The organism is Castellaniella sp. FW104-7C03 (genome assembly GCF_040276085.1).
Taxonomy (GTDB): Bacteria; Pseudomonadota; Gammaproteobacteria; order Burkholderiales; family Burkholderiaceae_B; genus Castellaniella.
This window is the reverse complement of sequence record NZ_JBELOK010000008.1, coordinates 144,318-187,444: the sequence shown is the minus strand read 5'-3', so window position 1 is coordinate 187,444 and position 43,127 is coordinate 144,318. Positions and strand designations below refer to the sequence as shown.

The window sequence follows — 43,127 nt, the reverse complement described above, 5'->3', positions numbered from 1 at the left end:
CTTGGCTCAATGCGGCTGGAACGGTGTGATTAACCGTGTCTGATGAATGCCCATCCCCCGATTATGGGGTAGAGCCTGTCTGATGAATGCCCATCCCCCGATTATGGGGTAGAGCCCCCGATTATGGGGTAGAGCCTGCCCATCCCCCGATTATGGGGTAGAGCCCAGATTTGTTCTTATTTTGAGGATCTGGTGGGCGGTACAAGGTTCGAACTTGTGACCCCTGCCGTGTGAAGGCAGTGCTCTACCACTGAGCTAACCGCCCAATCGGGATGCTGCCAGAAGATGCGCAAGACACGCAAAGGCAGCCGACTGGAAAGACCGAAATTGTACACGAAACCTAAAAAAACCGCAGACAGTCGTTAAGCCGGCTCTCAGCCTGCCGAGGGGCTCTCGGTGCTGGCAGCGTCAGCAGTTTCATCCGCTTCCAACTCTCGCCACAGGCTGCGTCCGCCCGAAGCCTTGTCCAGACCGTCCAGATAGGCTTCGTGCGCCTGCTGATCAGCGTCTGACACGGTAATGACGGGAAGGCCCGAGGCGTCAAACCGGGTACCGGCAAACGAATCGCCCCCCTGGCCGCGGCGCCGGTTGCGATCCGAGGGATCCCCCAGCAGCGAGTTCTGGCCACGTGTCATGGCCAGCCACACCTCGCCCAGAAGCTCTGAATCCAGCAAGGCGCCGTGCAGGGTGCGATGCGCATTGGAAATACCAAACCGTTCGCACAGCGCATCCAGATTGTTGCGCTTGCCCGGAAACATCTCGCGCGCCACAGCCAGTGAGTCTGTGACCTTGCCGCATAAATCCGTAAACACGGGCAACCCGGCACGTTTAAGCTCGGCATTCAAGAACTTGACGTCAAATGCCGCGTTATGAATGATGACTTCGGCATCCTGCACAAACTCCACCAGTTGCCCCGCCACCTCTGGAAACCGGGGATGTGCAGACAAAAATTCGGTGGTCAGGCCATGAACATTTAACGCTTCGGGGTCGCTGTCCCGATCAGGGTTCAGGTACAGATGCAGGTGTTGCTTGCTGACGCGACGGTTGATGATCTCTATACAGGCAAGCTCTACCACGCGGTGGCCTTGCTCAGGCTCCAGGCCGGTGGTCTCGGTATCCAGGACAATTTGACGCATAGGTTTTACTTAAGGTGAGGGTGGGTGCATGGATTCGACGCCCTGGTTGGCCAGCGCGTCAGCGCGCTCGTTGCCGGGGTCGCCCGCATGGCCCTTTACCCAACGCCAGTGTAGTTCATGCTGGGCAGCCAGCTTGTCCAGGGCTTGCCAGAGATCAGCGTTTTTAACCGGTTTTTTGTCGGCGGTGTGCCAGTCGCGGCGCTTCCAGTTGGCCAGCCACTGCGTCATCCCTTTTTGCACATATACGGAATCCGTATGCACCGTGACTTCGCAGCGGCGCTTCAGGGCCTGCAACGCCTGAATCACCGCCATCAGTTCCATCCGGTTATTGGTGGTCAGGGGTTCTCCGCCGTGCAGGGTTTTTTCAAACTTGCCTTGGCGCAACAAGGCGCCCCAGCCGCCAGGGCCAGGGTTGCCCTTGCAGGCACCGTCCGTCCAGATTTCCACATGGGACAAACGCTCGTCGGTTGCGCCCGTATTGGTCTGTGCCGCCGCAGATTGCGGCGCGTCTGTTGTCAAACTCATGAAATCCTTATTTGGATGGCGGGCTGGCCTGGCCAGCCACTACCGTCCTGTATCTTCAACCTGATTAGCCACTGGGGCCACGACCTCGCGCCGAACGCGCCGCCGCCGGCCCTTACGCCAGGCGGGCCCCACCAGCCGGATGCCCGTCAGCCGCTTGACGGCTGCAATGGCGTACACCGCGCCGCCCGCCGGCCACCAGCGGTCTCCCGCGTGCTCCATGAACCGCCAGCGCTGCAGCCAGGTTTGGTTGGTGCACAAAGGCGAGTAGCAACCAAACCGGCCACGATCGAGCTCGAAGGATAACAGCTTGAACCAGTCTTTCAGGCGCGAGGGCGCCACCTGGGAAGGCACCGGGATAGGCAGTTGCAAGGCAAGGCCGGGAAGTGACTCTCGCAGGCCCCATAAACTGTAAGGGTTGAAACCTGTCATAACAACACGCCCTTCGGGCATCAAGACACGCTCGGCCTCACGCAGTGCCTGGTGCGGATCGTCGCACCATTCCAGAGTATGCGGCATGACGATAAGATCCACGCTTTGGCTATCGAAGGGCAGTTGCTCTGGCTGGCAGATCAGGCGCCCCGCCCGCGTGCCAAACGGGGCATCGGGGCTGTGCGCCCAGGCTTTGTAAGGAATCCGGTTGGCCCGCAACAGATCCCAGTGCGGCAGGCCAATTTGTATGGCATGATAGCCAAATGCGTTGCTGACCATCGCGTCTACCTGCTGTTGCTCCCAGGTGCGCACATACTGGCCTGCCGGCGTGTCCAGCCACTCAGCTAACTCGATTGGCATTGCGCGATGCGGTGCCACCCTAACTCCTTTGCCATGAATTCCCTTTCTGTGTCTACCGATGCGCCGGCCACGCTGACACCTGTCCCGGCACTCTCCGACAACTATATCTGGATGGTACAAAAAAACGGCCATGCCGTCGTGGTAGACCCCGGCGAAGCAGGGCCCGTTTTGCAGCAGCTGCCCAAGGGCTGCACGCTGGAAGCCATCCTGATCACGCATCATCACCACGATCACACCGGTGGGATGCAGGCATTACAACAGCTAACGGGCGCGCACGTCTATGGCCCGCGCCTCGAAAAAATCCCGGGCTGCGATACCTTGCTGGGTGAAGGCGATGAAATCACGCTGCCGGGCTGCGGCCTGCAGTTCAAAGTACTTGATATCCCCGGCCACACGGCCGGACACATCGCCTACACGGGGCAAATCAGCCCCGGCACCAACATCGTTTTTTGTGGCGATACACTATTTGCGGCAGGCTGCGGCCGGGTGTTTGAAGGCACCCCTGCACAAATGTTGCAATCCTTGAGTAAAATCGCAAGTTTGGCGCCAGACACATTGGTGTGCTGTGCTCATGAGTACACCGCACCCAATATCCGCTGGGCCTTACAAGTAGAGCCGGCCAACACCGCACTGCAAACGCGTGCCCAGGAAACCACGCAATTGCGCGCACAAGGCTTGCCTACTGTGCCGTCGCGTCTGGGCCTGGAGCTGCAAACCAACCCGTTTCTGCGCACCTGGCACCCTGATGTCCAGGCAGCTGCCAACCAGCACGCTGCCACCCGATTAACGACACCCGAAACAGTTTTCGCGTGTCTGCGCGAATGGAAGAACAACTTCAGATGATCCAGACATGAGAATCCTGCGCCTGATATTTCCGCTATTGCTACTGCTTGTGGCTGGCTGCGCCACCCAACCGGGTTCAAAAGATCGCCAGGCCTACGTGGCAGAGGACACCTCCCGCACAGTCGACCTCACTCACCCCCCACGCGACATGTGGGACCGCATCCGGCGTGGATTTGCCATCCCCAATCTGCACAGCGAACGCGTCGATTACTGGACAGACTACTACGCCGAGCACCCGCAGTCGGTGCTGCTCATGAGCCAGCGGGCAGGCAAATATCTGTATTACATCGTCGACGAGCTCAACCGTCGCGGCCTGCCCACCGAACTCGCCCTACTGCCGTTTGTTGAGTCTGCCTACAATCCCAACGCCTTGTCGCGCTCAAAGGCTTCAGGCCTGTGGCAATTTATCCCCAGCACCGGCCTGCACTACAACTTGCAGCAAGACTGGTGGCGCGACCAACGGCGCGATCCCGTCGCATCCACACAGGCAGCCCTGGATTACCTGAGCTACCTGTACGATTTTCAGGGCGACTGGTACCTTGCGCTAGCGTCGTACAACTGGGGTGAAGGCTCGGTTAAAAGGGCGCTGGATAAAACTGTCAGCCAGGGCAACGAGCCCATCTATACGCAGCTGGACATGCCCGATGAAACCCGCAACTATGTACCCAAGCTGCAGGCCATCAAAAACATCATCGCCCGCCCCGAGAAATACGGCATCTTGCTGCCCAAGGTTAGCAACGCCCCCTATTTCACCACCGTACACAAAAGCCGCGACATGGATATCGCCGTGGCGGCAGCCCTGGCCGAAATGCCGGTCGAAGACTTCCGTGCACTAAACCCATCCTATAACCGCCCGGTCATTTTGGCAGCACACAACCCTGCCCTGCATCTGCCGCTGGATAAAGTGGCTGTTTTTAACAACAACCTGAAAACCTACACCGGCAGCCTGTCCTCCTGGCAGGTCGTGCATCCAAAGCGGGGCCAGTCCCTGGCCAGCATCGCCAAGGCGCACAACATCACGCTGGATGCCCTGCGTCAGGCCAACAATCTGTCATCCAAGCAAACCCGGGCCAAGGTTGCCACTTTGCTGGTGCCAACACCTGTGGCGCCCAACAACGCAGGCGTTTTACTGGCCTCGTACACGCCAAACGGAGAAGCCACCGCCAGTGTGCAGCCAGCGGGCAATACCGTGCAGCAAGCCCGCACGGCCAAGCAAACCGCCAGCCTGCGGCCCAGCGCACCCAGTGTCCGCACGCATACCATCCGCAAGGGCGATACCCTGTACTCCCTGGCGCGGCGCTACAACACATCGGTTGACGCACTGCGTAAGCTCAATAATCTTAAAGGCTCTGCACTATCCACCGGACAACGCTTGCGCGTACCTGGCACGGACGTCCAGGGCTGATCTCACTCACAGGACCACACATCATGGGTTTTCTCAACGGCAAACGCATTCTGATCACCGGCGTACTGTCCAACCGTTCCATCGCTTATGGCATCGCCCACGCCTGCCGCGCCCAAGGCGCTGAACTCGCCCTCACCTATGTTGGTGAGCGCTTCGAGGATCGCGTACGGGGTTTCGCCAAAGATCTGGGCAGCGATATCGTCATCCCCTGTGATGTCGGCGACGACGCCCAGATCGAGGCCACGTTTGCCGCGTTGGGCCAGCACTGGGATGGCCTGGACGGCTTGGTGCACTCGATTGGATTTGCACCCCGTGACGCCCTGGAGGGCGATTTCCTGGATGGCATGACACGCGAAAACTTCCGCGTGGCGCACGATATCTCGGCCTATAGCTTCCCGGCATTGGCCAAGGCTGCGCTGCCCATGCTTAAAGGGCGCCAGGGCTCGGTGCTTACGCTAACCTACCTGGGCGCCGAAAAAGCCATCCCCAACTACAACATGATGGGGCTGGCCAAGGCCTCCCTCGAAGCTAGCGTGCGTTACCTGGCCAAATCCATGGGCAAACAGGGCCTGCGCGCCAACGGCATCTCGGCCGGCCCCATCAAAACCCTGGCGGCCAGCGGCATCCGCGATTTTTCCAACATGCTGAAATACGTCGAATCCCAGTCTCCGCTGGGCCGTAACGTCACCATCGAGGACGTCGGCAACGCGGCCGCCTTCTTGCTGTCTGACCTGGCATCAGGCATCACCGGTGAAATCCTGCACGTCGACTGCGGCTTCTCCAATACTGTCCCCGGGATGGGCTGATAATACGGGCGGGGCTGGCCGCGGGGCCAGCGCCTATCCTCTGCCCACCTCACATCAAGACATATGGCCACATCAGAAGAAGAAAGAAACCGGAGCAAGCTGCAAGGCTTTCTGGAAGACAAACTCAAGTGGCACGACTACACCCACCTCATCGTCTCCGACGACGACATGGATCCAGCCACGTGGTTCATCCACACCCTCGGCCTGGCCCGCACCAAACACCCCGAGCTTATCCTCACGGGCACACTGGACAGCCAGCTGGCCATGGATGTGATATCTGACGTGGTGGCCTATGCCCGCCAACACGGCGGGCTGGCCGACCAGGCCCTGCCAGGGCAGGCCGTGCGTATCCCGGTGCAACTGCGCGATGTCTCCACGCCGTTTGTCCTCAAGCAAAGGGTAGCCCAGGCCAGCAGCCGGTTTGGCGAGTCCATCCGCGTCTTTCAGGTGCTCTGGGCCGACGACAACGGACGCTTCCCCGACGACCCCGCCTACAACCAGCAGAAATCGCCTCAGCAAACGCTGTGGGATGCCGGCCGCTAAGGGCGTCTCAAAAGCGCCATCGCCAAGTCGCGGTTGCCAAAAAGCCAACGCAAACATCAAAGAAATCATCCACGCCTATCATCCCGCGCGGTGCGTTGGCGATAGATGCTCCAGGGGGCGTTGCCTAGTTGTTTTTGGTTAGCTTCGGTCATTTTTTTAGGCGCCGTTTGATTTTGGCTTCCAGCACTTGGAGGTCAGCCTCATCCTGCTGGTCGGCCGCAATGGCTTCCGCTCGTTTGCGGGCCTGATCAAATTGGAGGTACAGCTCGCCCGTGCGCACTTCCATCTGCTCATGACTGATCGTTCCGGCGTGCGAGAGCAACGGAAAACCATTGGACGTGATGATCTGACCCACATTCAGCTTCCAAAACGCCATGCGCGTCTCCTGCCTGCCCTTGGCTCGCAGTTCGGCGGTTTCCAGGAAGATCACCACCAGCCGGTTCAGCGTGTCAATCTCATCTTCGGTCAGGTAGTTCTTCGCCACCACGATATCCGCCTTGTGCACCTCATCACCCACCCAGGCAAGCAGGCCGAAATGTGAATCGGCCGGATTTGCCCGGGCGGTGATGAGTTCGGCGGCAGTCTTTTGCGTCACAGCAAAGATCAACAGGTTCTGCACCGTGGCAAAGAAAACCTGCGTGGCCTTATCCGTCTTGTCGTAGTCACTGGAGAGCGCAAAGAGGTCGCGCACCTTCTGGTAGAAGCGTTTCTCGGAAGCACGGATGTCCCGGATGCGCGCCAGCATCTCGTCGAAGTAATCCGGACGGCCGTCCGGGTTCTTCAGCCGCTCGTCGTCCATCACAAAGCCCTTGATCAGGTACTCCTTCAGTGCGGTAGAGGCCCATCGACGGAACTGCACGCCACGTGGCGAACGCACCCGGTAGCCAACGGCCAGGATGGCATCAAGGTTGTAAAGCAGAGTCTGGTATCGCTTGCCATCAGCAGCAGTTGTCAAGGATTCCTTGACAACTGAATCCGCGCCCAATTCCCCGTCCTCAAAGATATTCTTTAGGTGAAGGGAGATATTCTGTTTCGTGGCATCAAACAGCTCCGCCATCTCCAATTGAGTCAACCAGACCGTCTGCTCCTGCGCCCGCAGCTTGATCTGACTACGCCCGTCTTCTGTGGTGTAAAGAATCAGATCTTCCATGGCGTGGCGATAGATGGGAGGGTTTAGATCAAAAGGTAATGCGGGAGGTAGCTTGCTATGTATTATGCCCGTTAGGATGTACCACAACCACTTACGAGCTCGCCGATGTGAGGTTCAATGCTACGCTCATGTGCCCGGAGAGGCTTTGATGCGTGGGTTCCTGCACTATTCGTTGCTTTGGCAGCCAGGGCTTGCTGTCTAATCTCGCTTCTCGTCCTAGAGGAGATAATTACCTTCCCCATCCTCGGCATCCTGATTGACAAGCTCTTTTTCTAGCCCCGAACCCCCGGCATACTGTCAGTATGCAACCCGTCCTGTATTGATGTGCTCACCTACAACTCTGACACGGATACTTTGCCAAAACTTCTGACGGAGTTCTTGCCAGTGCACCTGTGCCTCTGCAAGTAAGTCACTACTGGGTAGCTTCATGGGCGCTCGGGAAATACTGTACCCTGCTTCTTTTAGGTGCCGCTCAACGTCACCATAGCTCAGACCGGTGGGCATCTGACTCATGATATACGCCCGTCCTATCGAGTCTAGGTGGACACTGCGTCGCGCAGTTTGTTCGTCGATTAGTATTTCAAAAGGGTCACGTGGAAATAAGCCTGTAATTCCGCCGACATGCTGCAGAGTCTCGCTAGCAATCTCGGGCGTAACCGTAAAATTTTCCGCCGCGACACCAGCCAGCTTGGCTAAATCATCCGCCATGCCTAACTGTAGACCAAATGCCCGTTGTGCGTATGGCCTAGAGAATGGTTCGATTCCAATAGGAAAGAGGCCGGGATGGTGGGACACCAATTTAGCGAGGTCAATGGTGTAGAGGACGGCTTTTTGCCCGACTGCAGGTATCCAGGCATCATGTGTAAACCTATGTGTGGCGAAGAACATGGCAACGTTGCGTGACCGAGTTAGATCAACAATGTCCGTTTTGTGGCCATAATGCTGCGCCATGGCATTCAAACTCATTTGAAGCCTGAGCCCGCTGATAGTCCAATACTTGGACATCTCAAGAGCCGCCGGATGGCGCTCAATCAAGGCCAGCAACTCAATCTGCTTAATTTTCCAAAAAATCAGATCACCATACTTGATGCTTTTACGAAACAAGCCTGCCTTGCATGTTCCATAATCAGTACTTTGACCTCGATAAAGCCTTGGGCAAAACTCTGGGCCCGGAACAAAAGCGTAGTGAGTATCTGAAACCTGAACCGGTGTAAATATCGTATCTCCGCCGGCAGTGACCGCCCCCATTTTGTTGAATTCGGCATCATCTTGGTTTGCGAACGGCGTGGCCATTGAAAGGTACATGACCATAGTTGGAAGATGGCAATGTGGCGGCAATTGGATAATACCGTTAGACCAGTCCATATTCTCGAAGGTCCTAGCCGTTCAAAGCATCGATTGTGGAGTCAGTGTAACCAGTCATTACTGTGTGGGCCAACAATCCCGCTTCACTGGCACGGTAATGACTTCTGATAAAGGCCGATACCCGTACATGGGGTGGAACCCCAAAACAAAACCCCTGCAAACACGCTGTTTGCAGGGATTTTAATCATTGGCGGACAAGGGGTCTGCCGTTTCATAGAATCACCGAGTATCAGCAGAAAACAATACATTATAAATATCAATTAGTTAATGACTTAGCGAGTATCAGACAGTATCATCCAATCTATGCAAACGTGTGGGGCCGGATGATGGGTTATATAACAGACAGAACGGCAAGGGCCATTAAGCCCGGAGACAAGCCTATACCGGGGGGCGTAACAGGTTTGTATTTGTTCCCCGGATCGGATCGCGGCAAAGGTAAGTGGATCATTCGGTATGTATCCCCAGTTACCGGCAAGCGTCGGGACATGGGTCTGGGTTCATTTCCCGATACTGGCGTAGCCCGCGCTATTGAAAAAGCCTTAGCAGCCCGCGAACAGATACAAGACGGGATCGACCCGATTCTAGCGCGTCAAACCCAACGCAAAATCCCAACCTTTGAACAGGCGGCAAGGGATCACTGGGCACTTCTGGCGCCGGGCTTCCGAAACGACAAGCACAAGGCTCAATGGATATCCAGTCTTGAACAACACATATTCCCGACTATCGGCGGTATTCGTGTGGATCACCTGCAGGTCGCACATTTCGGCGATGCACTGGCGCCGATCTGGCTGACCATACCTGAAACGGCAAAGAGGGTAAAAATGCGCTGCAGCGCCGTTATGGCCGCTTGCCGCGCCCGGAAGTTCATCGTCGTAAACCCGCTTGATGACGTGGGGGCGCTGCTGCCCCTATCCAATAAAAAAGAAGCGGCACAAATAAGACACCATCCGGCGATGCCATGGAAAGACATCCCGGTATTTGTTCGAGAACACCTGAACCGCCCGCCGGTATGGGGATCACGCGCGGCATTACTGTTTACCATCCTGACCGCCGCACGATCTGGTGAGGTTCGAGGGGCTACCTGGCAGGAATTTGATCTGAACGGCCAACTTTGGATTATTCCGGCAATACGCATGAAAGCAAAGCAGCCGCACCGTGTCCCGTTGTCCGATGACGCCCAGGCCTTGCTTCGTAATCTGCAAGGCGATGAAACGCCCGCCCCTGACGCTCTAGTTTTTCCTGCCCTGCGTGGGGGCGAACTATCCGATATGGCGCTGACCAGTCTGCTACGCAAAGCACAAGCAAGCAGCGACATACAGGGCCGGATCGCAACCGCCCACGGGTTTAGAGCAAGTTTCCGCAACTGGTGCGCTGATCATGGCGTAAGCACTGATCTGGCAGAACGTAGCTTGGCACACACCATAGGCAACAAGGTTCAAGCCGCCTACGAACGTACCGACCGCCTTACAGCCCGCACTAAGTTAATGCAGTCATGGGCCGATCACGTTATGGGGCGAACAACCGAAAACGTAATTCAGATAAGGAATGCAGGATGAGCGAATACTTTGGTAGAAAGTTCCCAGTAACACTTGCATGGAACCAAATACATAAATTAGTACGAAATGAAGCGACCGAGCAGGCCGAACGCTTACTGGCCGTCCTGAAGGGGGCGCTAGACAGCGATGGTGACCCCGCTGCCGCCTTTGATGCGTTCTTAGAATCTTCTTACAACGAGCCGTATATATACCCCGGCGCAGTCATGCAGATGATGTTGAGATTTGCGTCAGACACTGCATATCACCGCGTAACCGCCGAACTAACAAAAGTGAAATACGACAGAAGCGAGAAAGCCAGAAAGTCCGCCAATGTGGGACACGATAAGCCAAGGGGGAACCGCGAAAAGCGGAGAAAAATACAGGAAATTTGGGCTACTGGAAAATACAGTTCTAGAGATCTCTGTGCAGAGCAGGAGTGTGCTGGTATAGGAATGTCATTCTCCACAGCCAGAAAAGCATTAAGGAACATTCCCAAACCCAAGTTAGCCGCTGCGACGTAAAGGCTAGCCGCTGCGACGCACTAGTAATTTTAACGGCGTCCTACATAAGCAAACATAGCATCAAGCCGATTTAACGCGGTTTGCGCGGTATCAGGGCATCATCGGCCCGCCTTGATCCGCGCATAACTCGCGCAAGTAAGGAACTGATGCTATGGAAGCACTTGCTATTCACCTGCCACCCATTGGCTTCACGCCAATTCGCACGGTTTGCGCCGTCACCACCAAATCAAAGCCGACGATCTATCGCTGGATCAAAAACGGAACTTTCCCCGCTCCCGTTCGCCTTGGCCCAAATAGCGTAGGGTTTCGTGTCGAGGAAATCCGCGCCTGGCTTGCTAGCCCTAACTGCTGGAAACAGGAGGGCAAACAATGAAAAACGCCCCCACCACAAAGAGCAGTGAGAGCGCCAAAGACCAAGGCCATTTTACCCCGGTATCGACAGCCAGCGAAGCCCAAAGGCTGCGGATCATTGACGCTTTACGCACCGGCCCGAAAACATCCTATGACCTGCGCCGTATGGGCTGCTATCAGGCACCGGCCCGCATTATCGAACTGCGCCGCATGGGTTACGAAATCATAACGGAACGAATCACGCTGACCGACCGCGACGGGTTCCAGCATCACGGCTGCGCCTTATATTCACTGGCAAGCGAACCGGCAGAGGTGCAAGCATGAATGTCACGATTATTACTTCTGCCCAGCGCCTAACGAAACAGTGGCACATAGTTAACGGGCAGCCGAAAAAAGAACAAGCCGGGCACATGACCGATGGCATGGCAGAGCCCGTTACGATTGATTCCCCGGCGGAAATGGTCGAACTGCTGCAAGGCTTGCAAACAACCCAGGCCCTGACATTTGGCATACCTGCCGATGGGCAGCCGCACCCTATCGTTACTCAAAAAAAATTACCCGAGGCTGCACCGGGTAGCATAGCGCGCGATAACGAACATTTCCGATGGCCTGCCACTACTGGCTGGTTAATGCTGGACTATGACCCCGCCCCCGCTGGTGTCCCGCTAAACCGTAACGCCCTGCTGGCTGCACTATGCGAAGCCTGCCCCGCGATGGCCGCCGCCCCGATGGTTTGGGGGCCGTCTGGATCAAGTTATATCTTTAACAGTGAGACCGGCGAAGAAATAACCGGCCTGCGAGGGCAAAGGCTGTATGTCCTGGTAACGGATGCCCGCGATATACCCAGAGCGGGCAAGGCACTATTTGACCGGCTATGGCTGGCCGGGCATGGCCGCTATGACATAAGCCGAGCCGGTACGCTGCTAGAACGCGCGTTAATTGATGCCGCCGTATGGCAACCCTGCCGCCTGGACTTCGCCGCCGCCCCCGTGACCGTGCCACCGCTTGCGGCACAGCGCCCCGCCCCAGAGGCAATAAACGGCGATGCCTTGCCGCTAGACACCGCCCAGGCCATAGCCCCCCTGACACCCACAGAAGCTGCACGGCTGCAAGAAATAAAAGCCGTTGCCCGTGATGATGGCGCGCTGCTATTTGAACAGCACGACGCGCGCGAAGCATGGGTGGCTGAACGTGTGGCGGCCTTACCGGCAACCCTGAGCGAAAACGAACGCGAAGAAAAGGCCGAGCGCCTGCGGGCTGCTGTGACTGATTACCGCCTATGGGGTGACTTTGAACTGACGCACCGAAGGGGGCAACGTGTGACCGTGGGCGAACTGCTGGACGATCCCGACCGATGGCACGGGGAACGCTTCGCCGATCCGCTAGGGCTTGGCAAAGATCAGCGTATTGCATGGCTTAATCTGCGAAGCGGGGGGCGCCCTTACCTGTATTCACACGCCCACGGCGGACAGCGTTATAGCTTGTTGCGACCTGCCAGCGTTCTGAAACTGGCTCGCGGAGATTCACCGCGCGCGGTGGCAGCCGTGCTGGAGCGCCTGCGCTGTGATGGTGAGGTATTCGAGCGCGCCGGGCAACTGGTAAGACTGGCCGATGGTGTGCTGGTTCTGGTTGAGCTGCCATGGCTTAGAACCCACCTTGAGCAGTGCTTTCAATTCCAGACGTTTGACCGACGCGCCAACCCGCCAACATGGCAACCGACCGACTGCCCGCAAGACCTGGCCGCGCGTGTCATGGCTGCCCGTGGTGATTGGGGGCTGCCGAAAGTGGCGGGTATTGTGACGTTCCCAGTGATGCGCCCCGATGGTAGCGTGATTCAACGCCCCGGCTTTGATGCCCCTACCGAACTGCTATACCTGGACAATTTCCCGGAGCGACAGACACCGCGCCCCCTTGCTAGTGAGGCGCTACGGGAGGCTTTGGCCCGTATATGGGAACCCTTCGCTGAATTTCCTTTTGATGGAAACTTGAGCCGCGCTGTATTTCTGGCCGGGCTGTTGACAACGGTATGCCGGGCAACGCTGCCTACTGCGCCGGGCTGGTTGATCCGCGCCTATGCGCCGGGTACGGGTAAAACCCTGTTATCAGAATGTCTGATGCTGGTGGCGGGGGCGCCGATGGCCGCGCTGCCGCTACCCGAGAGCAACCCCGAAGAAATAGAAAAGCGCCTGTTTGCTTCGCTGCTGACTGGCCGAGCCGGGCTGGTAATGGACAACCTGACCGGCGTTATCGAAAGCGCGGCATTGTGCGCCATGCTGACCAGTGCCGAACCCGAAGGCCGTATTTTGGGTAAATCGGAAGTACGAAGCGTGCAGAACCGCGCCCTGATCGTGCTGAACGGAAACAACGTAAGCCCAGGCGGGGACTTATTTCGACGCGTACTGCCCGTGACGCTGGACGCCAACAGCGAAGCACCCGAAGCCCGCCGCTTCTCGTTTGACCCGCGCAAAATGATCCGTGGAAAGCTTCACGCCTACCGCGCCGACCTGCTGGCCGTGCTGATGTCATATCAGGCCGCTGGAGCGCCTGCTATCGGGGGCGGTGGCTTTGGCAGCTTCAACGAGTGGGAACGCCTTGTAAGGCAGTGCATTTGCTGGCTAGTGCATGAAGGGCTGGCACCCGCACCGATGGCTGACCTGCTGGAGGTGCTGAAACTGTCGAAAGCAGAAGACCCACACCACGCGCAACATATCGCTGTGTTAGAGGCATGGCACACCTGGTATGGATCGCGGGCAGTGCACGTCAAAGACCTAGCTGACCTGATGCGCGATAGCAACACCCATCGAAGCGAAGACGAAATGGCACTACGCGACGCGCTTTCTGATGTTGGCATTCCACCGCGTGGCCGTGGCGAGTTTGAGACCCGTTATTTCTCGGGCTGGCTGCGCCGTCATCGTGGCCGCGTAGTAGCCGGGCTGCGCCTGGATCAAGCAGAACGAAACATAAAACACGGCCATAGTTGGGTAGTACGCACTGTATAGATGGGGTTTCGGGGGTTTGGGGGGTATTTCCCAACCCTTCGCATGAAAACTGCCAATGACACATTTATAGAAGGGACGGAAATAAACCCCACATTCCCCCAATACCCCGTTAAGCACCTGAAATATGCTATCTGGAATCTGAAACATGGCCGATAAAGACACAAACGAAACCCCGCAAAGCCCCGAATGGGAAGTATTAGGGCCTGAACCTACCCACCCCCGGCGCCTTCGATTACCGCTATCTACCGCGCTCGACGTGCGCCGAGAATTGGCGCGCCTGTATCGAAGCATGAGGACAGGGCAGACACCGCCCGCAGACGGCACAAAATTAGCCTATGTATTGAACATACTCCGCCAAACCATCGAAACAAGCGACATCGAGCAGCGTATCAGCGCCTTAGAGGTTGCTCAGAAAGCGAATGATTAACATGAAAGCCTCAGTACGGAAACGGATCGCTGTACTGGAGGCCTTGCGACCAAGGCGGGAAAACCGCAGACCAAAGATTCGCTTTATTGAAGGAAACAGCTTGGCATTGGAAATTGCTGATGTCGTATTTCCAGTAGGCAGCGATGGGTGGCGCCCTGCCACTCCCGATGAACGTGATGCCTATCAGGTCGCATTAAACCAAGTGGTACAAAAACTATTGGACGCGTGATAATCATGCCAAAACGCATAGAGCTACGCCTGCAAGCACTTGAGCGCACCCAATGCGTAGCAAAGCCGCTGCACAACATTTTCATCATGCTAGACCCCTATGCTGCCGATGAGATCATTGCCTTCACCTGTGATAGTGGCCGCATAGACAGGCTTCCGGATGAAGACCTGGAGACTTTCGAGGCCCGTGCTGCACAGCATCGCGCCCCCTCTGTCGTAACGCTTTGGTGCGCTGTGTATCGTGACCAATAGACGCATGTTCCGCCTCTAGACCGACAACCGATCCAGATGCTATAAATTTTGAAGTGGTAAACTGAAAAATCCAGAATCACCAAGATACGAAGGGAAACATTTTGAGCGACAAACCAAAGAAACCCATTTACAAGCGCGTGTGGTTCTGGCTTGTTATGTTTTTTGTTTTGCCGGGCGTCATCAGTGGCCTAACATCAGACAAACCGTCGAAAATGACCGGTCAGACAGAAGCCGCAAAAATCGCCGCCGCTCCCGACACACCATCGACCGATACCGCCGAGACTACGAAGGCTAAAGAGGAAGAACGGCTAAAGAAACTAGCCGCCAAAACGAAAGAAGACACCGAGAAAGCGGCTGCCAAAGCTAGGCTTTACGCAATAAGCTTCGGCGAGATGGCTATAAAACAATCGCTTCGTGATCCTGACTCTTTGCAGTGGGAATGGAAAGCAGTAAACCTGGACAACGGCGCGCTGTGTTACTTATACCGGGCAAAAAACGGTTTTGGTGGCTATAACCGCGAAGGCACAGTCATAGTCGACGGGAAATCCTATACTTCTAACGCTCAATGGAACAAGTATTGCGGGAAAACCGGAAATTACGAGGAATACTAGTACGTTACTGTGTCTAAAGTAGTGGGAGAAACCCGCCTGTAAGGTGGGTTTTTTTTTGACATCTCAAATAAACAACAGTACTTGAGTCATGCGATCAAGTGGGGCCATGCGTGGGGTTACATATTCAAGCTGCATTTTTTTATTTAATAATCAGCAACTTAAAATAATTCTTGGCGGACAAGGGGGGATTCGAACCCCCGATACGCTATAAACGTATACACGCTTTCCAGGCGTGCGCCTTCAACCGCTCGGCCACCTGTCCTAATCCACACCACTTATTTATGGGCGAAGTCCGCTATTCTATCAGAATAATGATTACCTGTTAATCCGGGCATGGCGGCACACAAGCACCCTTTCAACACGCAGGCACCTGGGCAGAAAACTGGCTTAAAGGAATCGTCCGGGTATGTGCAGACACAGGTTGACGATACCCACCCGGCCCAAAGCGTTCGATCAGATCACCCTTGTAAGCTTTAAAAAACCGCTGAAAAAAGTCTTCGCCGACCGTGCCTGTGGCCGTCAGCTGATCTGTGTCGGTATCATGGCTGAGCATCACCGGCATCAGGGCATTGGGCGCGGGCCCTGCCACTTGCCTGGCCCCTTGGACAGGATCAAACACACTGCCATGGGCACAGCACACAATGCGCTTGGCTTGTTGGGCAATTTCACTTGACGACGAAGCATACCGCAACAAACTGATCCTTGGCGTGGGATAGGTGAGCTGATGCGTGCAAATGGCCACAAAGGCCACCAGACTCTGGTTGGGCCCTACACCTTGGGGGCTTTGGTACGCGCTGCCGTCAGGCGCAGTAAGCGAAACCTGCTGCGCTGCATACTGGCCCAGATTGATGAGATAACAAGGCACGCCCTGGTAAGGGTAGGCAAATACCATGGCCTCATCCGCCTGGACATCAGATGCTTTAAGGGGCTGGCCAGCAGCGTCCACCAACAACGTGGGGCCATACGTCTGCATAGACGCTGCCCATGCCGTCAGACTATGAGCGCATGCCACCCCTGCACACAACTTTGTAAATTGCCTGCGATCCATCTATCGCCTTATCAAGCCTTGAACATATCCCGGTAAAGACCACGCGCCCACTCAAGCGCCCCTTGTCCCTTTGCTTCGTCACGATCCAGATACACCTTGGTGTCGTCCGAGAATCCCGTGATCACATCTTTTTCGGGATCATAAACATAATGGGCATCCACCGAAATCGCCTGCATAGGATCAGCATTAACCACCGAATAACAGATGGTTTCGGGAGACTGCCAGGAGATCTCTTTACCCGCGGCCCGTGCGGCCAGCACTTTGGCCACATAATGGGCCTCGGTGTTGGAGGTGTTGGCGCTCTTGGAATACGGATGCGGGCGCGAGTCTCCCGAGACATACACGTGGGGATCGTCAACGTACTGATAGAACCGCGTGTCGATATTTGCCTCTTTTTGATTGGATTTGGTGCTGGGTGCCATCAGGCCCAGGTGCTCGATCAGTGTGGAGGCCCGTACATTGGGATAAATGGCGGCATCGTCAAAATCGTAGGTATCAAAATCAGTTTCAATCTTGCGTTTATAGGGGTCTACCCCCTTGACGGCCATCTGGGGCACGTACTCGATGATGTCTTTATAGAGCTCATCAAAAGCAGAATGAAAACCCTCAGCCTTGATGGTGATCTCGGGGTTGGCATCCAGGATGATCACTTTGCCCTTGAGCTTGTTTTTCTTGATCATGGCGGCAATCATGCAGGCGCGCTCGTAGGGGGCGGGCAGGCAGCGGTAATTGCCGCTGGGCACCGTCTGGATAAACGTGCCGCCTTCGAATTCACGCACCTTGCGATGGATGGTGATGTGCTCGGTAGGCGACACAAAGCCACCTGGATAGCGTAAGTGCAAGTCTGTTTGCACACCAACGTCATCAACCCCAATTTTTTCGTAGTCGTATGAAATCCCCGGCGCCAGCACCAGAAAATCGTAGCGGATATCGCCCTGGCTGGTGAGCAGCGTTTTGCTGTCGCGATCCAGCCCCGTCACCGTGGCATTGAAGTAGATGTAGTGGTTGTTGACTGCCGCATCCAAAAAACTATGGTTGGCCAGAAACTCTAGATTGATCAGGCCCGCATACCAGAGATTGCTGGAAAAGCACGACGAATACATATCACGCCGCTCTACCAGCACCACATCAAAATCAGGGTTTTCTTTCTTGGCATACTTGGCCACGGTAAGGCCAGAGGTGCCGCCACCCACCACCACCAGGCGCGGGCCCTTGGCCTTGGGAAGGTCCGCCATGCGCGAGGCCTGCACGGCCGGGGCAGCTGATGCCTGCCCCATCGCGACAGTCGCCGCACCCCCGGAGCCTGCTGCTAAAGCAGCACCGCTGAGTTTCAGAAAATTTCTGCGATCGAGTTGCTGAGTCATGATGATTCCCCCTGTAAATAAGTGCGATGACTCGCACAGAGATCAGGACTCACACATCCCCAATGCGCGAGTCACATGATCAGGCTACCTGTTGGCTGATTCATGGTTGGCTCACGGCTTGATGTACGCGTAGCCTTCCTGTTGCTGAAGCTCGGTAAGACGAACAACCCCCGAGGGTACAAACTCGGCTTCCATGACGAAATCATCCGGTGTCTGCTTTTTGCGGCTCATGGTGATCTCGCAGACTTCGAAATGCACCCCGCGCGCCGCCAAACCAGCAATCAGCGGCCCCACGGTTTTGGCATCCTTATAGTCTGTTTCCAAAAACTCGATCCCATCTGCATGGGCAATCGCAACAATCTGGGTATTGGGCGCGGTATCCAGCTGATTGCGCATATTGCGCAAAGCAGCAAGGGCTTGCGTCTCGGCATCGTTGATGTGATACACCACCTTGGGCGTGACGTCCTGCTTGGCACTTGCCACTTTGTCCTGTGCCATCGCACTGCCTGAAGTGCCACCCACAGCCAGACCCAATGTCAGTGCCAATACGGATAATGAGTGTTTCATGAAGGATCCTCCTTGGGGGTCGGTTGGTATTAGAGAACGCCGTGGTTACCCTCTAGGCCCCTGACCTTGGGCTCGTTGAGCTTCACTGCGCCAATCGTTTTGCGGTCTCGCAGATAGCGGGCCACCACATCCCAGACGGGCTCGCCGTCGCCCTTGGCCGCCACCGGCGCCCAGCCGGCAACCTTGTAAGTTTTATCAGCATCAATCGGCTTGCCATTGAGCATCATCTCGCTGATGCGCTTGCCAGCGTCGGCCTTGGGGTCGATGGTGTATTCGAGGCCACCCACGCGCACCATGTCGCCGCCTTGCTGATAGTAGGGGTCTGGATTGAAAAGATTATCAGCCACGTCTTCAAGGATAACCTTGACCTGCGAACCCGGCATTTCGGTAAGGGTAGTGTAGGGATACGTGATGGCGGTTTGATCCATCAGGTTTTCCATGGTGATGTGGGCGCCCGGCAACAGGCTGGTTCCCCAACGGAAACCTGGCGAAAAAGCGATTTCAGCGTCTTTCTCGGCCAGCAGCGCATCCAGGATGACCTGATCGAAGGTGCCATTGAAATTACCCCGGCGATACAGAAGTTCGTCGGTGACAGCCAGGCTTTCGGCCAGCTTGTCGGCAAACGGCGAGCGAATCTTGTCTACCAGCGCAGCCATCTCGGGATCGGCCTCCAGGAAGTTGGAGAACACTGGCATCAGGGTATAGGAAAAATCAGCTACCTTGCCGTTCTTGACATCAAAATCAAGCACGCCCAGAAACTTGGAATTGCTACCTGCATTGGTAACCAGTGTCTTACCGCTGGGGTTTTCAACCACCACCGGCTTGGGCACGCCATCGTGCGTGTGGCCACCCAAAATCGCATCCAGGCCCGTGACGCGCGAGGCCAGTTTGAGATCGACATCCATGCCGTTGTGCGACAGCAGCACCACTGCCTGGGCGCCTTTTTTGCGAACTTCATCCACGGTGGCTTGCAACTGGCTTTCCTGGATGCCAAATGTCCAATCGGGCACCATATAGCCAGGGTTGGCAATCGGGGTGTACGGGAAAGCCTGGCCAATCACGGCCACCTTCACACCGTTCATCTCGCGCATCGAGTAAGAGGGGAAAACCGGATCACCAAAATCCGAGGTTTGCACATTTTGGGCAATGAAATCGATCTTGCCTTTGAAATCATTGTCGATGATCTCTTGCACACGATCGGCACCCAGGGTGAACTCCCAGTGGCCGGTCATGATGTCCACGCCCAGGGCCAAAGAGGCATCCACCATATCCTGGCCTTTGGTCCACAACGCAGTGGCAGAACCCTGCCAGGTGTCACCGCCATCCAGCACCAGCGCCCCTGGGCGGCTGGCTTTCAGGCGCTTGATAAGCGTAGCCATGTGTGCAAAGCCGCCCACCTTGCCATATTGCTTGGCCCCGTCTTCGAAGTCGAGACAGGTAAACGCGTAGGCCTCAGCGGAATCCGGTGCGATCCCGTAATGTTCGAGGAAATACTGGCCCACCAGGTGCGGCGGGCGGTTAAAGGCACCAGCCAAACCAATATTGACACTGGGCTCGCGAAAATAAATGGGCCGCAACTGGGCATGACAATCGGTAAAGTGCAAGAAGTGCACGTTGCCAAAACGCGGAGAATCATAGAATTTCTCTGCCGCTTTCTCGGCTGCGCTGGCCTGACGGGAGAACACCATTCCGCTGGCGGCTGCCACGGACAATACCTGTAGAAATTCGCGACGATTGATCATAAAAAATACACTTAATCTTCAGAGGTGGGCTTCCCGGCATATTTGATGAGGTTAAGGACATCCTCTTCGAACATTTCTCCGGGGATAATTTCAGCAACCTTCCCATCGGGCTGGACCACGATAATCTTGGGAATGGTCTTGGTCTTGCCAAACACATCCCGCAAGGCGGGGGTTTCAAGTGCCACAGGAAACGTATAGCCATGCTTTTGCATGTATTCCCGGGCCGGGGCGGCCTGTTTGTCGATAGTGACAGTCAGGATGGCAAGCTTGGAGCCTTTGGCGCGTTCGTAGAGCTTTTGCACATAGGGATTTTGCCGGGCGCAAAAGGGACACCACGAAGCCCAGTATTCAACGACAACGGGCACACCACGAAAATGCCCGGGAGGCAGTTGGGTTCCGTCCAGCAGCTGCACTGCCGGGATGTCGACGATGTCTCCCACCGTCGCGCCAGCCGCAGAAACGGACTGCAGGGGCATCACTGCCAGAGATAACACTGACAGGACAGCCAAAATTATTTTTGGGTTTCGCATGTTTCTACCCAACCCGTGTGGTCGTTGAAACGCCTGGCCCGGATAAACAAGCCAGGCGACCAAACACAATGCTGCGGTTAGTCCTTGTTGACGGGTGAGTCGAGATCCAGCAGGAACGCCATGGCATCCTTGATCTGGGTTTCGGTGAGAATGCCCGCAGCACCAAACCGCGGCATCACAGAGCAGGCCGAGTACGCATGGGAGTTATAAATCTTGGCCCATGTGTATTTGACGACTGCCTCGGAATTGCCGCGGATTTTGCCGTAATGCAGCAACGACGGGCCAATCGTGCCAAAGGCAAGCTCGGCTTTCGTCATCTGGTGGCAGGCAAAACAATTGCCACCGTTAGGCTTGCCAGGTTTGTCCGTAAACTGCATACCCTTGCCGGACTGGGCCAGTTTCTCGCCGGCTTTCCAGTCACCCAGATACTTGCCATCGGCCGGCGGCTTCACCGAGGCCAGCGCCGCCGTGGTGATTTTCTTGATTTGCTCGTCTGTCAGAGGTGTTTTGGTCATCTCTGCCTTGGAGCACATGGCTTGCATTGGCGACTGATCCAGCCGATCCAGCTTGACGTCGTTCTTGGCGCTAAACGATGCCTCAAGCACCTTTTGGACGTCTTCAGGCGAGGTGCCCGTAACCTGGTCGGCCACTGCGCTGGCCGACACAAATGACAAACTGGCCATGAGCGCAAGAGGGACAAGAATGATTTTTTTCATGAAATCCTCCGCTTATCGTTTGAGGCCAGGGGCAGCCATTTCGCCACCATCTGCCTTGACGGCCAGGAAGGTAAGCAAGTCGACTGACGCTTGTGAGCCGTATTTCAGGACTGGCATCCGCTGTTGGCGGAAGCAATCGTTAAGGCGCCATTGCATGGTGCGCAAAGCCCCTTGAGACACGCGATAAGCAGGCCAACTGGTATATGCCGCCCGGGCTGGGCCGGTCTCGGTGAGATTGGGGAGGTCTTGCAGACGAATCCGCTGATTGTCTACCCCGTGACACGACGCGCAGGAGAAGTCATAGGGGCCACCGCGAAAGTAGAAAATCTGCTTGCCGCGCTCGTAGGCTGCTTTCTCTTTGGGATGGTCTTGGGGAACCTTGATGGCCGTACCCTTGGATTGGGCGACAACATAGCCAACCAATGCCTCAATTTCAGTTTCGTAGTCGGACCGACCCGAAAACGGCTTTTTGATGACTTCAGCGCGATCTCGGCCCTGAAGATTGACCATGCAATACACCAGCCTGGATTCAAGATCCATAACTTGATCTGCGTCCTTGAAATAACGCGGCATATGCGCATAGGCGTCTTTAACCACACCTGCGCCCATACCGAGATCACATTGTTCCAGGGATGCCTTTTTAGGCCCCTTGGCTTCTTTCCAGAGCTCCTCGCCATTCATGACAATCAGATCTGCCGGGTTGCCGCCCTCGCCCAACATCTCCCGATACTGTGCAATGCCGTCTGCGGCGCTGTCTGCGGCAATCGCCGAAACAGGGAGTGCAACGGTAAGGAATAACCCCATGACCGCTACACGGATTGGCTTCATTCTCATGTCTCCCGCCTCCGTGATGAATTTATTTATGCTTCAAAACCCAAGGTGCGCAGGGTTAACGGATTTTGACCGAGTCACTGCGTTCATCACCTTTGTTGTCTTTCCAGGACACCGTCACAGCATCACCTTTCTCGCCACCCTTGAAGCGGAAGGAGAGGAATGGGTCGCGCGACACTGCCGGACCCCATTGCGCGTTAAGCACAACCTTGTCGTTCCATTTGGCTTCGACGAGATCGATAAAGTGAGCTGGAATAACCTTGCCTTCGGAATCCTTGCGCTGGCCGGTTTCCATGATGTGGCTCATGAGAACCTTGACTTCGGTGTGGTCGTCGGTTTTGGTTGCGCGAATGCGCATTGGTCTGCCTGCCATGATGCTTTCCTTGATAAATTGAATCTGTAGGTATGGGTATGTTGCGTGCGAAGGCGATCAGCCGCCGCAGCCGCCCAGCGTGACCTTGATCTCTTTGTGCGCGGTGTAGAACTTGCCCTGGGACTTCACCAACGCGTACACATCCGAGGTACCACCCATCTTGATCCGCGTAGACACATACGGCAGCGTGCCTTCGGGGATATCAAAACTGGCGGTCAGCGTGTTGGGGTTTTTGGGCACCAGGATCGAGATCTGCGTGACTTCCGGCAGATCCGAGCTGATGACGATAGGCACTACGGCGCCGTTTTCAGCGATGTCCGGGGCCTCGAGATTGATTTTGTCGCTTTCAGAAGCAGTATCGCCGCCCAGGCCTGCAACCGCACCCTTGATATCGGTGGCTGTGAAAGCCTTTTCGTTCCATTGGGCCTGGGCAGCCAGGGCTTCTTCGGGCCGCAAAATGCCGGCGCTGACGGCCAGCCCCAGAATCGTACCGAGCTTGAGCACGGTCCTACGCTGTTGATTCATTAGAATTCCCCTATTGGTTAAGTAAAACGACCTTATTGTCGTGGTCAAGAATGGCACCCCGAATGGGTATCACTTGGACGTATTGGTGAGTATCCACTCGACCAGTTCGCGAGCCTCTGCGTCAGTAACATTGGGATGCGGGGGCATGGGGATTGCGCCCCATACGCCGGATCCACCCTTTTGTATTTTGGTGATCAGCTTGCCCACGGCCGCCTCATCACCGTTGTATTTATCGGCAACTGCCACAAACGAAGGCCCCAGAACCTTTTTGTCGCGAGCGTGACAGGCAACACAGCCGTTGTCGGAGAGCAGCGTACTGATGCGCTCGGGCGTAGGAGCAGCGGCATCAGCAGGCTGGCCCGCACCAGCCTTCGAGGCATCGGCCAAGGTGGTGCGTGCATGCGCGCGCGCCGCTTCGACGTTCTCTGCAAGCGTGCCCTTGAGGACCGGCTCGATAGAATCCACACCACGCACAGGCCCCACAATACGCATCTGCGCAGCCAGATCACCATGGGCATCCCGTGCCAGGTGCGGAAGCTCGGACGAAGGCTTTCCAGTGGTGTCGCAGTCTTTCATGCAGGCCGTGTTGTGCGTGTCTGGCTTGCCATCGACATTCCATAGCCCATCCCAGCGCTTCATACCATTGCGATTGGGCATTTTTTCCTGGACTTCTGCTATGTTTTTATTTGACAGGGTGAAATCGGAAGGAACGACTTCAGCCAGATTAAGCAGATACGCCAGTACTGCATAGACTTCGTCGGTTTTGAGCGATTTTGGATTGTCCCAGGGCATGGCCCGATGGATATAATCCCATAGGGTAGAAACCGTGGGCACTTTCATGAAGGTGGTGCGCGACGGTTGCCCGCCCTTTACCAACGACGCAACATGCCCTGTTTCGATGTCTTCAGGCGTGGTGCCGCCCACCAGCGGCGTAAACACGGTGTTTTTCTCGCCAAAAGAGCCATGACAGGTGGCACAAGTGGATTCCCAGATATCCAAACCCTGGTCGACTGTGCCGCTGCCCTCGGGCAGCCCTTTGAAATCAGGCCGGACATCAATATCCCAGGCCTGCAGTTCTGCCGCCGTTGCTGCACGGCCCAGATTGAAATCTGGATGTACGGATTCGGCGGCCATCAGCGGAGAGGAAAAGACCCCAGCCAGTGCACAGGCCCATGCCGCTTGCCTAGTCCATCTGAACATTGAAGACCTCCCCGGTTTCAGCGACTTTCCAAGATTGAATGGCGTTGTTGTGATAGATGGATCGGGAGCCACGAACCTCGCGCAACTGGTGATAACGCGGTTGCACAAAGCCCGTGCTGTCGGTGGCACGGCTTTGAAGGATGACAGGCGAACCGTCCCAGACCCAGTCGATGTTGAAACGAGTAAGGCATTTGTCGAGCACGGGGGTCTCAAGCCGGGCAGGTTTCCAGTTGCGTCCGCCGTCGAAGGACACATCCACCTGCTTGATCTTGCCGCGGCCAGACCAGGCCAGGCCGCTGACGTTATAGAACCCCTTGCCCATCATCACCTGCCCCCCAGAGGGCGAGGTAATGACGGATTTGCACTCTTGGATGGAGGTGTACTGGCGATGAATGCCGTCGGGCATCATATCGACGTAGTGCACGGCTTCGTCTTTGGTGGCCCAGGGCTTGTCGCCGACTTCGATGCGGCGCAGCCACTTGACCCACGACACCCCTTGCACACCTGGCACCACCAGGCGCAACGGATAGCCGTTTTCGGGGCGCAGCATTTCGCCGTTCATCCCCCAGGCAACCAGCACGTCATCCAGGGCGTTATCCATATTGATGGTGCGCGTCATGCTGGAGCCGTCGTTGCCTTCTGCCAGCACATAGCGTGCATTTTTGATGTCTGCACCACAGTCGTCGAGCAACACCTTGAGCGGCACGCCCGTGAATTCGCAACAGGACAGCATGCCATGGGTGTACTGGACAGTAGGCACTGCGCTGTTGCCCCACTCCATGCCCGTGTTGGCACCGCACTCGATGAAATGCATGCGCGACACCGCCGGCAAGCGCATCAGGTCGTCCATGGTGTACACCTTGGCTTCCTTGACCATGCCATTGATCATCAGGCGATGCTGTTCGGGATCAACATTGACCCAGCCCTGGTGATGCCGCTCGAAGTGCAGCCCCGACGGGGTGATGATGCCAAAAAAACCCTGGAGCGGCGCAAAGGCCACCGAGGCCTGATCGGTTTGTGTCAGGCCAGGCGACTGCCGGCGCTGCAAATTGGCCTCGTAGGGTGAGGGCTGACCATAGGGTTGGTAGGCCACCGGGTTACCCAGTTGGGTACTCCAGGGGCGTGGCTCGAGGATCATGGGATCCCCTTGGGCGGCGCTGGCAGCGTGGGCCAGCGCCGGCACGCTGGCAAAACCGGCGGCGGCAGCCATGAAACTGCGTTTGAGAAAACCTCGCCGAGCGTCATCCAGACCCTTGCGGCTGATTTCCGTAGCGAGATCGGAGGGCACGAAATTCTCAGGTGCCTTTTGCAGGCGGCCCAGCGGCACCGATCTTGTGTCCTGACGACGCGTCACGCTATTCTCCACTTAATGACGATATATCATTTGAGAATAAGCTAATAATTAAACGCAATAAATCAGGGAAATTACCCCAAATTCAGGCTTGACGTAAAGTAAATTTGCCTTTAAGCATTGATCTAAATCAAAAATCCAGATCATCCTGAATCACATCGATACCTGCTTGCGCGCAAGCGCGATCGAGGTCGCCGCCAGGCGCACCTGACACCCCAACCCCACCCACCACAGCACCAGCTGCCTGGATGGGCAAGCCACCCCCCAGTGCCAGCAACTGGCCAACAAAGCGAATACCCGAGGTCGGCTGCCCAGCATCAGTGGATTGAGCCAGGTCGACAGTATCCATGCGAAAGTTGGCTGCGGTATAAGCTTTGCGCGTGGCGGCTTCGGTGGTGTGTGCACCCGCATAGCGATCACGCATCAGGGCAATGGGCACACCGGTGCGATCGGTGACCGCAACGGTAACCTGATAACCACTATCGCGGCAGGATTTCATGGCCCCTTGCACCACCTGCATGGCGGCCTCAGGGGTGAGGGTTTGGCTGGTGTAGGTGAGGTCGTTGGCCAGCACAGGACTGCTGAGTAATACAACGGACGCAGCCAATACAGGAATACGGATATTCATCGTGATCTCCCCCAAGGAAACAGGACGTCTCTTGTGTGTTTATATAAACATATGACATGATCATGCATGAAATTAGCCAAAAATGGAATAACGGGCAAACCCCAGCCAGCACGCTGTAACACCTAAAGGCACGCAACATGACACGGTTTTTGTACATCGCTCTCCTGATCACAAGCAGCATCGGCTTTCTGGCAGCGGGCCCAGCCCGCGCGGCCAGCGAAACCATCTCCCTCACCCCCATCAAGGCCAGCGAGCATGTCTATTACTTCCAGGGCGTCAGCGGCATGGCCACACGGGCAAACAAAGCGTTCATGTCCAACGCCGGGTTTGTGATCACCCCGGATGGTGTGGTGGCATTTGATTCGCTGGGCACGCCGGCCCTGGGACAGGCCATGCTGGATGCTATCGCCAAGGTGACCGACCAACCAGTAAAACACGTCATCGTCAGCCACTATCATGCCGACCACTACTACGGCTTACAGGCCTTTAAAGCCGCGGGGGTCGAGATCTGGGCGCACGAAAGCGGGCAGGCCATCCTGGCCGACGAAGGTGAAACCCAAGAGCGCCTGGCACAGCGCCGCGCCGACCTCTCGCCCTGGGTAAACGAGCAAACTGTCCTCACTCCGGCAGATCGCTGGCTGGATTTCGCCCACGGCGACACCATCCAGTTTGAGATGGGCGACGTGAAATTTCAGCTGATCAACATGGCCGGTGCACACTCGTCGGGCGACATCATGCTGTACGTCGAGAACGACCGTGTGCTGTTTTCCGGTGATCTGTATTTCTCGGGACGGATTCCCTACGTGAGTGACGCAGACAGCAAAGCCTGGCTGAAAGCCATGGATCGCATGCTGGACTTGAACCCCGTGATGGTGATCCCCGGCCATGGCATGGCATCTACGGACACGGTCAAGGACATGCAACTTACCCGCAATTACCTGCTGTACTTGCGCAAAACCATGGGCGACGCGGTTGAAAACATGACCGACTTTGAAACCGCCTACAAAAACACCGACTGGAGCCGGTTCAAGGACTACCCAGCCTTTAACGAAGCCAACCGCCTCAATGCCTTTGGCCAGTACCTGGTGATGGAACGCGAAAGCCTGGGGCAATAAGCGCCTTGCTTAGTGCGGGGCGCTGGGGTGTTGCATATGGCCCACCATGCGCTCAACGTACCGGGCCAGCATGTCGATCTCCAGATTGACCAGGCTGCCCACCTCAAGTAGCCGCAAGGTGGTCATTTGCAAGGTGTGCGGGATCAGGTTGATCGAAACCTCCGCACCCTGCTCGTCATCGATCACCTGGTTCACCGTAAGGCTTACGCCGTTAACAGTTAGCGAGCCCTTGTAAGCCACATATTGCGACAAATGCGCCGGCACCAGCAGACGAAATTCAATCGATTCTCCGACGGGATCCAGCCGGGTAACCTTGCCCACGCCATCGACATGCCCGGATACCAGATGGCCGTCCAGGCTGTCGCCCAGGCGCAGGGCGTGCTCGAGATTGACTTCACCTTCAGCATCCAGGCCACACGTGCGCGCCAGGCTCTCGCGCGAGACATCCACCTCGAAAGCACCTTCATGCAGGGCAACCACTGTCATGCAGGCACCCTGTATTGCGATTGAATCGCCCAACCGGGCACGTTGCAAAGGCAGGTTGCCGGCTTCAACCACAAGACGGACACCGGCGGTTTCGGAGTCTCCTAGCGGGCGAACTTCAGTAATACGACCAAGCGCAGCAACAATACCTGTAAACATGATGTCTGATCCACGAGAGAATTGAGGTTGACCGGGGCTCAGGCCGGGCGATCTGTCAGGCCGCAGGCCAGGCGCAGTGCCTGCCAGTGGCCGGGATGGCGCAATCTAAGGCGCAAATCGGCACCCATGGGTTGGGCATCGAGAAACTGAAACCGGTAGGCATGATCCAGAGACGTCAGTGGCTCTGGCAACGCGGCCAGGCTTTGGCCATCGCCCACCACGCTGGGCGCCATATACGCCACCCACTCGTCGACATGCCCACCGGCCACCAGCGCGCCCTGCAGCCGGGCGCCGGCTTCGACATGGACTTCATTGATTTCGTTATTACCAGCCCAGCGAAACAGGGCGGCAAGGTCTAGCCCGCCATTTGGGGCCGTGGGCAAGACGATCACCCGTACATTACGGCTGGCCAGGCGCGCCGCCTTGCCCGCGTCTGCGCGGGCAGTGAATACCCAAACGGGATCGCCGTTGAACAAACGGGCTTGCTCGGAGATGATGAACTGGGTGTCGAGCACCGCCCGCACAGGCTGGCGGGGCGTAGATACAGCCCGGACATCCAGCAGCGGATTGTCTGCCAGTACTGTGCCAATGCCGGTAAGCACCATGCCGGCGCGTGCACGCCAGCAATGGCCATCTGCGCGGGCCACATCACCGGTGATCCACTGAGATCGTCCATCGGCCAGTGCCGTACGGCCATCGAATGAGGCGGCGGATTTCAGCCACACCCAGGGTGTGCCCCGCGTCATGCGGGCACAAAACCCCGGATTTTGCGCCAGTACTTCTTCGGCCAACAGGCCTGTTTGTACGGCGACGCCCGCGGCCTGCAGGTGTGCAATCCCCTGTCCGGCCACCTGAGGATTGGGATCCTGCATCCCCACCACAACGCGCGAGATGCCAGCAGCCACCAGCGCATCCGCACAGGGCGGCGTACGCCCCTGATGGCTGCAGGGCTCGAGGGTGACATACGCGGTGGCACCGCGCACATCGATGTTTTGCTGTTGGGCCAGCCAAAGGGCTTGTGCCTCGGCGTGGCGTCCGCCTGCCTGCTGGGTGCTGCCTTCGACCAGCCAATGGCCGTCGCGCACCAGTACACACCCCACCCGAGGATTAGGATGGCTGACAAACAAGGCCTGCTCGGCGACCGTCAGTGCACGGCGCATCCAACGGTGATCTTCGGTGTACTGGCCGGACGAATCAGCTGGGGCCATGGTCGTGTCCCTTGAATTCATCGATCGTATGGACGAACTCACGGATGTCTTCGAAGCTGCGGTACACGGATGCAAACCGCACATAGGCCACTTGGTCGAGCTGCCGGAGCTCGGCCATGACAAGCTCGCCGATGTGGTCGGATGGGACCTCGCGCTTGCCGCTGGTGAGAAGTTTTTCTTGGATACGCACGACGGCTGCGTCCAGCGCCAGCGCACTGACAGGCCGCTTGCGCAACGCCAGCGCCATGCTGGCGTGCAATTTTGATGGGTCAAAGTCAGCCCGGGTGCCATTGCGCTTAACAACGGCCGGCATCATGAGATCGACGCGCTCGTAGGTGGTGAAACGCCGATCACAGGCAGTGCAGCGCCGCCGGCGACGAATGGTGTCGCCTTCTTCGGAGACTCGCGAATCTACCACCTGGGTGTCAGCGCAGCTGCAAAACGGGCACTTCATGGGCGTTTCGGGCGCCTTTCGGCGCCCGTCCTGTTTTAGCGGTACACAGGTAATCGGGTGGTGAGCTCGTGAACCCGCCCACGCACTCGAGCGATGTTCTCGGCATCCTGAGGATTGTCCAGCACATCGGCAATCAGGTTACCGGTAAGCTCGGCTTCGGCTTCTTTGAAACCACGAGTGGTCATGGCCGGGGTACCCAGGCGAATGCCACTAGTGACAAAAGGCTTTTCGGGGTCGTTGGGGATGGCGTTTTTATTGACCGTGATGTGTGCTTCGCCCAAGACTGCCTCGGCCAGCTTGCCGGTGATGCCCTTGGCACGGAGATCAACCAGCATGACATGGCTTTCAGTGCGCCCGGACACAATCCGCAGGCCACGCTTGACCAGCGTGTTTGCCAATACCTGTGCGTTGGTAGCCACCTGGGCGGCATAAGCCTTGAACTCGGGTTGCAGGGCTTCGCCAAAGGCGACTGCCTTGGCTGCAATCACGTGCATCAGCGGCCCGCCCTGGATACCCGGGAAGATTGCCGAATTGATGATTTTTTCGAACTCGGATTTCATCAGAATGACGCCACCCCGCGGCCCACGCAGCGATTTGTGGGTGGTGGTGGTGACAAAATCGGCATGTGGCACGGGATTGGGATACACCCCACCAGCCACCAGGCCGGCGTAGTGGGCGATATCCACCATGAACAGGGCACCATTATCGTGCGCGATGCGGGCCATGCGTTCGAAATCAATGCGCAAGGCGTAGGCAGAAGCGCCCCCAACAATCAGCTTGGGTTTGAGCGTGCGAGCGAGTTCTTCGAGCTTGTCGTAGTCCAGAACCTCGTTGGCATCCAGGCCATAGGAGTGGAAATCGTAAAGCTTTCCTGATGCGTTGACAGGCGACCCGTGGGTAAGGTGACCACCCTCTGCCAGGCTCATGCCCAGCACCGTATCACCGGGCTTGAGCACCGCCATGTAGACACCCTGATTGGCCTGCGAGCCTGAGTTGGGCTGCACGTTGGCGCATTCGGCGCCAAAGATCTCTTTCACCCGATCGATGGCCAGTTGCTCGACCACGTCGACAAATTCGCAACCGCCGTAGTACCGCTTGCCGGGGTAGCCTTCAGCGTACTTGTTGGTAAGCTGGGTGCCCTGTGCCTGCATGACTGCGGGGCTGGCGTAGTTTTCGGATGCGATGAGTTCGATGTGCTGTTCTTGGCGGACATTTTCTTGTTGAATGGCAGCCCAGATAGCGGGATCAGCCTGGTCAAGGGTGCGGGAGCGGACAAACATGAATGATCCTGGAGACGAGGAATAAAAGGGGCCTGCGCGCAAGCACGTGCAGGAAATCAAATCATTCTAGCGCGAAGCACGCCGCTTACAGCGCATGCAGGCGAGGATTGAGCGTGTAGGTTCCGGTGATCGATGCCTGATCCAGGATATGGCCCTGCATGGCGGCCAGGACTTCTGCACCGCCGAAGCGCCCGGAGATTGGGAGTTCGGCAATATCCAGGGCATAGACCGTAAACACATACCGGTGCACCAGCGCGTCGTTCCAGGGTGGGCACGGGCCGTCGTAGCCGAAGTAGTCGCCGTTCATGTCGCGATCGGCAGCAAACCACTGGGTATAGCCATTGAGCCCCTGCCGGGTGTTATCCAGGGCCAGGGGCCCCGCCTTGCCACGAGGTGTAATACCTGCGCCATAACTGCCTTCAGCCAGGGTGCGGACGTCTGGTGCAATATCCACCAGCACCCAGTGATAAAAATCGGTGCGCGGCAAATCGGCGGGGACCTCACGGCCTGGCTGATTGACATCATCGGGACGACTGGGCACGTCGGGGTCGACTGCCAGCACCACAAACGAGCCCACCCCTTCGGGCACGTCAGACCAGGCCAGATGCGGATTATTGTTACCCGCCAGAGCGATATGGGACTGCGGATCGATGCGCCCAAAAGCATTGCGTTCGGGCATGATCCCCTGATCGGGAAAGGAGTTACTGTGCAGTTTCATGGGCCCTCCGGAAAAAACAGCCTAGGTCAGGGTAACCCGGGCAAACTTGCGCTTGCCAACCTGCATGACATACGTACCGGCTGGAAGCTGCAAGGATTTGTCTTCGATTCGATCGCCATCGATGCGCACGCCACCTTGCTGGATGTTGCGCTGGGCTTCGGAGGCAGACGCTGCCAACCCGGACTCGCGCAGCACTTTAAGAATACCCATAGGCGCAGCGCCCACCGTGATTTCTTGCAGGTTCTCGGGGATGGCGCCATCCCGAAACTGGGCATTGAAGTTCTGGAGCGACTGGGCGCCCTTGCCTGTGCCGTGGAAGCGATCAACGATTTCTTGCGCCAGCATAACCTTGGCGTCCCGCGGATTGCGTCCCGCCGTGATTTCTGCCTGCAGGACGGCGATGTCTTCGAGGGACCGAAACGACAGGAGCTCAAAATAGCGCCACATCAGGGTGTCCGAGATAGACATCAACTTGCCAAACATAGAGTCTGGCGCCTCGGAGATGCCAATGTAATTGCCCTTGGACTTGGACATTTTCTCGACGCCGTCAGTGCCTTCGAGCAGCGGCATCGTGAGGATGCATTGGGGCTCCTGGCCATATTCTTTTTGCAGCTCGCGTCCAACCAGAAGATTGAACTTTTGGTCGGTGCCGCCGAGTTCGAGGTCGGCCTTCAGCGCAACCGAATCGTATCCCTGCAACAAAGGGTAGAGGAATTCGTGCACAGAGATAGGCACACCGCCCTTGAAGCGACGCGTGAAATCGTCGCGCTCCATCATGCGGGCCACCGTATAACGCGAAGCCAGCTGGATCAGGCCACGAGAGCCCAATGCATCACACCACTCGGAGTTATAGCGGATCTCGGTACGGGCAGGATCCAGTACCAGGCTGGCCTGGGCATAATACGTTTTGGCGTTTTCCTGAATTTGCTCTGGGGTAAGCGGCGGCCGGGTGGCATTGCGCCCACTGGGATCACCAATTTGCGCGGTGAAATCACCGATCAAAAAAATGACGGTATGACCGAGATCTTGTAACTGGCGCATTTTATTGAGCACCACCGTATGGCCCAGATGGATATCTGGCGCGGTGGGATCAAGCCCAAGTTTGATGCGCAAAGGTGTGCCGGTTGCGTGACTGCGCGCAAGCTTGGTGGCAAATTCGGAGGCAACGAGAAGCTCGTCGCAGCCGCGCTGAGCCACACGCAGATCGTGCGTAATCTGGGGGTCTTCAGGGGCGCTGGGGGACGACATGATACTGGCTTTATCAGAAAAATTAAAAAAATGCTCGAAAAATCGGGATTAATGCGCTAGCATAACGTGCCGTCGCAGCTTCTGTACAACACAACAAGACCCGAACCCTCAAGAGCGCCCATATTAGCAGAGCTGCTTGCCGGGGTTACCTGTCAGCAAGGCCCGCAGCAATACCTTTTTTTGCGCGACCGCCTGCAGCAGGATAACGGTGCCTCGCACACAGACCCTCCAAATTCTCTTTTGCCCATGATGCCTGACGCCCACCAGACACACCGTCACCGCCATATCACCCGTAGTTTGCTGTTTGCCGCGGGTGGCCTTTTCCTCACCGCTGCCGCACTGGCAGTCGTCAAGCCCTCCGCTCCCCCAGAACCTGTGTTCCAGGCCCGGCAAACGCTGGATCTCCCTCCCATGGGAGCCCTGGATGAACACGATGCCGCCCCCTATGTGGCATCCACACGCATCCGCCGCGGAGACACTGTCTCCGACCTGCTTAATCGCCTGGGTGTCCACGAAGACGGCCTGCTGGCGTTTCTTACGCACGACAAAAACGCACGATCCATCTACAAGCTGTACCCCGGCCGTACGGTGCAGGCAGCACTCAACGACGCAGGCGATATGGTGTGGTTGCGCTATGCACACACCCCAGGCTCCAGCGTCAAATCAGGGGTTCAGTCGGCCTGGCTCGAAATCAGCCCCGACAAGCAGGGAGACTTCACCGCCCAAGAGCGCACCACTGCCGCCGTACAGGAAACCCGGGTCGCCGAGGGTGAGATCAGTAGTTCTTTGTTTGGCGCTGCCGACGACGCCGGGCTGCCGGATGCCGTTACCCTGCAGATGGTTGATATTCTCGGCAGCCGCATCGACTTCCTTAAAGACCTCCGCAAGGGAGACCGCTTCCGTGTGGTGTACGACACCTACATGCACGATGGCGAAGAAGTCGGCTCCGGGCAAATCCGCGCACTCGAGTTCATCAACAAAGGCAAAACATATAGTGCCGTCTGGTTTAAAAACGGCCAAGGCCAGGCAAGCTACTACGATTTTTCGGGTGCCAGCCTAAAGGGTGCATTTTTACGCACCGCCATCAAATTTACCCGGATCAGCTCCCGGTTCGGGATGCGCATGCATCCCGTCCACAAGCATTGGGCAGGCCACAAAGGGGTGGATTACGCCGCAGCTTCCGGCACACCCATCCACGCCACAGCCGATGGCACGGTAGCCTTTATCGGCAAGCAAAACGGATATGGCAATGTCATCATCCTAAAAAACTTTGGCCCGTATTCCACGCTGTACGCACACCAAAGCCGCTTTGCCAAAGGCATCAAAAAAGGCGACCATATCCAGCAAGGGCAACTGATCGGCTACGTAGGCCAAACAGGCTGGGCCACCGGGCCTCACCTGCACTACGAATTCCGCATCAATAACCGGCCGGTCGATCCTCTGGCAGTTGATCTCCCTGTCGCCCGCCCCCTCGAAGCCGCCGATAAGAAATCGTTCCAGACACTGGTCGCCCGTTATCAGCCCCAGATGCAAATGCTGGCCAAGCTGCAAGACAGCCGCATCCAGGTGGCCTCCCGCTAGTTATTCCAGGGCTGGTTATTTTTGGAGCCAGCCCGCACCAGGGCCGGCCTGCCAGGCCCTTCAAGGGTATTCAACATGATCCAGCCGATGGATGGCTACTATATCGGCCTGATGTCAGGTACCAGCACCGACGGCATCGACGGTGTACTGGCACAGATCTCCTCCTCGCCCGATCCCGCACAAAATTCCGTTACCGGCATGCAGATACTGGCCAGCGCCAGCCTGCCTTTGCCGGAGACTCTGCGCGACAACCTTCTGGCCCTGAACACTACCGGCCACGATGAGCTGGCCCGGGCCGCCCAGGCAGCCAACACGCTGGCAGACTGCTACGCCAGCATCGTTGTCACCTTGCTGCAGGATACAGGCTTGCCGGCCGCTGCCATCCATGCCATTGGTGCACACGGGCAAACAGTTCGGCACGCGCCAGAATCCGGCTACACCGTTCAGATCAATGCGCCTGCACGCCTGGTAGAGCGAACCGGCATTGCAGTGGTGGCAGATTTTCGCAGCCGCGACGTGGCGGCGGGTGGCCAAGGCGCCCCTTTGGTGCCGGCTTTTCATGCAGCGCAGTTTGGCAATAAACCAGGCCGGGTGATCCTGAATCTTGGCGGTATCGCCAACCTTACTGTGCTGAGTGCGCCAGTGCGCGGCTTTGATACCGGCCCGGCCAATATGCTGATGGACGCATGGGCCCAGCAGCACCTGGGCGTTTTGTTTGACAAGGACGGCGCCTGGGCCGCCAGCGGCCAATGCAACCCACAGCTGCTGACATCGTTGATGGCAGAACCCTGGCTTGATCTGCCACCTCCCAAATCAACTGGCCGTGATCTTTTCAATCTAGCCTGGCTGCGCACTCACCTGCAGGCATCACCGCAGGCAATCACCGACAAAGACGTACAGGCTACGTTGTTGCAGTTTTCGGTAGAAACAATCAGGCAGGCCATCGAGCAATACGCGCCAGACACCCAAGAGGTGCTGGTTTGCGGCGGTGGTGCGCTAAACACACATCTGATGCACACGTTGGCACAAGCCCTGCCCTGCTCGCTGGAAACCACCCAGGCGCTCGGCGTGCCGGTGCAATCGGTTGAAGCCCTGGCATTTGCCTGGCTGGCCCACGCACACCTATGCGGTTACGCTGCGTGTCTGCCGGCAGTTACCGGTGCGCCCAAGGCCACCATTGCCGGATGTCTGTACCCCGTTTAATCAGGGGGCAAACGAAGAACCGCAACCACAGGTGGTGTTGGCATTGGGGTTGCGAATCACAAATTGCGAGCCTTCGAGATCGTCTTTGTAATCGATCTCGGATCCCACCAGGTATTGAAAGCTCATGGCATCAACCAGCAACTGAACGCCATCGCGCTCGATGGTGGTGTCGTCTTCGGCGATGTCTTCGTCAAAGGTGAACCCGTACTGAAACCCGGAACAGCCACCCCCCTGCACAAACACGCGCAACTTGAGGGCGGTATTGTTTTCTTCGGACATGAGCTCGCGTACTTTTGCCACCGCGGCATCTGTAAAAACCAATGGGCTGGGCGGGACATCGAGATTGACGTGATCTGCGGACATCATGGCTGGGACTCCTGCACGGGATTGCCCGTGCGATTTAAAGCAACATCTTGGGTAGCACGCACGGTGTCACCTTCGAGGATTTCGAGGCGCACAGAGCGTATCTGCACCTGGCTGGGCATCTGCAGAACCCCGGTACTGCGCTGAAACTGATCAAACACCAGGCTCAAGGCATCGGCGGGCTCTGCAGGCGTGGCGTCACCGCCCTCTGCCTGCGCGGGATTAAGATCTATTTTAACGATTTTACCCTGTTGCACGGCCTGGGCCACAAAGCGCATGCGGCCTTTGAAGGACTCGGCCCCGGCTTCTGCATTGCGCGTGAGCAACACCCGATAGCGCAGAAACTCGCCATCAGGCTGAATATCCAGGGCACGAATCGTCAGTGTACCCGCAGGGCCGGGTGGGATGAGTTGTTCGTAAAAAGAGAGCTGGTCTCGTACCTGAGACAGCTGCGTTTGCAGATTGGTCAGGGAATCCTGCAAGGCACGCTGGGTACCTGCCTGCACATCCGCCTGGTTATGCGCCGTAGCCAAATCGGCACGCGCCTGGTTAAGATCAGCCTGCTGAGTGGCCAACTGGGTTTGCATCGCTTGCATGTGGTCTTGGTCATCTGCATGCATACCCAGATGCATGGCCGCAGCGCCTGCCAAAAACGCAAGCAGCATGGCCAAGCCAAGTTTCAGCATCCTCAGAAACCAGTGCCGCATCCCGTGCCTTTGAGAAGGATAAGGTGTCATGACAGGCCTCTAGGGCAGAACCGCCACCTGTTGCAGCCCGGTGGTTTCTGGGAAATTGAACATGAGGTTCATGTTTTGCACGGCCTGGCCTGCAGCCCCCTTGACCAGATTATCCTGCACCACCAGCACCACCAGGGTGTCGCCACCTGCAGGCCGATGCACGGCAATGCGCAGCATATTGGAGGCCCGCACCGAGCGCGTCTGAGGCAGGCTGCCGGCTGGCATGACGTCAACAAAAGGCTCGTTGGCGTAGCGCTCTTGGTACAGCGCCTGAAAATCCGTCTCGAGGGCGTCGGGCAAAATGCGCAGATACAGGGTAGAGAACATCCCGCGGATCATTGGCACCAGATGCGGCACAAAGGTTAGCCCAACCGGCTGGCCCGCAATACGGGTAAGGCACTCGGAGATCTCGGGATGGTGCCGGTGCCCGGCAACGCCATAGGCGGCAAAGTTATCGGATGCTTCGGAAAACAGCGAGCCCACTTGGGTTTTGCGGCCGGCGCCTGAAACCCCGGACTTGGAATCGGCAATGATGTGGTTCACATCCACCAACGAGTGCCCCGCCTGCAGCACAGGTGCCAGGCCCAGCAACACCGTTGTGGGATAGCACCCAGGATTGCCCACGACGCGCGCCTGGCGGATGCGGTCTCGGTCGAGCTCGGGCAAGCCGTACACGGCATCGCGCAGTACCGTGGGACAACTGTGCGGCATTTTGTACCACTGCTGAAACGTATCGACATCCTGCAGGCGAAAATCGGCGGCAAGGTCGATGACCTTGACGTCATGTTGCAGCAATGCCGGGGCTTGCTCCATGGCCACACCATGCGGGGTGGCAAAAAACACCACATCACACTGATCAAGGGCGGCTTCTTCGGGGGTTTGAAAGCACAAATTGACATGGCCGCGCAGATTGGGAAACATATCGGCCACCGGCATGCCGGACTCTTTGCGCGAGGTAATGGCGTGCAACTGCACATTGGGATGCTGCGACAACAGGCGCAGGAGCTCGACCCCGGTATAACCGGTGCCACCGACGATGCCGGCCTTGATGGGTGCTGTGGTGTGTGTGCTCATGCGGATGTCCTGTCTGAAAAACGAAAGCCTGCCTGCGACACGGCAAAAACGCCGCCAGGTGCCGGAGGCAATTTAAATTATGACATGTCCACCAAGCAAAAACCCAGGCACATGGCCTGGGTTTTTGGGATCGCCGGGCGCCAGAGACGCCTGCAAAGCGAAATCAGCGTTTGCTGAACTGCTTGCGACGACGGGCTTTGTGGAAACCAACCTTTTTACGCTCGACTTCGCGGGCGTCGCGGGTAACAAACCCAGCTTGTTTGAGCGAGGATTTCAGGGTTTCATCATATTCGATCAGGGCGCGGGTAATACCGTGACGCACTGCACCTGCCTGGCCGGATTCGCCACCACCGTGCACATTGACGTGGAAGTCGAAGGACTCGAGGTGGTTGGTGAGCGCCAGAGGCTGACGCACAACCATGCGGCCGGTTTCGCGGGCGAAGTATTCGTCGACGGGAAGGCCGTTGACGATGATCTTGCCCGTACCTTTTTTGAGAAACACCCGTGCCACCGAAGTTTTGCGGCGGCCAGTGCCGTAATTCCAATTACCGATCATAGCGGCCTATCCTCAGAAGTCCAGGGGTTGCGGCTGCTGAGCAGTATGCGGGTGCTCGGCACCGGCATAGACTTTCAGCTTTTTAGCCATGGCGTAGCCCAACGGGCCCTTGGGCAGCATGCCTTTGACGGCTTTCTGCAGGGCACGACCCGGAAAACGCTGTTGCATTTTCTGGAAGTTGGTTTCGGTAATGCCACCCGGGTACGTAGAGTGACGATAGTAGCGTTTGTCTTGCGCCTTGGCGCCGGTGACAACGATATCGGCAGCATTGATGACGACGATGTAATCGCCCGTATCAACGTGCGGCGTGAATTCGGGTTTGTGCTTGCCACGCAGACGGCGTGCGACTTCGCTGGCCACACGGCCGAGGACCTTGCCCTTGGCGTCGATCACAAACCAGTCACGCTTGACTTCATGCGGCTTGGCCACAAAGGTCTTCATGATGGTGTTCCTGATTAAGAGAAATGAAAAATTTTCGCTTTTTTGTCTGGGCCTTATTGGCCAGATACCTGCAAGGATGCCCGCTAAAAACGGTGCATATATGCAAAGACATCTGGTGGCCCGTACAAAGATGAATGCAAACGAAAATCCCACCATTGTACACAGCGGCGTGTGCCAGCACAAACCATGCAAATAAAAAACCCTCTGGTGGCGAAGCTTGTACCCGCCAGCCAGAGGGTTTGCGACCAGGCATTTAGCCTGGCCAGCCAGATTATTTTTTCTGGCGCGCCAGGGCAGCACCCAGGTAATTATCAAACGAGCCTTCGGCGACACGGAACCAGGGCACCACGTTATCGCGGAAAGCCATGTAGTTGTCGAAGATTTTCTTGAAGCCCGCGTCTTTGTCGCAGAACTCTTTGTACACCTCAGCAGAGGCTTTGAAGGAAGCGTCCATGACTTCACGCGGGAAGCTCTTGAGTGTGGCACCACCGGCAATCAGGCGACGCAAGGCATCCGGATTGTTGTTGTCGTAGTACTCAACCAGGTGGTTGGCGGCTGCCCGTGAGGCTACCTGAATGGCGGCCTGATAGCTTTTGGGGAGTTCGGCATAGGCTTTGTCGTTGACGTACAGCGACACCTGGGCAGAGCCTTCCCACCAACCCGGATAGTAGTAATACTTGGCCACTTTCTGGAAGCCGAGTTTCTCGTCGTCGACAGGCCCGACGAATTCGACCGCATCCAGGGCGCCTTTTTCGAGGGCCGGATAGATATCACCCGTGGCAATTTGCTGAGGTACCACGCCCATGCGCGACAGGACTTCGCCGGCAAAGCCGGCCGTGCGCATTTTGAGGCCTTTCAAGTCGTCGGGCGTTTTGATTTCTTTGCGATACCAGCCGCCCATCTGGGTGCCGGTGTTGCCAAAGGGGAAATTGACGATGCCACGGGGTGCGAAGAGCTCGCGCATCAGCTTGAGGCCATCGCCCTCTTGCATCCAGGCGTTCATCTGGCGCACGTTAAGCCCGAAGGGCACCGCGGTATCAAAGCAAAACGCCGGGTTTTTGCCATAGTAGTAATACGAAGCCGTCTGGCCGCACTCGACGGTGCGGTTACCGACTGCATCCATGACGCCAAAGCCGGGGACGAGCTCGCCCACCGGATACAGACGGATATTGAAATTGCCGTCGGTGAGGTCTTTGACCATGCTGCAGAACAGCTGCGCGGTTGAGAACAGGGCCGGCGTCGCAGACGAATACGTGGACGTCATCTTCCAGTTGAGCTGGGGCGTGGTCTGCGCGATGGCAGGGACTGCGACAGTGGCGGTACCGGCAACAGCACCCAGCCCGGCCTTTTTGAGAAATGCACGACGCTGCATGATGAAAGATCTCCTGTTTGTTATGAGATGCAGTAATCCTGCGATATTACACCGTGTATCTGCAGCTGCGTAAGCCTTATTGGCCTGCAACAGCCATTTGTTCGATCAGGATGGAACCGGTGGATTTTGCACCGCGCACATGAACATCGGCGCCCACTGCCACCACCTGCCTGAACATCTCTGCCAGATTGCCAGCGATGGTGATTTCGTGCACAGGATGCTGGATGACACCATCTTGCACCCAATAGCCAAAGGCACCGCGCGAATAATCACCTGTGACGTAATTGACGCCTTGACCGATGAGTTCGGTAACCAGAAGGCCTGTGCCCATTTTGCGCAGCATGGTAGCCAGATCATCGCCCACCTGAGTTGCCCGTGAGCGCAGGCTGAGGTTATGCGAGCCGCCGGCGTTGCCAGTGGTGGCCAGGCCAAGCTTGCGTGCCGTGTAGGTAGACAAGAAATAACCCGTGAGGATGCCTTGATCTACCACCTGACGTGCCTGAACACGCACGCCTTCGGCGTCAAAGGGAGAGCTGCCCATGGCACCCGGGATATAGGGGTTCTCGACCACATCCAGATGATCTGCCAGCACTGGCTTACCCAGGCTGTCGAGCAAAAAACTGGCTTTGCGGTACAAGGCGCCACCACTGGTGGCCTGTACCAGAGCACCCAGCAGGCCCACGGCTAGCGGCGCTTCGAACAAGACCGGATAACGGCCGGTTTTAAGGCTGCGGGCATGAAGCCGGGACAGTGCGCGCTGGGCTGCGTAACGGCCTACCTGGGCTGGCGCGGCAAGATCCTGCGCACGGCGTGCCGAGGTATACCAGTAGTCCCGCTGCATACCATCACCCGTGCCGGCAATGGGCGCAACCGACAGGCTATGTCGCGAATACGGGTAGCCACCCAGAAAACCACGCGAGTTACCCAATACAAAGTGGCCCTCGGAAGTATCCAGCGATGCGCCTTCGGTATTGGTGATCTGCTTGCTGGTAGAAATCGCGGCGCGCTCGGCCTGAATCGCCATCTTGGCCGCATCGTCCACAGAAATATCCCAGGGATGATGCAAATCCAGATCTGGATAATGCGAGGCCAGTTGCTCGGCTTCGGGCAAGCCGGCGGCGGGGTCTTCAGCGGTATGCCGGGCGATATGCCAGGCCGCCTGCACGGCTTTCTGGATAGCATCGGCAGAGAAATCTGAAGTGGAGGCCGCCCCCCGGCGCTGGCCGGCAAATACCGTAATCGCCAGAGAACGGTCTCGGGTTTGCTCGATGGTTTCCAGCGTGCGGTGGCGCACCGCCACAGAAAGCCCGCGACTTTCGGAGATCTCGGCGACAGCATCAGACGCACCCACCTTTACCGCGTATCGTAATGCGTCGGTAATCAGTTGACGAAACTGTGCCTGCTGGGCGGGAATATCCAGGAATTGATCAGAGGTGGGGGAGTTCATACGCAATCTGCCGGGGTCAGGACGGTTATCATAGCCAATTGACACCATTTTATGCTTGAACCCATGGTCGAACGCCTTCAGGACGAAGAATCCACCCGCGACGAGCGGCCGCCCAGCAAATCCCAGGTTAAACGCGACCTCCACGCCCTGCTTGATCTTGGACGAGAGCTGATCGAATTGCCCGCCGCACGGTTGGCCCAGTTGCCGCTGGATGACTCTCTACGCGATGCGATTGCCCTAGCGCAACGCATCCATGCGCACGAGGGACGGCGGCGGCAAACCCATTATGTGGGCAAGTTGCTGCGCCATGCCGACGCCACGGCCCTGCGGCGGCAACTGGCCGAATGGGCCAACGGATCCCGCGAACAAACACAATCCATGCACCGCCTCGAAGCGCTGCGCGACCGCCTGCTGGAGAGCGACGAAGCACTGACCGAACTCCTGCAATCGTTTCCGCAGTTGGATATCCAGGCACTGCGCAACCAAATCCGGGCCGCCCGCAAGGAGGCCAAAGACAACCTTGCCCGCAACCCTGGCCAAGAGCCTGTCCGCAAGCATTACCGGGCATTGTTCCAGACCCTGAAACAGATCGACTTTGAGGACAAACAAGCCGATGGATACTGAACTCGAAACCATTGAACGCACCACGGGCGACGAACCCACACACAGCATCATCTGGCTGCACGGCCTGGGGGCTGATGGCCACGATTTCGCCCCCATCGTGCCCGAACTCAGCCACCCCGACCTCCCCGCCATCCGCTATGTGTTTCCACATGCCCCCGTGCGCCCGGTGACACTCAACCAAGGCATGCCCATGCGCGCCTGGTACGACGCCTACGGCGTAAATCGCGATACCCGTGAAGATATCGACGGCATCCGCGCAACGCGACGCAGCATCAATGCATTGATCACGCGCGAGGCCGAACGCGGCATTCCCCGGGAGAACATTGTTCTAGCGGGGTTCTCGCAAGGGTGTGCCATGGCGCTTTACACCGGGCTGCGCCTGGATCGCCGCCTGGCCGGCCTGATTGCCCTGTCGGGTTATCTGCCCCTGCGCAACACCACGGCAGCAGAACGCCATCCAGCCAACGCAGACACCCCCGTGTTTATGGCTCATGGCACGCAAGATCCAGTGATCCCAATCAGCTTCGCCGAAACCAGCCGCGACTTGCTGCTAAGCCAGAATCAACCGGTGCAGTGGCACACGTATCCGATGCCCCATGGGCTGCATCCGCAAGAGATCGACGACATCCGGGCATTCCTCTTGAGTGTGTTCAACCCAAGCCGCTCGGATGAATCAGGCACAAAATAGTCCTCAGAGGGAGTG

The 43,127-nt window shown here is 57.3% G+C and carries 47 protein-coding genes and 2 tRNA genes; 17 read left to right on the top strand and 32 right to left on the bottom strand.

Going from position 1 to position 43,127, the window contains the following annotated elements:
- Positions 1-190: 190 nt before the first annotated feature.
- The 4 genes from ABS758_RS11365 to ABS758_RS11350 form a co-directional block, all read right to left on the bottom strand.
- Positions 191-265: transfer RNA gene (locus tag ABS758_RS11365), tRNA-Val, on the bottom strand.
- 109 nt (positions 266-374) lie between these two features.
- Entirely contained in the window at positions 375-1,136 is a 762-nt protein-coding gene (gene dnaQ / locus ABS758_RS11360) for a DNA polymerase III subunit epsilon (RefSeq protein ID WP_350382841.1), read from the bottom strand.
- A 9-nt stretch (positions 1,137-1,145) separates the two neighbouring features.
- Entirely contained in the window at positions 1,146-1,661 is a 516-nt protein-coding gene (rnhA, locus tag ABS758_RS11355) for a ribonuclease HI (protein ID WP_350382840.1), read from the bottom strand.
- Between the two features lie 39 nt (positions 1,662-1,700).
- The gene (locus ABS758_RS11350; RefSeq protein WP_492304505.1) at positions 1,701-2,468 is read right to left on the bottom strand and encodes a class I SAM-dependent methyltransferase; all 768 of its coding nucleotides are present in this window, start codon (positions 2,466-2,468) and stop codon (positions 1,701-1,703) included.
- A gap of 15 nt (positions 2,469-2,483) precedes the next feature.
- Here ABS758_RS11350 and gloB point away from each other — a divergent pair, with 15 nt between their 5' ends.
- The 4 genes from gloB to ABS758_RS11330 all read left to right on the top strand — a co-directional run bounded on the left by gloB (position 2,484) and on the right by ABS758_RS11330 (position 6,047).
- Complete coding sequence (gene gloB, locus ABS758_RS11345) at positions 2,484-3,293, top strand: hydroxyacylglutathione hydrolase (RefSeq protein WP_350382838.1); 810 nt, start codon at positions 2,484-2,486, stop codon at positions 3,291-3,293.
- A 7-nt stretch (positions 3,294-3,300) separates the two neighbouring features.
- On the top strand, positions 3,301-4,698 hold the full coding sequence (locus ABS758_RS11340) for a transglycosylase SLT domain-containing protein (RefSeq protein WP_350382837.1): 1,398 nt from the start codon (positions 3,301-3,303) through the stop codon (positions 4,696-4,698).
- 23 nt (positions 4,699-4,721) lie between these two features.
- A complete protein-coding gene (gene fabI / locus ABS758_RS11335) occupies positions 4,722-5,504 on the top strand; it encodes an enoyl-ACP reductase FabI (RefSeq protein WP_350382836.1) in 783 nt (260 codons plus the stop codon).
- Between the two features lie 63 nt (positions 5,505-5,567).
- Positions 5,568-6,047 carry a DUF4262 domain-containing protein gene (locus ABS758_RS11330; RefSeq protein WP_350382835.1) on the top strand — a complete coding sequence of 160 codons (480 nt, stop codon included), beginning with the start codon at positions 5,568-5,570 and terminating at the stop codon, positions 6,045-6,047.
- A gap of 148 nt (positions 6,048-6,195) precedes the next feature.
- On the opposite strand, the gene ABS758_RS11325 is transcribed toward ABS758_RS11330, so the two are convergent.
- Together ABS758_RS11325 and ABS758_RS11320 are read right to left on the bottom strand one after the other, a co-directional pair.
- Positions 6,196-7,197 (bottom strand): virulence RhuM family protein, encoded by a 1,002-nt coding sequence (locus ABS758_RS11325; protein WP_350382834.1) that lies wholly within the window; start codon positions 7,195-7,197, stop codon positions 6,196-6,198.
- Between the two features lie 297 nt (positions 7,198-7,494).
- A complete protein-coding gene (locus ABS758_RS11320; protein ID WP_350382833.1) occupies positions 7,495-8,562 on the bottom strand; it encodes an FRG domain-containing protein in 1,068 nt (355 codons plus the stop codon).
- Between the two features lie 323 nt (positions 8,563-8,885).
- Here ABS758_RS11320 and ABS758_RS11315 point away from each other — a divergent pair, with 323 nt between their 5' ends.
- The 8 genes from ABS758_RS11315 to ABS758_RS11280 all read left to right on the top strand — a co-directional run bounded on the left by ABS758_RS11315 (position 8,886) and on the right by ABS758_RS11280 (position 15,486).
- Complete coding sequence (locus tag ABS758_RS11315; protein ID WP_350382831.1) at positions 8,886-10,118, top strand: tyrosine-type recombinase/integrase; 1,233 nt, start codon at positions 8,886-8,888, stop codon at positions 10,116-10,118.
- On the top strand, positions 10,115-10,618 hold the full coding sequence (locus ABS758_RS11310) for a hypothetical protein (RefSeq protein WP_185780773.1): 504 nt from the start codon (positions 10,115-10,117) through the stop codon (positions 10,616-10,618). The genes ABS758_RS11315 and ABS758_RS11310 overlap by 4 nt, the downstream gene beginning before the upstream one ends.
- 151 nt (positions 10,619-10,769) lie before the next feature.
- Positions 10,770-10,991: a helix-turn-helix transcriptional regulator gene (locus ABS758_RS11305; RefSeq protein WP_185780774.1), complete on the top strand. Its 222-nt coding sequence runs from the start codon at positions 10,770-10,772 to the stop codon at positions 10,989-10,991.
- On the top strand, positions 10,988-11,293 hold the full coding sequence (locus tag ABS758_RS11300; RefSeq protein ID WP_185780775.1) for a helix-turn-helix domain-containing protein: 306 nt from the start codon (positions 10,988-10,990) through the stop codon (positions 11,291-11,293). Before ABS758_RS11305 ends, ABS758_RS11300 begins: the two co-directional genes overlap by 4 nt.
- A complete protein-coding gene (locus ABS758_RS11295; protein WP_350389084.1) occupies positions 11,290-13,968 on the top strand; it encodes a hypothetical protein in 2,679 nt (892 codons plus the stop codon). The genes ABS758_RS11300 and ABS758_RS11295 overlap by 4 nt, the downstream gene beginning before the upstream one ends.
- 145 nt (positions 13,969-14,113) lie before the next feature.
- Positions 14,114-14,395, top strand: coding sequence for a hypothetical protein (locus tag ABS758_RS11290; RefSeq protein WP_350382828.1), 282 nt, complete (start codon positions 14,114-14,116; stop codon positions 14,393-14,395).
- A gap of 1 nt (position 14,396) precedes the next feature.
- On the top strand, positions 14,397-14,624 hold the full coding sequence (locus ABS758_RS11285; RefSeq protein ID WP_350382827.1) for a hypothetical protein: 228 nt from the start codon (positions 14,397-14,399) through the stop codon (positions 14,622-14,624).
- Between the two features lie 352 nt (positions 14,625-14,976).
- Positions 14,977-15,486 carry a hypothetical protein gene (locus tag ABS758_RS11280; protein ID WP_350382826.1) on the top strand — a complete coding sequence of 170 codons (510 nt, stop codon included), beginning with the start codon at positions 14,977-14,979 and terminating at the stop codon, positions 15,484-15,486.
- A 171-nt stretch (positions 15,487-15,657) separates the two neighbouring features.
- Here the strand turns inward: ABS758_RS11280 and ABS758_RS11275 are convergent.
- From ABS758_RS11275 to ABS758_RS11215, 13 genes are all read right to left on the bottom strand, one after another.
- Positions 15,658-15,748 (bottom strand) — tRNA-Ser (locus ABS758_RS11275).
- Between the two features lie 93 nt (positions 15,749-15,841).
- Positions 15,842-16,459: a Rieske 2Fe-2S domain-containing protein gene (locus ABS758_RS11270; protein WP_350382825.1), complete on the bottom strand. Its 618-nt coding sequence runs from the start codon at positions 16,457-16,459 to the stop codon at positions 15,842-15,844.
- An 86-nt stretch (positions 16,460-16,545) separates the two neighbouring features.
- Positions 16,546-17,898: an FAD-dependent oxidoreductase gene (locus tag ABS758_RS11265; RefSeq protein ID WP_350382824.1), complete on the bottom strand. Its 1,353-nt coding sequence runs from the start codon at positions 17,896-17,898 to the stop codon at positions 16,546-16,548.
- A 111-nt stretch (positions 17,899-18,009) separates the two neighbouring features.
- Entirely contained in the window at positions 18,010-18,465 is a 456-nt protein-coding gene (locus tag ABS758_RS11260; protein WP_350382823.1) for a DsrE family protein, read from the bottom strand.
- 29 nt (positions 18,466-18,494) lie between these two features.
- Positions 18,495-20,204, bottom strand: coding sequence for a thiosulfohydrolase SoxB (gene soxB / locus ABS758_RS11255; protein ID WP_350382847.1), 1,710 nt, complete (start codon positions 20,202-20,204; stop codon positions 18,495-18,497).
- A 14-nt stretch (positions 20,205-20,218) separates the two neighbouring features.
- The gene (locus ABS758_RS11250; protein ID WP_350382822.1) at positions 20,219-20,737 is read right to left on the bottom strand and encodes a TlpA family protein disulfide reductase; all 519 of its coding nucleotides are present in this window, start codon (positions 20,735-20,737) and stop codon (positions 20,219-20,221) included.
- A gap of 77 nt (positions 20,738-20,814) precedes the next feature.
- Positions 20,815-21,453 (bottom strand): sulfur oxidation c-type cytochrome SoxX, encoded by a 639-nt coding sequence (gene soxX, locus ABS758_RS11245; protein ID WP_350382821.1) that lies wholly within the window; start codon positions 21,451-21,453, stop codon positions 20,815-20,817.
- A 12-nt stretch (positions 21,454-21,465) separates the two neighbouring features.
- Positions 21,466-22,281, bottom strand: coding sequence for a sulfur oxidation c-type cytochrome SoxA (gene soxA / locus ABS758_RS11240; protein ID WP_350382819.1), 816 nt, complete (start codon positions 22,279-22,281; stop codon positions 21,466-21,468).
- Between the two features lie 61 nt (positions 22,282-22,342).
- Positions 22,343-22,657, bottom strand: coding sequence for a thiosulfate oxidation carrier complex protein SoxZ (gene soxZ, locus ABS758_RS11235; protein WP_350382818.1), 315 nt, complete (start codon positions 22,655-22,657; stop codon positions 22,343-22,345).
- Between the two features lie 57 nt (positions 22,658-22,714).
- Positions 22,715-23,182 carry a thiosulfate oxidation carrier protein SoxY gene (gene soxY, locus ABS758_RS11230; RefSeq protein ID WP_350382817.1) on the bottom strand — a complete coding sequence of 156 codons (468 nt, stop codon included), beginning with the start codon at positions 23,180-23,182 and terminating at the stop codon, positions 22,715-22,717.
- A gap of 69 nt (positions 23,183-23,251) precedes the next feature.
- Entirely contained in the window at positions 23,252-24,382 is a 1,131-nt protein-coding gene (locus ABS758_RS11225; RefSeq protein WP_350382815.1) for a c-type cytochrome, read from the bottom strand.
- Positions 24,366-25,736, bottom strand: a complete 1,371-nt coding sequence (gene soxC / locus ABS758_RS11220) for a sulfite dehydrogenase (RefSeq protein WP_350382813.1) — start codon at positions 25,734-25,736, stop codon at positions 24,366-24,368. The genes ABS758_RS11225 and soxC overlap by 17 nt, the downstream gene beginning before the upstream one ends.
- Positions 25,737-25,863: 127 nt before the next feature.
- Positions 25,864-26,361 (bottom strand): GlcG/HbpS family heme-binding protein, encoded by a 498-nt coding sequence (locus ABS758_RS11215; RefSeq protein ID WP_350382811.1) that lies wholly within the window; start codon positions 26,359-26,361, stop codon positions 25,864-25,866.
- A gap of 137 nt (positions 26,362-26,498) precedes the next feature.
- Between ABS758_RS11215 and ABS758_RS11210 the strand changes: the two genes are divergently transcribed.
- Positions 26,499-27,476, top strand: coding sequence for an MBL fold metallo-hydrolase (locus tag ABS758_RS11210; protein WP_350382809.1), 978 nt, complete (start codon positions 26,499-26,501; stop codon positions 27,474-27,476).
- A 9-nt stretch (positions 27,477-27,485) separates the two neighbouring features.
- Here the strand turns inward: ABS758_RS11210 and ABS758_RS11205 are convergent, their stop codons facing one another.
- From ABS758_RS11205 to tyrS, 6 genes are all read right to left on the bottom strand, one after another.
- Complete coding sequence (locus ABS758_RS11205; protein WP_350382808.1) at positions 27,486-28,118, bottom strand: riboflavin synthase; 633 nt, start codon at positions 28,116-28,118, stop codon at positions 27,486-27,488.
- Between the two features lie 38 nt (positions 28,119-28,156).
- The gene (gene ribD, locus ABS758_RS11200; RefSeq protein WP_350382807.1) at positions 28,157-29,326 is read right to left on the bottom strand and encodes a bifunctional diaminohydroxyphosphoribosylaminopyrimidine deaminase/5-amino-6-(5-phosphoribosylamino)uracil reductase RibD; all 1,170 of its coding nucleotides are present in this window, start codon (positions 29,324-29,326) and stop codon (positions 28,157-28,159) included.
- The gene (gene nrdR / locus ABS758_RS11195) at positions 29,313-29,780 is read right to left on the bottom strand and encodes a transcriptional regulator NrdR (RefSeq protein ID WP_350382806.1); all 468 of its coding nucleotides are present in this window, start codon (positions 29,778-29,780) and stop codon (positions 29,313-29,315) included. The genes ribD and nrdR overlap by 14 nt, the downstream gene beginning before the upstream one ends.
- 35 nt (positions 29,781-29,815) lie before the next feature.
- Positions 29,816-31,060: a serine hydroxymethyltransferase gene (gene glyA, locus ABS758_RS11190; RefSeq protein WP_350382804.1), complete on the bottom strand. Its 1,245-nt coding sequence runs from the start codon at positions 31,058-31,060 to the stop codon at positions 29,816-29,818.
- Between the two features lie 85 nt (positions 31,061-31,145).
- Positions 31,146-31,778 carry a YbhB/YbcL family Raf kinase inhibitor-like protein gene (locus tag ABS758_RS11185; RefSeq protein WP_350382802.1) on the bottom strand — a complete coding sequence of 211 codons (633 nt, stop codon included), beginning with the start codon at positions 31,776-31,778 and terminating at the stop codon, positions 31,146-31,148.
- A gap of 21 nt (positions 31,779-31,799) precedes the next feature.
- Complete coding sequence (gene tyrS, locus ABS758_RS11180; RefSeq protein ID WP_350382800.1) at positions 31,800-33,026, bottom strand: tyrosine--tRNA ligase; 1,227 nt, start codon at positions 33,024-33,026, stop codon at positions 31,800-31,802.
- 66 nt (positions 33,027-33,092) lie between these two features.
- Between tyrS and ABS758_RS11175 the strand changes: the two genes are divergently transcribed.
- Together ABS758_RS11175 and ABS758_RS11170 are read left to right on the top strand one after the other, a co-directional pair.
- Positions 33,093-34,607 (top strand): M23 family metallopeptidase, encoded by a 1,515-nt coding sequence (locus ABS758_RS11175; protein WP_350382799.1) that lies wholly within the window; start codon positions 33,093-33,095, stop codon positions 34,605-34,607.
- Between the two features lie 75 nt (positions 34,608-34,682).
- A complete protein-coding gene (locus ABS758_RS11170; RefSeq protein WP_350382798.1) occupies positions 34,683-35,810 on the top strand; it encodes an anhydro-N-acetylmuramic acid kinase in 1,128 nt (375 codons plus the stop codon).
- Here the strand turns inward: ABS758_RS11170 and erpA are convergent, their stop codons facing one another.
- The 7 genes from erpA to pmbA form a co-directional block, all read right to left on the bottom strand.
- Positions 35,811-36,173, bottom strand: coding sequence for an iron-sulfur cluster insertion protein ErpA (gene erpA, locus ABS758_RS11165; protein ID WP_350382845.1), 363 nt, complete (start codon positions 36,171-36,173; stop codon positions 35,811-35,813). It lies immediately after the preceding gene.
- Positions 36,173-36,859: a DUF6776 family protein gene (locus tag ABS758_RS11160; protein ID WP_350382796.1), complete on the bottom strand. Its 687-nt coding sequence runs from the start codon at positions 36,857-36,859 to the stop codon at positions 36,173-36,175. Before ABS758_RS11160 ends, erpA begins: the two co-directional genes overlap by 1 nt.
- A 60-nt stretch (positions 36,860-36,919) precedes the next feature.
- Complete coding sequence (gene argC, locus ABS758_RS11155) at positions 36,920-37,984, bottom strand: N-acetyl-gamma-glutamyl-phosphate reductase (RefSeq protein ID WP_350382794.1); 1,065 nt, start codon at positions 37,982-37,984, stop codon at positions 36,920-36,922.
- Between the two features lie 163 nt (positions 37,985-38,147).
- Positions 38,148-38,540, bottom strand: coding sequence for a 30S ribosomal protein S9 (gene rpsI / locus ABS758_RS11150; protein ID WP_350382792.1), 393 nt, complete (start codon positions 38,538-38,540; stop codon positions 38,148-38,150).
- 12 nt (positions 38,541-38,552) lie between these two features.
- Positions 38,553-38,981: a 50S ribosomal protein L13 gene (rplM, locus tag ABS758_RS11145; protein ID WP_043685031.1), complete on the bottom strand. Its 429-nt coding sequence runs from the start codon at positions 38,979-38,981 to the stop codon at positions 38,553-38,555.
- Positions 38,982-39,252: 271 nt separating this feature from the next.
- On the bottom strand, positions 39,253-40,353 hold the full coding sequence (locus tag ABS758_RS11140) for a TRAP transporter substrate-binding protein (RefSeq protein WP_350382791.1): 1,101 nt from the start codon (positions 40,351-40,353) through the stop codon (positions 39,253-39,255).
- A gap of 76 nt (positions 40,354-40,429) precedes the next feature.
- Entirely contained in the window at positions 40,430-41,800 is a 1,371-nt protein-coding gene (gene pmbA, locus ABS758_RS11135) for a metalloprotease PmbA (RefSeq protein WP_350382790.1), read from the bottom strand.
- 51 nt (positions 41,801-41,851) lie between these two features.
- Between pmbA and yjgA the strand changes: the two genes are divergently transcribed.
- Together yjgA and ABS758_RS11125 are read left to right on the top strand one after the other, a co-directional pair.
- On the top strand, positions 41,852-42,424 hold the full coding sequence (gene yjgA, locus ABS758_RS11130) for a ribosome biogenesis factor YjgA (RefSeq protein ID WP_350382788.1): 573 nt from the start codon (positions 41,852-41,854) through the stop codon (positions 42,422-42,424).
- Positions 42,414-43,112: an alpha/beta hydrolase gene (locus ABS758_RS11125; RefSeq protein WP_350382787.1), complete on the top strand. Its 699-nt coding sequence runs from the start codon at positions 42,414-42,416 to the stop codon at positions 43,110-43,112. The genes yjgA and ABS758_RS11125 overlap by 11 nt, the downstream gene beginning before the upstream one ends.
- Positions 43,113-43,127: the final 15 nt, after the last annotated feature.

Excerpts from the sequence above, each read along its gene's own strand:
- soxY (WP_350382817.1), bottom strand. The coding sequence starts at position 23,182 with ATGAATCAACAGCGTAGGACCGTGCTCAAGCTCGGTACGATTCTGGGG.
- ABS758_RS11285 (WP_350382827.1), top strand. The coding sequence starts at position 14,397 with ATGAAAGCCTCAGTACGGAAACGGATCGCTGTACTGGAGGCCTTGCGA.
- fabI (WP_350382836.1), top strand. The coding sequence starts at position 4,722 with ATGGGTTTTCTCAACGGCAAACGCATTCTGATCACCGGCGTACTGTCC.
- ABS758_RS11305 (WP_185780774.1), top strand. The coding sequence starts at position 10,770 with ATGGAAGCACTTGCTATTCACCTGCCACCCATTGGCTTCACGCCAATT.
- rpsI (WP_350382792.1), bottom strand. The coding sequence starts at position 38,540 with ATGATCGGTAATTGGAATTACGGCACTGGCCGCCGCAAAACTTCGGTG.
- ABS758_RS11160 (WP_350382796.1), bottom strand. The coding sequence starts at position 36,859 with ATGCTGAAACTTGGCTTGGCCATGCTGCTTGCGTTTTTGGCAGGCGCT.
- erpA (WP_350382845.1), bottom strand. The coding sequence starts at position 36,173 with ATGTCCGCAGATCACGTCAATCTCGATGTCCCGCCCAGCCCATTGGTT.
- yjgA (WP_350382788.1), top strand. The coding sequence starts at position 41,852 with ATGCTTGAACCCATGGTCGAACGCCTTCAGGACGAAGAATCCACCCGC.
- soxX (WP_350382821.1), bottom strand. The coding sequence starts at position 21,453 with ATGAAAAAAATCATTCTTGTCCCTCTTGCGCTCATGGCCAGTTTGTCA.
- rplM (WP_043685031.1), bottom strand. The coding sequence starts at position 38,981 with ATGAAGACCTTTGTGGCCAAGCCGCATGAAGTCAAGCGTGACTGGTTT.
- gloB (WP_350382838.1), top strand. The coding sequence starts at position 2,484 with ATGAATTCCCTTTCTGTGTCTACCGATGCGCCGGCCACGCTGACACCT.
- ABS758_RS11330 (WP_350382835.1), top strand. The coding sequence starts at position 5,568 with ATGGCCACATCAGAAGAAGAAAGAAACCGGAGCAAGCTGCAAGGCTTT.
- ABS758_RS11210 (WP_350382809.1), top strand. The coding sequence starts at position 26,499 with ATGACACGGTTTTTGTACATCGCTCTCCTGATCACAAGCAGCATCGGC.
- ribD (WP_350382807.1), bottom strand. The coding sequence starts at position 29,326 with ATGGCCCCAGCTGATTCGTCCGGCCAGTACACCGAAGATCACCGTTGG.
- soxZ (WP_350382818.1), bottom strand. The coding sequence starts at position 22,657 with ATGGCAGGCAGACCAATGCGCATTCGCGCAACCAAAACCGACGACCAC.
- ABS758_RS11310 (WP_185780773.1), top strand. The coding sequence starts at position 10,115 with ATGAGCGAATACTTTGGTAGAAAGTTCCCAGTAACACTTGCATGGAAC.
- ABS758_RS11215 (WP_350382811.1), bottom strand. The coding sequence starts at position 26,361 with ATGAATATCCGTATTCCTGTATTGGCTGCGTCCGTTGTATTACTCAGC.
- ABS758_RS11300 (WP_185780775.1), top strand. The coding sequence starts at position 10,988 with ATGAAAAACGCCCCCACCACAAAGAGCAGTGAGAGCGCCAAAGACCAA.
- ABS758_RS11295 (WP_350389084.1), top strand. The coding sequence starts at position 11,290 with ATGAATGTCACGATTATTACTTCTGCCCAGCGCCTAACGAAACAGTGG.
- ABS758_RS11125 (WP_350382787.1), top strand. The coding sequence starts at position 42,414 with ATGGATACTGAACTCGAAACCATTGAACGCACCACGGGCGACGAACCC.
- ABS758_RS11265 (WP_350382824.1), bottom strand. The coding sequence starts at position 17,898 with ATGACTCAGCAACTCGATCGCAGAAATTTTCTGAAACTCAGCGGTGCT.
- ABS758_RS11270 (WP_350382825.1), bottom strand. The coding sequence starts at position 16,459 with ATGCAGACGTATGGCCCCACGTTGTTGGTGGACGCTGCTGGCCAGCCC.
- rnhA (WP_350382840.1), bottom strand. The coding sequence starts at position 1,661 with ATGAGTTTGACAACAGACGCGCCGCAATCTGCGGCGGCACAGACCAAT.
- soxA (WP_350382819.1), bottom strand. The coding sequence starts at position 22,281 with ATGAAGCCAATCCGTGTAGCGGTCATGGGGTTATTCCTTACCGTTGCA.
- ABS758_RS11225 (WP_350382815.1), bottom strand. The coding sequence starts at position 24,382 with ATGTTCAGATGGACTAGGCAAGCGGCATGGGCCTGTGCACTGGCTGGG.
- ABS758_RS11340 (WP_350382837.1), top strand. The coding sequence starts at position 3,301 with ATGAGAATCCTGCGCCTGATATTTCCGCTATTGCTACTGCTTGTGGCT.
- ABS758_RS11320 (WP_350382833.1), bottom strand. The coding sequence starts at position 8,562 with ATGGACTGGTCTAACGGTATTATCCAATTGCCGCCACATTGCCATCTT.
- ABS758_RS11205 (WP_350382808.1), bottom strand. The coding sequence starts at position 28,118 with ATGTTTACAGGTATTGTTGCTGCGCTTGGTCGTATTACTGAAGTTCGC.
- ABS758_RS11140 (WP_350382791.1), bottom strand. The coding sequence starts at position 40,353 with ATGCAGCGTCGTGCATTTCTCAAAAAGGCCGGGCTGGGTGCTGTTGCC.
- tyrS (WP_350382800.1), bottom strand. The coding sequence starts at position 33,026 with ATGTCGTCCCCCAGCGCCCCTGAAGACCCCCAGATTACGCACGATCTG.
- ABS758_RS11325 (WP_350382834.1), bottom strand. The coding sequence starts at position 7,197 with ATGGAAGATCTGATTCTTTACACCACAGAAGACGGGCGTAGTCAGATC.
- dnaQ (WP_350382841.1), bottom strand. The coding sequence starts at position 1,136 with ATGCGTCAAATTGTCCTGGATACCGAGACCACCGGCCTGGAGCCTGAG.
- argC (WP_350382794.1), bottom strand. The coding sequence starts at position 37,984 with ATGAGCACACACACCACAGCACCCATCAAGGCCGGCATCGTCGGTGGC.
- glyA (WP_350382804.1), bottom strand. The coding sequence starts at position 31,060 with ATGTTTGTCCGCTCCCGCACCCTTGACCAGGCTGATCCCGCTATCTGG.
- ABS758_RS11170 (WP_350382798.1), top strand. The coding sequence starts at position 34,683 with ATGATCCAGCCGATGGATGGCTACTATATCGGCCTGATGTCAGGTACC.
- ABS758_RS11290 (WP_350382828.1), top strand. The coding sequence starts at position 14,114 with ATGGCCGATAAAGACACAAACGAAACCCCGCAAAGCCCCGAATGGGAA.
- ABS758_RS11250 (WP_350382822.1), bottom strand. The coding sequence starts at position 20,737 with ATGCGAAACCCAAAAATAATTTTGGCTGTCCTGTCAGTGTTATCTCTG.
- ABS758_RS11315 (WP_350382831.1), top strand. The coding sequence starts at position 8,886 with ATGATGGGTTATATAACAGACAGAACGGCAAGGGCCATTAAGCCCGGA.
- ABS758_RS11260 (WP_350382823.1), bottom strand. The coding sequence starts at position 18,465 with ATGAAACACTCATTATCCGTATTGGCACTGACATTGGGTCTGGCTGTG.
- ABS758_RS11185 (WP_350382802.1), bottom strand. The coding sequence starts at position 31,778 with ATGAAACTGCACAGTAACTCCTTTCCCGATCAGGGGATCATGCCCGAA.
- pmbA (WP_350382790.1), bottom strand. The coding sequence starts at position 41,800 with ATGAACTCCCCCACCTCTGATCAATTCCTGGATATTCCCGCCCAGCAG.
- nrdR (WP_350382806.1), bottom strand. The coding sequence starts at position 29,780 with ATGAAGTGCCCGTTTTGCAGCTGCGCTGACACCCAGGTGGTAGATTCG.